This is a genomic window from Streptomyces sp. NPDC001493, from assembly GCF_053597235.1.
This window is the reverse complement of record NZ_JBSFHV010000038.1, coordinates 1-55,482: the sequence shown is the minus strand read 5'-3', so window position 1 is coordinate 55,482 and position 55,482 is coordinate 1. Positions and strand designations below refer to the sequence as shown.

The window sequence follows — 55,482 nt, the reverse complement described above, 5'->3', positions numbered from 1 at the left end:
GGGAGGGCGGCCGGGACGGCCTCGGTCTCGACCAGGTCCAGGGTGTAGGAGGCGGCGGTGTCGCCGGCGTCCTTCTGGAACTTCAGCCCGACCGGTCAGGTCGGGGCCGCCCCTCTGATGTGAGGTGTGACGTCTGGGCGCGGACCGCGCGATGCGGTGTGCCGCGCCCGCGCGGCGAGAAAAGTGGAGCGGAGGGTCCTACGGGGTGGTGGCCCCACAGGCGGGGTCCCTACGTGATGGCCGCCTTGCGAGGTGCCGGTCAGCGCATCTTTCCGCCGCGCGGCATCCGCATCCCCTTGGGCATGGGGCCCTTTGGCAGCGGCATGTTGCTCATCAGGTCGCCCATGGCCCGCAGGCGGTCGTTGGCCGCCGTGACCTGCGGTCCGCTCAGGATGCGCGGGTACTTCAGCATCTTGGTGCGCACCTTCTTCAGCGGCACCTGGCCCTCGCCGTCGCCCACGATGATGTCGTGCACGGGGACGTCGACGACGATGCGCGCCATCCGCTTCTTCTCGGCGGCCAGCAGGCTCTTCACCCGGTTCGGGTTGCCCTCGGCCACCAGCACGATGCCGGCCTTGCCGACCGCGCGGTGGACGACGTCCTGGCTGCGGTTCATCGCGACCGCCGGAGTGGTGGTCCAGCCGCGCCCGATCCGGTCCAGCACCGCTGCCGCGGCACCGGGCTGGCCCTCCATCTGGCCGAAGGCCGCAGCCTCCGCGCGCCGTCCGAAGACGATCATCATCGCGAGGACGGCCAGGACGAAGCCCAGGATGCCCAGGTAGAGCGGGTGACCGATCGCGAAGCCGATCGCGAGGATCACGCCGAAGACGACGATTCCCAGCCCCGCGAGCACGAGGCCGATCTTCGGGTCCGACCGCCGGGTCATCTTGTAGGTCAGGGCGATCTGCTTGAGCCGCCCCGCGTTCTCGGCGCTGTCCGCGCCTTCGGTGTTTGCCTTCCTCGCCATGTACAGAAGTTTACGTGGCCGAGGAACGGTGCTCCGCAACGGCCTCCAGTACGTGCTGGGCCTCGACCCGGTCCTTGGCCCGGCGGCGGTCCTCCAGGACCGCCGTCCAGGCGTTGCGGCGGGCGGTGCGCTGGCCGCTGCTCAGCAGCAGCGACTCCACGGCGCGGAGAGCGTGGGTGACGGTCGGAAGGGTGTGGGCACGTACCGGCGCGGCCTGCATCGTGTGTTCCCTCTCGGGGCGGTCCGCGCGAGGCGCGGAACGGGGTGCGGGAAACGGGCGCGACAGCGGGTTCGGCCACTGGGGCCCGCGGAACCCGGGGTCGCTGATCTGGAACTGCTCCGGGGCCGGGATCACTGGCTCCGGAACCCGGGGTCACTGCTCTGGGACCAGGGTCACATCCCGGTGTTACCAGGGCATGACCGGTCGGTCAAACACCAATGAAACCTTGACGCGGGCCGTGCGCACGCCGAGGCGGCCCATACGCGTCCCCCACCTGCGGAGGGCGTACGGGCCGCCTCGTGCGGGCGATTACCGCCCGGTAATGCCTTGTGCTCGGATTCACACGGACGCGGTGTGCGCGACCGTTCCGGCGGCGGCCGCGTCGCGGGCCGCCATCGCCTGCTGGAAGAGGCGCCCGGCGCGGTACGAGGAGCGGACCAGCGGACCCGACATCACACCGGAGTACCCGATGGCGTCGGCCTCGTCCTTCAGCTCCACGAACTCCTGCGGCTTCACCCAGCGCTCCACGGGGTGGTGCCGGACCGACGGGCGCAGGTACTGCGTGATCGTGATCAGCTCGCACCCGGCGTCGTGCAGGTCCTGGAGCGCCTCGCTGACCTCTTCGCGGGTCTCGCCCATGCCGAGGATCAGGTTCGACTTGGTCACCAGGCCGGCCTCGCGGGCCCGCGTGATGACTTCGAGCGAACGCTCGTACCGGAAGCCCGGGCGGATGCGCTTGAAGATCCGGGGGACCGTCTCGACGTTGTGCGCCAGCACCTCGGGGCGCGAGGAGAAGACCTCGGCCAGCTGGGCGGGCTCGGCGTTGAAATCGGGGATCAGCAGCTCGACCTTGGTGCGGCCGGCCTCGCGGCCGTCCGTCAGCGCGTGGATCTGGCGGACGGTCTCCGCGTACAGCCACGCACCGCCGTCCTCCAGGTCGTCGCGGGCGACGCCGGTGATCGTGGCGTAGTTCAGGTCCATCGTGACGACGGACTCGCCGACCCTGCGGGGCTCGTCGCGGTCCAGCGCCTGCGGCTTGCCCGTGTCGATCTGGCAGAAGTCGCAGCGCCGGGTGCACTGGTCACCGCCGATGAGGAAGGTCGCCTCGCGGTCCTCCCAGCATTCGAAGATGTTGGGACAGCCCGCCTCCTGGCAGACCGTGTGCAGCCCCTCGCTCTTCACGAGCTTCTGCAGCTGGTTGTACTCGGGGCCCATCTTCGCCCGGGTTTTGATCCACTCGGGCTTGCGCTCGATGGGGGTCTGGCTGTTCCGGACCTCCAGGCGCAGCATCTTGCGCCCGTCGGGTGCGACAGCGGACACTCCGGCACTCCCCTTTGCTTTCACTGCATTGGATTCTTCGGCGAACACCAGGGTACGCCCGTCATTCGCACGGCCTTACGTCCGGCCAACCTGTGGCCGACGGGGGCTATTCCCCGTACGGCCGAACCGCGCGGGCCGCGTACGCCCGCAGGGGCGCCCGGGGGCCCGTACGACAGCCCCCGGAGCGCCGCAGGTCAGGCGGTCGCGGGAGCGGACGCCACCTCGCGAGGCGCGAGCTCGGCGTTCTCCAGGACGTCGCGCAGGTGCTTCTCGACGACCGGGAGGACCTCCGCGATCGTGAGGTCGCGCCCCAGCTCGTACGCGAGCGAGGTCACACCCGCGTCGCGGATGCCGCACGGCACGATCCGGTCGAAGGACGTGTTGTCGGGGTTCACGTTCAGCGCGAAGCCGTGCATCGTGACGCCCTTGGCGACCCGGATGCCGATGGCGGCCAGCTTGCGGTCCTCGCGGCGCTGCCCGGCGTTGGAGGGGGCGTACTCCGGGCCGTTGAGCCGCGGGTCGAACTCCTCGTCGGTCAGCCGGGGGTCGAAGTCCAGCGACAGGCCGCCCAGCGACGGCCGCTGCTCGACCGGGTCGCCCAGCACCCAGACCCCGCTGCGCCCCTCGACCCGGCTGGTCTCCACGCCGAACTCGGCGGCGGCGCGGATCAGCGCCTCCTCCAGCCGGCGCACGTGCGCCACGACGTCGACCGGGCGCGGCAGCTTCTGGATCGGGTAGCCGACGAGCTGGCCCGGACCGTGCCAGGTGATCTTGCCGCCGCGGTCCACGTCGATGACCGGGGTGCCGTCCAGCGGTCGCTCGCTGTCGGTGGTGCGCCGCCCCGCCGTGTAGACGGACTGGTGCTCCAGCAGCAGGCAGGTGTCGGGGACGGTGTCCTCGAACCGCGCGGCGTGCAGCTCGCGCTGCTTCTGCCAGGCCTCCGTGTACTCGACGGCCTCCGGGCCGAACCCCAGCCGGACAAATCGCAGCTCGCTCACGGCGATGCCTCCCTACTCGTGGTGACGGGGAGCCCGGAGGGGTGCCTCCCGCCCGTCGTCACCGTGCACGGAACGCGGTCACCGTGCACACTGATCGCGCCCGAATCACTGTACGACCGTCCGGGACCGCACCGTCCGGCAGGTCATTTCGTCAGCGTGATCGGTACTCCTCACACGATCGGATGAACGTGGAGCGAACGCCGCCGGGGCCGCTCCCGGGGCCGCTAAATTCGCGCCGTTCCCCAAGGGCTGCCACGCCCGGCCCAGGCAAGGCAGGAGACCGCACCGCAGATGTCGGAACGACCCCCGCAGCGCACCCCGCACCCCCCGAACCGCAGACTCGCCGCCCTCATCGCCGAGGCCGGCTTCTCCCACGCGGGCCTGGCCCGACGGGTGGACCAGCTGGGGCTGGAGCACGGCCTCGACCTGCGGTACGACAAGACCTCGGTGACCCGCTGGCTGCGCGGCCAGCAGCCGCGCGGAACCACCCCCGCCCTGATCGCCGAGGTCTTCACCCGGCGCCTCGGCCGCCGGCTCACCGCCCAGGACCTCGGCCTGGACGCCTGCGCGCCCGTCTACGCCGGCCTGGAGTTCGCCTCCACCCCGGCCGAGGCCGTCGACATCGTCAGCGGACTCTGGCGCAAGGACTCGGGCAACCAGGCGGACCTCCGCAAGATCGCCTTCACCCCGGCCGGACTGGTGGTGCCGAGCCGGGACTGGCTGATCGGCCAGGCCGACGAGTCCGTCGCCCGGGGCGACCTCCCGGCCCCGGCCACCGGTGCCTCCGGAGCTCCGGGACCCCACGGCGAGAGCGCCCGGCCGGGACGGCCCGGCGCCGCCCCCGCCACGGGCCCGCTCCGGGACGCGAGGGCGGGTACCCGGACGGGCACCCTGCCCGGACCGGGCGGCGCCGGAAGCCCCGGGCCGAGTGCGCCCGGAACCCCCGGAGCCCAGGGCCCGGGGACCCCCGCCGGGGGCCCCTGGATCGGCGTCCAGCGCCCCGCTCCGGGCCACGCGCCCGGTCACACCCACGCACCCGGCCCCGACGGGAGTGCGGGTACGGCCCCCGCCGGCGCCCCGCGCCCCGCGGTGCCCCGCCAGCGGCAGACCGAGCGGGCGTCCGGCCAGCGCGTCGGCAACGGCGACGTCGCGGCCCTGCGCTCGGTCGGCGAACTCTTCCGCTCGCTCGACCACGCCTACGGCGGCGGACACGCCCGCCAGGCCCTGATCCGGTACCTGGAGCACGAGACCGAGCCCATGCTCCGGGGCCATTACACCGAGACGACCGGCCGCCGGCTCTTCGCGGCGGCGGCCGACCTGACCCGGCTGGCCGGCTGGACCTCGTACGACATCGCCGCGCACGGACTGGCCCAGCGCTACTTCGTCCAGGCCCTGCGGCTCGCCCAGGCCGCCGGGGACCGGGCGTACGGCAGCTACGTGCTGATCACGATGAGCCGGCAGGCCGTCTACCTCGGGCACGGCCGCGAGGCCGTCCAGCTCGCCCGGGTGGCCCAGCAGGGGGTGGGCTCCGCCGCGCCCCCGGCCGTCCAGGCGCTGCTGCACGCGGTGGAGGCGCGCGGGCACGGCGTGCTCGGGGACGCGCGGGCGTGCGCCGTATCGCTGGCGCGCGCGGAACGCGCCCTGGAGGCCGCCCGCCACGGCGACGAGGCGCCGCACTGGGCCCGGAACTTCGACGAGGCCCAGCTCGCCGACGAGCTCGCGCACTGCCACCGGGACCTCCAGCAGTACCGGGCCGCCGCCCTGCACGCGGAGCGCTCGCTCCAGCTGCGCGCGCCCGCGTACGCCCGGAGCAGGCTCTTCTGCCGGGTCGTCCTCGCCTCGGCCCGCCTCGGGCTCGGCGAGCTCGACCAGGCGTGCCTGCTGGGCGCCGAGGCGGCCCAGCAGGCACGCGAGATGCGGTCGGTCCGGGCGACGGAGTACGTACGCGAGTTCGAGCGCAAGCTGGAGCCCTACCGCGACGCGGCGGCCGTGCGCGGGTACCGCGAGCAGATCGCGGCCCTCGGCTGACGGACGCGGCCCCGGCTGACGGACGCGGCCCGCCACCGCCGGGACCGGGACCCGCCGGGACCGTCCAGGACCTCCCGGAAGGGAGGCGCGCTCAGGCGGCCCCCGACAGCGTGGCCCCCGGCTCCGGCAGGAACCCGGAACCCGCCCGGAGGTCGGCCAGGATCGCCTCCGCCGCGCGGCGGCCCGAGTGCAGGGCGCCCCGCAGGGTGCTGGTGTCCCGGTGGTCGCCGCACACGTACAGCCCGGCGAGCACCCGCACCGGGCGGCTCGGATCGTGCGGCGGGGTCATCACCGGGACCGCCTCGGCGGTGTGATGGGTGGCCAGCAGCTCCCAGTCGTCCGTGGGCGTCCCGTACAGCGCCGCCAGATGACCGCGCACCGCGCGGTCCAGACCGGGCGGCGGGGTGCCGAGCACCGCGGAGGTGATCAGCGCGCGGCCCCGCGGCGCCCGGGTGGGATCGATCTCGCTCATCACCGCCGAGTACGCGACCGGACCCGCCGCGCCCGCCTCCAGCACCAGCGAGGCGCCCGTCCGGGGAGCCTCCGGGGCCGTGTGGTGAACCACCGTCACCGGGTTGAAGCCGGGCACCCGCAGACCGGGCAGCAGCTCGGCGGCGGCCCCCGCGCCGGTGGCCACCAGCAGAGCGCGGCAGCTCAGCTCGCCGTGCTCCTTGGTGCGCACGGAGGTGGTGTCGGCCGCCGTCACCTGGACGTTCGTACGCACGGTGTCCGGCGGCAGCGTGGACGCCAGCAGCTCCGGCAGCGCCGCCGAACCGCCCTCCGGCACGCGGAGCCGGCCGCGCGCCCAGTCGCGCAGGACCAGTTCCGCGATCCGGCTCGACGCCCGCAGTTCCGGATCGCTCAGCAGGGCGGCGAGCAGCGGCCGGAGGAAACCGTCGACGGAACGGGCCGGCAGCCCGCGCGCCGCGAGGGCCGCCTCCGCCGCCCGGTCGGGCTTGGCCATGATGCGGGCCGTGGACGTGTTGGCCAGCCGCGCCAGCGACGCCCCGAGCCGGGCGCGGTCGAGGGCTTCGCCGACCGCCCCGCCCAGGCCGGCCGGGGCGGCACGGTCGCCGCCCACGGGGGCGCTCGAACGGGCGCGCGTGGGTTTGAACGCGCCCCTGGTGCTTCGTATGCCACCGGCGCGATAGCGGCGCCCGGCGTTGTGGACCACGACCGCCGGATCGAACTCGCGGAGCACCAGGGGCGCCAGCCCCGGTATGTCCCCGAACTCCTCCGGCACGCTGCCGAGCAGCGGACCGAGACGGTCGAGCCGGAACCCGTCCACCTCGTCCGTGGCCAGCCTGCCGCCGACGCGCGATGTCGCCTCCAGGACGCTGACGCTCACCCCCGCCCGTACGAGAAGGTGGGCGGCTGACAGGCCGGCTGTACCGGCTCCGATGATGACCACGTCCGCGTGGTGCGCAGGCTTGAGCACATGCCCTCCCCGAGTCGTGCGAGCGGTGGGAGGCTCATGCCCCCGACTGACTCCCGGAATGCCCGAGTTCGCCAAAGAGGCTAGGAGGATGGCCGATACCTGGACAGTCGCCCGCGCGAAGACACCGGTGCACGGGGTCGCACGGGCCCGCACGCGGAATCCGCGTCCGTGCCCCGCGCACGTGCCCCGGGCACGGCCCTGCGCACCGGCCCCCGCGGGCAGGCGCTCCGGGAGCCGGGTACCTCAGCCCAGGGCCGCGCGGATCGCGCTGTCGACGCCGGGGAAGGCGAAGGCGAAACCCGAGTCCAGCAGCTTGCGCGGGACCACCCGCTGACTGCCCAGCACGTCCTCGGCGAAGTCGCCCAGCGCGAGGCGGAGCGCCGGGGCGGGGGCGGTGAAGAGGGTGGGCCGGTGCAGCACCCGCCCCATCGCCGCCGTCACCTCCGCGTTGGTGACCGGATCGGGCGCGGTGAGGTTCACCGGCCCGGACAGGGCTTCCGTGTCGAGCAGATGGCGCAGGGCGGCGATGTGGTCGTGCAGCGCGATGAAGCTCCAGTACTGGCGGCCGTTGCCGAGCCGCCCGCCCAGCCCGGCCTTGAACAGCGGGAAGAGCCTGCCCCAGGCGCCGCCGCCCGAGGCGACGACCAGCCCGGTGCGCGCGTGCACGGTCCGGACGCCGGCCTCCTCGGCGGGCGCCGTGGCGGCCTCCCACTCCTCGCACACCGAGGGCAGGAACCCCTCGCCGGGCGGGGCGCCCTCGTCGACCGCGCGGTCACCGGTGTCGCCGTAGTAGCCGATGGCGGAACCCGAGACCAGGACCTTCGGCGGGGTGTCCAGGGAGGCGAGGGCCTCCGCGACCGCAGCCGTGCCCAGCACCCGGCTGTCGCGGATCTCCTTCTTGTACGCCTCGGTCCACCGGTGGTCCCCGACCCCGGCACCCGCCAGGTGGACCACCGCGTCGCAGCCGACCAGTCCGGCCACGTCGACGTACCCCCGGTGCGGGTCCCACTGGACCTCGTCACCCGCCTTCGCGGGCCGGCGCACCAGGCGGGCGACCTCGTGCCCGTCGGCCCGCAGCGAGCGCACGAGCGCCGCTCCGATGAGTCCGGTCGATCCGGTGACGGCGATACGGGAGTGCTCCATGGGCTCATCCTGCCCCATGGATCCCGACCGTGGATCGCCCGGACACGGCATGGCACAGTGACGCCCATGCCCCAGCTCCGCCTTCACGCCATACGCCCCGCGCTGCCCTCCGACGAGACCGCCCTCGCCGCGCTCGACCGGGAGACCTGGTCCACCCTGCACGCCGTGCAGCCCCGCCCGCAGCCGCCGTACCCGCCGTTCTTCGACGAGCGCCACTCACCCCGCGACTTCCTCGTGGCCGAGACGGTGGCAGAGAGTGTGCCGGAGGGCGAGCGCGTCGCCCAGGGAGCCCCGCGCATCGCCGGATACCTCCGCCTGGTCGCGCCCACCCCGCTCGCCTGCAACCAGCACGTCCGGCAGATTCAGGGCCTCGCCGTCGACGCCGGGGCGCGCGGGCTGGGCATCGGGCGGGCGCTGCTGCGCGCCGCGTTCACCGAGGCGCGCCGCCAGGGCGCCAACCGGATCACCCTGCGCGTCCTCGGCCACAACACCCCGGCCCGCGCGCTCTACGCCTCCGAGGGGTTCGCCGTGGAGGGCGTGCTGCCGGGCGAGTTCTTCCTGAACGGCGGGTACGTCGACGACGTGCTGATGGGGCGCGCGCTCTGAGGACGCGTGGCGACGCGTGCGTGGCGTGTGAAGCCGCTCAGCCCTCGCCGAACCGCTCCCACAGCGCCGGCAGCCGTGCCGCCAGCACCTCGTCGTTCTCGAAGGAGAACGGCACCCCGGCCGGTTCGCGGGCCTGCGGAGGCAGCCCCAGGTCCGGCGAGACGACGCCGGTGAGCTGCTCGTACGCCTCGTCGGCCGCGTAGCCCAGCTCCTCGCCGTCCCCGTCGACCTCCTCGTCGAAGTCGTCCAGGAGCTCGGCGAGATCGTCCGGGTCCTGCAGCGCCCCCTCGAACACCTCCCGGCCCTGGCCGATCAGCCAGCACCGGAAGAAGTCGAAGGCGTCGTCGCCCGCGCCGCCGAGCAGCAGGGCGGCGGCGCCCCACAGGTCCCAGCGGTACGCGCGGTGGTAGCGGGCCTCGAAGTGCCGGGCGAAGTCGAGCACGGTCTCGGGATCCAGCCGCACCAGCCGTTCCACGAGCAGATCGGCGTGCTCCTCGGGGTCGCCCTCGGCGGCCTCGCGGGTGGTGTCGATGAGCTCCCAGAACTCCGTCTCGTCCATCACGGGTCCAGCATCGGCCGAGGCGGCGGCCCCCGCCACGCGGAGCCTCCTACCGGTAGAGGCCGTGCATCCGGGCCGCCGCCCCGCGGAAGCGCTCGCGCAGCGCGGCCGGTGCCAGCACCTCCACCTCGGCGCCCAGCGCCAGCAGCTGCTCGTACGCCACCTCCGGCGACTCCACCGGCAGGGTGACCGTCCACCGCCCCTCGCCGTCCGGCGGCCCGGCGGCGGCCAGCGCCTCCTCTGCGGCGGCCCGGTCCACCAGGTGCGGGAGCCGCCGCGCGCCCGCACCGGAGATCCGTACGGTCACCTCGGTACGGAGCAGGGAGCGGGCGAACCGCGCGGAGCGGGCGGCCCAGAACCCGGCCAGGTCGAAACCGGCGTCCCGCTCGAACCGGCCGCCGTCCGGCTCGACCGAGACGAACCGGTCGACCCGGTACACCCGGAAGCCGACCTGGGCGGAAGGAGCGTCGGCGGAGTCCGCGACCCGGGCGCAGAGGTACCAGACGCCCGCCTTCAGCACGAGTCCGTACGGCAGGAGGGCCCGGTCCACCTCGGCGCCGTCCCGGAGGTAGCGCGCCCGGACCGTGAGGTCGTCGCGGACGGCCTCCGCCACGACGGGCAGCAGCGCCGGGGCGACCGGTTCCTGGAACCAGCCCGGGGCGTCCAGATGGAAGCGCCGGGCCACCGTGTCCGGGGTGTCCCGCAGCGAGGGTGTCAGGGCGGCGGCCACCTTGAGGCGGGCGGCGGACGCGGCGTCCTGGAGGCCCAGGTCGCGCAGGGCGGTGGGCAGCCCCGAGAGGAAGAGCGCCTCGGCCTCGCCCCGGGCGAGACCGGTGAGGCGGGTGCGGTAGCCGTCGACCAGGTGGTACCCACCGGTCCGGCCGCGCTCCGCGTACACCGGGACGCCCGCCTCGGAGAGGGCGGCCGCGTCCCGTGCGACGGTCCGCTCCGACACCTCCAGCTCCGCCGCCAGCTCGGCTGCGGTCATCCCGGGACGGGACTGGAGGAGCAGCACCATGGTGATCAGTCGGGCCGCGCGCATACCCCCATTCTCGTCGATGCGCGAGGGCGGCCGGGGCGCCGCGGAGCACACGGAGAACGCCGTGGCCCCTCCGGTGTTCCGGAGGGGCCACGGCGTTCACGGCAAAGACGTCAGGGCCTGCGGATCAGAGTCCGTAGCGCTCCCGGGCCTCCTTGATCGTGGCGGCCGGGACCTCGCCGCGCTTGGCGAGCTGGGCCAGGGCCGCGACGACGACCGACTGCGCGTCGACACCGAAGTGGCGGCGGGCGGCGTCACGGGTGTCGGAGAGGCCGAAGCCGTCCGTACCGAGCGAGGACCAGTCCTGCTCCACCCACTGGCTGATCTGGTCCGGAACCTGGCGCATCCAGTCGCTGACCGCGAGCACCGGGCCGGGGGCACCGGCGAGCGCCTGCGTGACGTACGGCACCCGCTCCTCGCCCCGGAGCAGCGCGGCGTCGGCCTCCAGCGCGTCGCGGCGCAGCTCGCCCCACGAGGTGGCGGACCAGACGTCGGCGGTGACGCCCCAGTCGGCGGCCAGCAGCTCCTGGGCCTCCAGGGCCCAGTGGATGGCGGTACCGGAGGCCAGCAGCTGCAGGCGCGGCGCGTCGGCCTTGGCCGGCGTGCCCTCCTTGAAGCGGTACAGGCCCTTGACGATGCCCTCCTCGATGCCTTCCGGCATCGCGGGCTGCGGCTTCGGCTCGTTGTAGACCGTCAGGTAGTAGAAGACGTTGGAGTCCTCGCCCTCGACGGGCTCGCCGTACATCCGGCGCAGACCCTCCTTGACGATCACCGCGATCTCGTACGCGAAGGCCGGGTCGTAGTTGAGCGACGCCGGGTTCGTGGCCGCGATCAGGTGCGAGTGGCCGTCCGCGTGCTGGAGGCCCTCACCCGTCAGGGTCGTACGGCCGGCCGTGGCGCCGACGATGAAGCCCTTGCCGAGCTGGTCGGCGAGCTGCCACATCTGGTCGCCGGTCCGCTGCCAGCCGAACATCGAGTAGAAGATGTAGAACGGGATCATCGTCTCGCCGTGCGTCGCGTACGACGTGGACGCGGCGATGAAGTCCGCCATGGAACCGGCCTCGGTGATCCCCTCGTTGAGGATCTGGCCGTCCTTGGCTTCCTTGTAGTACATCAGCTGGTCGCGGTCGACCGGCTCGTACGTCTGGCCCAGCGGCGAGTAGATGCCGGCCGAGGGGAAGAGCGACTCCATACCGAAGGTACGGGCCTCGTCCGGGACGATCGGAACCCAGCGCTTGCCGGTCTCCTTGTCCCGCATCAGGTCCTTGGCGAGGCGGACGAAGGCCATGGTGGTGGCCATCTCCTGCTTGCCGGAACCCTTCTTCAGCGCGGCGAACGCGCGCTCCTCGGGCTGCGGCAGGGCCGCGGCGTGCACCCGGCGGGCGGGGGCGGGGCCACCGAGGGCCGCGCGGCGCTCCTGGAGGTAGCGGACCTCGGGGGAGTCGGCGCCGGGGTGACCGTAGGGCACCACACCGCTCTCGAAGGCGCTGTCCGGGATCGGCAGGCCGAGCAGCTCGCGCATGTCCTTGAACTCGTCCAGGGACAGCTTCTTCATCTGGTGGTTGGCGTTCTTGGACTCGAAGCCCTTGCCGAGCGTGAAGCCCTTCACCGTCTGGGCGAGGATCACGGTCGGGCCGCCCTTGTGCTCCAGGGCCGCCTTGTACGCCGCGTAGACCTTGCGGGCCTCGTGGCCGCCGCGCGAGGTGTAGAAACACTCGGCGATCTTCGCGTCGGTGAGCAGCTTCGCCAGCTCGACGAGCGCGGGCTCGGCGCCGAAGAAGTGCTCACGGATGTACGCGACGTCACGGGTGGCGTACGTCTGGAACTGCGCGTCCGGGACCTCGCGGAGACGGCGGACCAGCGCACCGGTGGTGTCGAGCTGGAACAGCTCGTCCCACGCGTTGCCCCAGAGCGTCTTGACGACGTTCCAGCCGGCCCCGCGGAAGGCGCCTTCCAGCTCCTGGACCACGCGGAAGTTGGCGCGGACCGGGCCGTCGAGACGCTGCAGGTTGCAGTTGATGACGAAGGTCAGGTTGTCGAGACCCTCACGGGCGGCGAGCGCCAGGGCGGCCGTCGACTCGGGCTCGTCCATCTCGCCGTCGCCCAGGAAGGCCCAGACGTGCGAGTTCGACGTGTCCTTGATGTTGCGGTTGGCCAGGTAGCGGTTGAAGCGCGCCTGGTAGATCGCCGACAGCGGGCCGAGGCCCATCGACACGGTGGGGAACTCCCACAGCCAGGGCAGACGCCGCGGGTGCGGGTAGGACGGCAGGCCGTCGCCGCCCGACTCCTGACGGAAGTTGTCGAGCTGCTGCTCGCTCAGCCGGCCGTCGAGGAACGCGCGGGCGTAGATGCCGGGGGAGGCGTGCCCCTGGATGTAGAGCTGGTCACCGGAGCCGTCCCCCTCCTTGCCGCGGAAGAAGTGGTTGAAGCCCGTCTCGTACAGCCAGGCCGCGGAGGCGAAGGTGGCGATGTGGCCACCGACGCCGTACTTCGCCCCGCGGGTCACCATGGCCGCCGCGTTCCAGCGGTTCCACGCGGTGATGCGGGATTCCATCTCCAGGTCGCCGTCGAACTCGGGCTCGGCGGCGGTCGGGATGGAGTTGACGTAGTCGGTCTCCAGCAGCTTGGGCAGCGCGAGACCGGCGCCTTCGGCGTGTTCGAGCGAACGCCTCATCAGGTACGCGGCGCGATGCGGCCCCGCGGCCTTGGTCACGGCGTCCAGAGAGGCCGCCCATTCGGCGGTCTCTTCGGGGTCGCGGTCCGGGAACTGGTCGAGTTCGCTCGGACGCTTTCCTACGGGGTCGGTCATGATCGCCGCCTTCCGGAGTGGGAGGGGGTGGAGAAGTCCCTGGCTGGCAGGACAGGGCGACGGGCCGGTGGGCCCGCGGAGAACTGTAAATCCCTGATCGATGATCGATCAAAGGGTTGAAAGGGAAAACTTCTCGATATGAAGAAAATGGCATGGGGTGCCGCCAAATGGGGCACGGAGTGACGGGATGAAATGGGGTAAAACGGTCACCATTCGCTCGGAAGAGCGGCAGCAGTGACAGATGGGAAACCTGACGGCAACGCGGGCGTGAGAAATAACAAGTACGGCTCCGGCCGCCGAGCACCCGTCGAGCGGTACGGACGGCCCGCGCGACGGGGCCTCACGCACCCGGGCCTAGCGGTTGCGGACGGCCCGCGCGACCGGTCCTCATCCGCCGGGGCGAGCGGTCACGGACGGCCCGCGCGACCGGTCCTCACGCGCGAGGCGCGCAGCCCAGCACGTGTGCCTTGACCAGCGTGCCGATCTGCGGGTCCTGCCGCGTGAACGCGTCGATGAGCGCCTCGTGCTCCTCCGCGTACGACTTCTGCACCGTGCCCAGCCACCGGATCGACAGAGCCGTGAACACCTCGATGCCAAGACCCTCCCAGGTGTGCAGCAGCACCGCGTTGCCGGCCGCCCGCACCAGCTCCCGGTGGAAGCCCACCGTGTGGCGCACCTGCGCCTCCCCGTCGGCCGTCCGGTCGGCCTCGTAGAGGGCCGTCACGTGCGGCTGGAGGGCCGAGCAGTCGCTCCCGAGGGCGGGGGCCGCCAGCTCCGCCGCGATCTGCTCCAGACCCGCCCGTACGGGATAGCTCTCCTCCAGGTCCGCGGCCGTGAGGTTGCGGACCCGGACGCCCTTGTTGGGCGCCGACTCGATCAGCCGCAGCGTCTCCAGCTCCCGCAGCGCCTCGCGCACCGGCGTCTGGCTGACCTCCAGCTCGGTGGCGATCCGGCGCTCCACGATCCGCTCGCCCGGCTTCCAGCGCCCGCTGACTATCCCGTCCACGATGTGCTCGCGGATCTGCTCGCGCAGCGAGTGGACGACGGGCGGGGTCATGAGGTGCTCCTTCGGGCGAACCGGCGCCGACTGCGACCGGCCCCGGCCACCGGGGTGGCCGCGGTGTCTAGACAATACGGCGGCGCCCCCGCCCGGGAGGTGGTCCGGACGGGGGCGCTGCTGGTGAGGCTCGTTACAGCCGGGTCGTTCAGAGGCCGAGCTCGACCTCGAACTCACCGGCCTCCAGGATCGCCTTGACCGAGGTCAGGTAACGGGCGGCGTCCGCGCCGTCCACCAGACGGTGGTCGTAGGAGAGCGACAGGTACGTCATGTCACGGATGCCGATGACGGTGCCCTCGGCGGTCTCGATGACGGCCGGGCGCTTCACCGTGGCACCGATGCCCAGGATGGCCGCCTGGTTCGGGGGCACGATGACGGTGTCGAACAGCGCACCGCGCGAACCGGTGTTGCTGATGGTGAAGGTGGCACCCGACATGTCGTCCGGGGTGAGGCCGCCACCGCGGGCCTTGCCGGCCAGCTCGGCGGTCTTCTTCGAGATACCGGCGATGTTCAGGTCGCCCGCACCCTTGATGACCGGGGTCATCAGACCCTTCTCGGCGTCCACGGCGATGCCGATGTTCTCCGAGTCGAAGTACGTGATGGTGCCCTCGTCCTCGTTGATCCGGGCGTTGATGACCGGGTGGGCCTTCAGCGCCTGGGCCGCCGCCTTCACGAAGAACGGCATCGGGGACAGCTTGACGCCCTCGCGGGCGGCGAACGCGGCCTTCGCCTGGTTGCGCAGCTTCATCAGCTTGGTGATGTCGACCTCGACGACCGAGGTCAGCTGGGCCTGTGAGTGCAGCGCCTTCATCATGTTCTCGCCGATGACCTTGCGCATGCGGGTCATCTTGACGGTCTGACCGCGCAGCGGCGACGCCTCCAGCTTCGGCGCCTTGGAGGCGGCCGGAGCGGCGGCAGCGGCGGGGGCCGGAGCCGGAGCGGCTGCGGCGGCCTTGGCGGCCTCCGCGGCGGCGACGACGTCCTGCTTGCGGATGCGGCCACCGACGCCGGTGCCCTTCACCGCGCCCAGGTCGACGCCGTTCTCCGAAGCGAGCTTGCGGACCAGCGGCGTGACGTACGCGCCGTCGTCACCGGAGGTCGCGACCGGGGTGACCGGAGCCGGAGCGGCGACCGGAGCCGGGGCGGCAGCCGGAGCCGGGGCGGCGGCCACGGGCGCCGGAGCGGCGGGCGCCACCGGGGCCGGGGCGGCCGGAGCCGGGGCCGGAGCGGCCGGGGCAGCCGGAGCGGCCGGGGCCGGAGCAGCGGCGGCCGGGGCCGGGGCGGCGGCGGCCGGGGCCGGGGCGGCGGCCGGCGCAGCGCCCTTGGCACCGATGACGGCGAGCTTGGCGCCGACCTCGGCGGTCTCGTCCTCACCGACGACGATCTCCAGCAGCACGCCGGAAACAGGGGCCGGGATCTCGGTGTCGACCTTGTCCGTGGAGACCTCGAGCAGGGGCTCGTCCTCCGTGACCTCCTCGCCGACCTCCTTCAGCCAGCGGGTGACGGTGCCCTCGGTGACGCTCTCGCCGAGCGCCGGAAGGGTGACGTCGGTGCCCTCGGCGGAGGGCGCGGCGGCGGGGGCCTCGGCGGCCGGGGCCGGGGCCTCGGCGACGGGGGCGGCGGGGGCCTCGGCGACGGGCGCGGCGGCCGGAGCGGCAGCCTCGGCCGGAGCCGCGGCGGGGGCGCCGGAGCCGTCGTCGATGACGGCCAGCTCGGCGCCGACCTCGACGGTCTCGTCCTCGGCGACCTTGATGGAGGCCAGGATGCCGGAGACGGGGGAGGGGATCTCGGTGTCGACCTTGTCGGTCGAGACCTCGAGCAACGGCTCGTCAGCCTCGACGCGCTCGCCCTCGGCCTTCAGCCAACGGGTGACAGTGCCCTCGGTGACGCTCTCGCCGAGCGCCGGAAGGGTTACGGAAACCGACATGGTTTCGGTTGCTCCTTACGAATTGCGGAAGTGGTCGGTCGTCGCCCGGGACTGGATCAGTCGTGGGAGTGGAGCGGCTTGCCGGCCAGCGCGAGGTGGGCCTCGCCCATGGCCTCGTTCTGGGTCGGGTGGGCGTGGATGAGCTGCGCGACCTCGGCCGGCAGCGCCTCCCAGTTGTAGATCAGCTGTGCTTCGCCGACCTGCTCGCCCATGCGGTCGCCGACCATGTGGACGCCGACCACGGCACCGTCCTTGACCTGGACGAGCTTGATCTCGCCCGCGGTCTTCAGGATCTTGCTCTTGCCGTTGCCCGCCAGGTTGTACTTGAGGGCGACGACCTTGTCCGCGCCGTAGATCTCCTTGGCCTTGGCCTCGGAGATGCCGACGGAGGCGACCTCGGGGTGGCAGTACGTCACCTTCGGCACACCGTCGTAGTCGATCGGGACGACCTTCAGGCCGGCCAGCCGCTCCGCGACGAGGATGCCCTCGGCGAAGCCGACGTGCGCGAGCTGGAGGGTCGGGGCGAGGTCGCCCACGGCCGAGATGGTCGGCACGTTGGTCTGCATGTACTCGTCGACGAGGACGTAGCCGCGGTCCATCGCGACGCCGGCCTCCTCGTAACCGAGGCCCTGCGACACCGGGCCGCGGCCGATCGCGACCAGCAGCACCTCGGCCTCGAAGGTCTTGCCGTCGGCGAGGGTCACGCGGACGCCGTCCTGCGTGTACTCGGCCTTGTCGAAGAAGGTGCCGAGGTTGAACTTGATGCCGCGCTTGCGGAACGCGCGCTCCAGAAGCTTCGAGCTGTTCTCGTCCTCGACCGGGACCAGGTGCTTCAGGCCCTCGACGATGGTCACGTCGGTGCCGAAGGACTTCCACGCCGAGGCGAACTCGACGCCGATGACGCCGCCGCCGAGCACGATGGCCGACTTCGGGACACGGTCCAGCTTCAGCGCGTGGTCCGAGGAGATGATCCGGTTGCCGTCGATCTCCAGGCCCGGCAGCGAGCGCGGCACGGAGCCGGTCGCCAGCACGATGTGGCGGCCCTGGATGCGCTCGCCGTTCACGTCCACCGAGGTCGGGGACGACAGGCGGCCCTCACCCTCGACGTAGTGCACCTTGCGCGAGGCGATGAGACCCTGCAGGCCCTTGTACAGGCCGGAGATCACTTCGTCCTTGTACTTGTGGACGGCCTCGATGTCGATGCCCTCGAAGGTGGCCTTGACACCGAACTGCTCGGCCTCGCGCGCCTGGTCGGCGATCTCGCCGGCGTGCAGCAGCGCCTTGGTCGGGATGCAGCCGTTGTGCAGGCAGGTACCGCCGACCTTGCCCTTCTCGATCAGGGCGACGTCCAGGCCCAGCTGCGCTCCGCGAAGGGCCGCGGCGTAACCGCCACTGCCACCGCCGAGGATCACTAGGTCGAAAACGGTGCTGGCGTCGTTCGCCACGTCACGTCCTCCATGCATGTGCGCCGTACGCCGGGCCCCGTGGGGTGTGACCGGCCGGTCGGCTGGTGTTCGGCCGCTTGAGTCGTTCGGCCCTGTGGTGGGGGCCCTGTCCTGCCGAGAACCCATCTTCGCACTTGTTGACCGTCGGCGGGACGCGGGGCCCGGTCCGGACAGGGCGCCACAGGTCCCGGGACGGGTCGCTTCCGCGTAGAAACGTATGGATTCAGCCGAGTTCGTCCAGAGCGAAACCCCGCAGGGCGGCGCCCGTCCCGGTTCGTACGGCGCACGCAATGCGTACAGCCCCGGACATCCGCCCGGGGCTGTACGACTTTGGTCACAGAGGACCGGCGGGTGGTCAGCCCAGGTCGCCGTCGGCGGTGCGCTCCGCGAGACGGATCAGGGTGCGGACCGAGGAGCCGGTGCCGCCCTTGGGGGTGTAGCCGTACGGGGCGCCCTCGTGGAAGGCCGGGCCCGCGATGTCCAGGTGCGCCCAGGCGATGCCCTCGCCGACGAACTCCTTGAGGAACAGACCGGCCACCAGGCCGCCGCCCATCCGCTCGCCCATGTTGGCGATGTCGGCGGTCGGGGAGTCCATGCCCTTGCGCAGGTCGGCGGGGAGCGGCATCGGCCAGGACGCCTCGCCGACCTCCTCGGCGATCTCGTGGATCGTCGTACGGAAGGCGTCGTCGTTGGCCATGATGCCGAAGGTGCGGTTGCCCAGCGCCAGCACCATCGCGCCGGTCAGGGTCGCCACGTCGACGATCGCGTCGGGGGCCTCCTCGGAGGCGCGGGTCAGCGCGTCGGCGAGGACGAGCCGGCCCTCGGCGTCCGTGTTGAGGACCTCGACGGTCTTGCCGCTGTACATGCGCAGCACGTCACCCGGGCGGGTGGCGTTGCCGCCGGGCATGTTCTCCGCGAGCGCCAGCCAGCCGGTGACGTTGACGCGCAGGCCGAGACGGGACGCGGCGACGACGGTGGCGAACACGGCGGCGGCGCCGCTCATGTCGCACTTCATCGTCTCGTTGTGGCCGGCCGGCTTGAGCGAGATGCCGCCCGAGTCGTAGGTGATGCCCTTGCCCACCAGGGCCAGGGTCTTCTCCGCCTTCGGGTGCGTGTAGGCGAGCTTCACCAGGCGGGGGCCGTGGACCGCACCCTGGCCGACGCCGACCAGGCCGCCGTAGCCGCCCTTGACCAGGGCCTTCTCGTCGAGCACCTGGACCTTGATGCCGTGCTCCTTGCCCGCGGCGGTGGCCACGGCGGCGAAGGACTCGGGGAAGAGGTCGTTCGGCGGGGTGTTGATCAGGTCGCGGGCGCGGTTGATCTCCTCCGCCACGGCGACGGCGCGCTCGGCAGCGGCCTTGAACGCCTTGTCGCGCGGCTTGGCGCCGAGCACGGTGACCTCGGCGAGCGGCAGCTTGGGGCCGTTGGCCTTGGCCGACTTGGGAGCGAGCTTGTTCTCGCCGCCCTGGTAGGCGGTGAAGGCGTAGGCGCCGAGCAGGGCGCCCTCGGCGACGGCGCCGGCGTCCTCCACGGTCGAGGCCGGCAGGGCGAAGCCGGCCTTCTTCGCGCCACCCAGGGCGCGGGCGGCGGCACCGGCGGCGCGGCGCAGGATCTCGGAGTCGTAGGCGTCGTCCGAGTCCGGGACGGCGCCCAGGCCGACGGCGATGACGACGGGCGCCTTGAGGCCGCCGGCGGCGGGGACCTTGACGAGTTCGCCCTCGGCACCGGTGGCACCCAGGGTCTCCAGGACAGCGGCGAGCTTTCCGCCGAAGGCCTTGTCCACGGCCTCGGCGCCCGGTGCGAGCACCGGGCCCTTGGAGCCCTTGGCGAGACCGACGACGAGTGCGTCGGCGCGCAGCGTCGCCGCGCCTGCGGTGCTGAGAGTGAGAGCAGTCACGGTGGTGAATTCTCGCTTCCGTTGAGTAACTGGATCGGTCGAGGGGGTGGGGCCGACCGTGCCCGGCGCATCGTAGATGTGCCCGTTGTGCGCAGGGAACGAGCCTACGCGCGCCGTTTTCGCCGTTTCACGCCGGTGTTCACCGTTCGGGAGGAGTCCGGCGGACGTCCGGGCCGGTCCACGCGGTGCGCGGGACGAACCGGCCGGGCGCATAAGGTCGTTGGCGACAGGCGGGTCCCGGGGCGGACCGGGACGCGCACGGCATGTGCGGCATGTACGGATACGGGAACGGGGTCGGGGAACGGTGTACGGGACCGGGTGGTGTTCGGGCCGGCCGGTGGCGGTCGCCCTCCTGATGGTGTCTCCGCTGCTCTCCGCCTGCACCTCGGGAGAGCCCCCACAGCCCCCGGCGGGCCGCTCCGCCGCCGCCTCCGCGGACGCGGCGGACCCGGCGGCCGGGCGCTGGCGCCCCCGGCCCGGCCTGGACTGGCAGTGGCAGCTCTCCGGGCGGCTCGACCCCACCGTGGACGTCCCGGTGTACGACATCGACGGCTTCGACCACGACGCCGCCGCGGTCGCCGGCCTGCATGACCGGGGCAGCAAGGTCATCTGTTACCTCTCCACCGGCGCCCACGAGGACTTCCGCCCGGACGCCGACGCGTTCCCGGCGGCCCTGCTGGGCAAGGGCAACGGCTGGGACGGCGAGCGCTGGCTCGACGTCAGGCGCACCGACCTCCTGGAGCCCCTGATGGAGACCCGGATCGCGATGTGCGCCGAGAAGGGCTTCGACGCCGTCGAACCGGACAATATGGACGGCTACCGCAACGACACCGGCTTCCCGCTCACGGCCGCCGACCAGTTGGCGTACAACCGGCTGATCGCCCGTATCGCCCACCGCCACGGCCTGGCGGTCGGCCTCAAGAACGACCTGGACCAGATCCCCGCACTCGAACCGGACTTCGACTTCGCGGTGAACGAGCAGTGCGCCCAGTACGAGGAGTGCGAGGAGCTGGTCCCGTTCGTCGCGGCGGACAAGGCCGTCTTCCACGTCGAGTACGAGCTGCCGGCCGCCGCGTTCTGCGCCCGCTCGCGCGAACTCGGGCTCAGCTCGCTGGAGAAGAAGTACGAGCTCGGCGCCTGGCGCAGGAGCTGCGCGACGGACGCGGGGGAGTCCGCGGCGCCCTGACCGGCGCGTTCCGTCCGTACGACCCCCGTACGGCCCCTCGGGCATCCTGCCCGTACGACCCCGTACGGCGCCCTCGGGCCTCGGGCGGCCGCACTGCCCTCGGCCCGCGCACGGCCGCACGGGCCTCCCGTCAGCCGAGCACCAGCACCACCAGGGCCGCCGTGGCCGCCGTCTCCTCCACGGCGCCGAACACGTCGCCCGTCACCCCGCCGAACCGCCGCACGCAGTGCCGCAGCAGCACGTCGGACGCCCCGAGGGCCAGCAGCGCGGCGAGCGCGTGGTGCACGGCCCCGTCCGCCCCGGACACCGCTCCGGCCGCGCCGCAGACCGCGACGGCGACCACTGAGACCAGGGCCGCCCCCGCCCGCGGGACCGTCCCGGCCACCGCCGCGCCCAGCCCCTCCGGGCGGGCCGCCGGGACGCCGCGGCGCGAGGCCAGGGTCAGCGCCAGACGGGCCGCGACGCCGGCCACCACCGTGCCCGCCGCGCCCTGCTCCCAGCCCCGCCCGTACAGCTCGTAACCGGCGGCGACCTGGGCCAGCAGCACGAAGAGCAGGGTGATCACACCGAACGGCCCGATGTCCGACTGCTTCATGATCCGCAGCGCGTCCTCGGCCGGTTTGCCGCTGCCGAGCCCGTCCGCCGTGTCCGCGAGCCCGTCCAGATGGAGACCCCGGGTGAGTACGGCCGGTACGGCGGCGGAGGCGACGGCGGCGAGCAGCGGACCCGAGCCGGCCAGCAGCGCCAGCGAACCGGGCACCGCCGCCAGCAGCCCCACCACGAGCCCGGCGAGCGGCGCGCGGAGCATGCCCGCACGGGCGGTGTCACGGTCCCAGCGGGTGACGCGGACGGGGAGCACGGTGAGGGTGCCGAAGGCGAAGCGGAGGCCGTGGCTGTTCAGGGAGGTCACCGCGAGCACGGTAGTGCGTGCGCAAGGCCCCCCGATCGGACAATATGTGACGAATATGCACAAGGATGGCTGATCGGGAGAGGGTGGCATGGGTCACTGGTGGCACACCAACATCACCGAACCGGGAAAGCTGCCGCTGCTCCTCGCGCTGGCCGCGTTCGTGCTGACCTTCGCCATCACCCGCACCATCACCCGCATGATCCGGGCCGGGAAGGGGCCGTTCCGCAACATCACCCCGGGCGGGGTCCACGTCCACCACGTCGTCCCCGGCGTCGTGCTCTCCGTCCTCGGCGGCTTCGGTGCGGTTGCCAGCGGCCAGCACGGCGTCACCGCGGGGGTCTTCGCGGTGATCTTCGGGGTCGGGGCGGGCCTGGTGCTGGACGAGTTCGCGCTGATCCTGCACCTGGACGACGTCTACTGGACGGAGCAGGGCCGCCAGAGCGTCGAGATGGTCGTGCTGACGACCTCGCTCGTGCTGCTGGCCCTCGCGGGCTTCTCGCCCCTCGGGGTGGACGAGCTGACGGACGAACAGGAGAACGGCCGGCTCGGCCTCGTCCTGACGATGATCGTCAACTTCCTCTTCGTGCTCGTCGCGCTCTTCAAGGGCAAGGCGCGGATGGCGGTCGTCGGCGCCCTCGTCCCCTTCGTCGCGGTGATCGGCGCCCTCCGCCTGGCCCGCCCCGCCTCGCCCTGGGCCAAGCGGTTCTACGGCCGACGCCACAAGGCCCGCGCCCGCGCGGTGCTGCGCGCCTACCACCACGACGTGCGGTGGGCCGGGCCCCGCCGCAGGTTCCAGGACCTGATCGGCGGGGCCCCGGACCGGGTACCGCTGCCCGGCCCGAAGCCCTGACCCGTACTCAGACGGCCGGGTCCGCCACCGCGGCGCCCCGCTCGTCGACCTGCTTCTCGTCCGGCTCGGCGTCCGGCTCGGTGTCCGGCTCCTCGGCGGGCTTCTCCGGCTCGCGCTCCGGTAGTTCGGCGGCGAACGCGGCGGCGGCCCGCACCAGCGGGAGGGCGAGCAGTGCGCCCGCACCTCCGCCGACCGTCACCCCGTGGTCGAGCAGCGGCGTCAGCGCCATCCGGTCCAGCGCCTTCGCCTGCGCCGGCTCCCCGCTCGCGTGGCCGGCCAGCCACCAGTCCGGAGCCCGGAACGCGGCCCGCTGAGCCACCAGCGCGCAGGCGGCCGAGACCACGCCGTCCAGGATCACCGGGAGCCGGCGCACCGCGCACTGGAGCAGGAACCCGGTCATCGCCGCGAGGTCCGCGCCGCCCACCGTCGCCAGCAGCTCCAGCTGGTCCCCGAGGACCGGACGGGCCCGGCGCAGCGAGTCACGGATCGCGGCGCACTTGCGCATCCACGCCAGGTCGTCGATCCCCGCGCCGCCGCGCCCGGTCACCACCGAGGCGTCGGTGCCGCACAGTGCGGCGATCAGAGTGGAGGCCGCCGTCGTGCCGCCCACGCTGAGGTCGCCCAGCACCACCAGATCCGTACCGGAGTCCGCCTCCTCGTCCGCGATCCGGATGCCCAGCGCCACGGCCTCGGCGGCCTCCTCGGCGGTCAGCGCGTTCTCGACGTCGATCCGCCCGGCGCCCCGCCGTACCCGGCTGCGCACCACGGACTCCGGCAGCAGCTCCGGGTCGCAGTCCAGGCCGGCGTCGACGATCCGTACCGGCACCGAGAAGCGCCGGGCCAGCACCGCCAGCGGGCTCGCCCCGTCCAGGGTGGCGCGGACCAGCTCGTACGCGCTCCCCGCGGCGCGGCCGGAGACGCCGAGCTCCGCGATCTTGTGGTCACCGGCGAAGAGCACCACGCGCGGCTGGTCCACCGGCCGGACCGGCACGGTCTGCTGTGCGGCGGACAGCCATTCGCCCAGTTCGTCGAGCCGGCCGAGCGCGCCGGGCGGGACGATCAGCCGCCCCCGGCGGTCCTCGGCGTCGCGCCGCACACCGCCGTCGGGGCGCTCGATCAGATCGGAGAAGTCGTCCAGGTTCACGGAGGTCTGCCTCGCGGGTCGTTGCGTCGGGGGCCGGAGCCCGCGGGCGGGCTCCCTGCGGAACAGTATCCGGACAGTATCCGCCTCGCCGTTCCCCGACCGGCCCCGAGGCCACCGGGCCGACGGCTCCGCCCGCGCCTCGGCCGCCGTGGGTGTTCCGGGCGGGCGGGGGAGCCCGGGGAGAGCCGGTGGAGGAGATTGCCGCCGCCTGCCTCTGGCCGCGTGGAGCTACCCGGCGGTATACAAGCTCCGTCGTGTCGTCGGCGTCCGGGTCTTACGGGGAGGAACACACATGGCGGACAAGGGACTTGTGGGTACGGGTACGGGTACGGCGGCACGGCGGCGGGCACGGGCGGTGGCGGTGGGGGCCGTACTCGGAAGCTGCGTGCTGCTCATGGCCTCGGTGGTTCCGGCCGCCGCGCACGGCAGGGAATCCGGGCACGACGGAGGCGCCGGCCACAGCGGTTCCGGGCACGGCGGAGGCGCCGGGCACGGTCGCGGCAGCGGGCACGGAGGGAGCCCGGCGCACGGTCCGCGCTACGTAGCGCTCGGGGACTCGTACACGTCGGGCCCGGGCATCCTCCCGCAGGCCGACCTCGCCTGCGCCCGCTCCACCCGCAACTACCCCTCCCTGGTCGCCGAGCGGAAGAAGGCGTCCGCGTTCGAGGACGTGAGCTGCGGCGGCGCGACGACCGAGCAGATGTGGACCGCGCAGGGCACCAACCCCCCGCAGCTGCAGGCACTGGGCCGCGACACCGGTCTCGTCACCCTCCAGATAGGCGGCAACGACGTCGGGTTCGGGTCCATCATCGCCACCTGCGCCGGTCTGGGCGTCCAGGATCCGGCGGGCGACCCGTGCCGGAGCCACTACACCTCCTCCGGTACGGACCGGCTGACCGAGGCCGTCGCGGAGACGGCCCCGAAGATCGAGCGCATCCTGCGGGCCGTGCACGCGCGGTCGCCGCACGCGCGGGTGCTGGTCGTCGGTTACCCCGATCTGCTGCCCGACGACGGCAGCGGCTGCTTTCCCGCGGTGCCCTTCGCGGCCGGGGACTTCCCCTATCTGCGGGACACCGAGAAGCGGCTCAACGCGATGCTCCGCACGGTGGCGGTCCGCAACCGTGCGGAGTACGTCGACACCTACGGGCCCACCGTCGGGCGCGACATGTGCAAGGCTCCCGAGGACCGCTGGATCGAGCCGCTCGTACCGGCCTCGCCCGCGGCTCCCGCCCACCCGAACGCCAAGGGCGAGCAGGCCATGGCGACCGCCGTACTCAACCGCCTGAGGTAGGCCGGAGCGGTTCGGGCCCGAACCGGGCCGGTTCCGACGCGGGCCCGGTTCCGACGCGGGGCCGGGGCACCCTCCGGCCGCCCCGGCGGTCACCCCCGCAGCACCACTGACAGCCCCGCCACGACCAGCAGCACCGTCTCGCACTCCGCCGCGAAGGCCGCGTTCAGCCGCCCCAGCTCGTCCCGGAACCGCCGCCCCGCGGCCGTCGCCGGGACCACGCCGGAACCGACCTCGTTGGTCACCGCCACCACGGTCCGCGAGGTCTGCCGCACGGCCGCGACCAGCTCCTCGACCCGCGCCCGCAGCGCCTTCTCGCCGCCGTCCGCCCACCGGCCGTCGTCCCAGGCGTCCACCCGGTCCATCGCGTCGGTCAGCCACAGCGACAGGCAGTCGATCAGCAGCGGCGGCCCGTCCGCCCGCAGCAGCTCCGCCACCTCGCAGGTCTCCTCGGTGCGCCAGGCGGACGGCCGGCGCTCCCGGTGCAGCCCGATGCGGGCGGCCCACTCGGTGTCCCCGTCCCGCCGGCCGCCCGTCGCCACGTACACCACGTCGGGGAAGGTCTCCAGCCGCAGCTCCGCCTCCACCGACTTCCCCGACCGGGCGCCCCCGGTCACCAGGGTGCGCCGGGGCACCTCGGGGAGCGGGCGGAACTCCCCTGCCACCAGCGTCGTCCCGTCGGGCACCGCCCGGGCCCCCGCCGCCGCGAGCCGGCGGTCCAGCTCGGCCCCGGGCGGGGCGTCGTGGTCCAGGTGGACGGCGACGATCTCGGTGAGCGGCCCGACCGCGTCCACCGCGCGCAGCCGCGCCAGCGCGTCGGGCCGCCCCACCACGTCGCCGGCCACCAGGTCGTACGGCTCCGGGAACGGCTCGGCGAGCCCGGCCGGTGCGGCGCCCTGCGGCAGGTAGAGCAGCCGCTCGCCGGTGGGGGAGGTGATCTCGTACCCGGTGCCCGGCGCGTCCATCGGGACCGCCCGCACCCGGTGCCCGCTGATCAGCGTGAGCACCTGACCGTCCGGCACCCGCCCCGGCCGGGGGAGCCCGAGGGGCAGCTCGACGGCGGGGCCGTTCTGGGGGCGGGTCAGCAGCACCTGGCGCACCCCGGCCAGCGAGTGCCCCGCGCGGGCGGCGGCGAGCGCCGCGCCCGGGGTGAGGTCGAGCAGCACGGCGTCGTCGACGAGGAGGGCCGTCGTGGCCCGCGCGGATGTGCCGCGGGCGGTCGCGCACACGGCGCAGGGGCAGTCGGGCCGGGGCAGCCCGCCGGGGGCTCCGGTGCCGAGGAGAGTCAGTTCCACGTCTTGATCCTGCCGCGTGCGCGCCGGGGGTGCGCGCCCGGCCGCCCCCGCTCCCCGGACCACGGGCCCCGCCGGACCGTCCGCGGGCCCCTCGGGCGCCGCCCGAGGACGGGTTCCCGGCACCCGGGGCGGCAATCTTCCGGACGATCGCGGCAGGATCGCGGGTCGAGGCCCTAGGCTCGGGGCAGCAACAGGACCCAGGAGGCTGACATGGCGTGGACGTGGCGGTTCGAGAAGTCCGACGGTACGGAGACGGAGCCGGCGCTGCAGCCGGAGGAATTCACGACGCAGGGTGACGCGGAGTCCTGGATCGGTGAGTTCTGGAAGGAACTCCTGGACGGCGGGGCGGACCAGGTGACGCTCTTCGACGACTCCACGAAGATCTACGGCCCGATGAGCCTGCACGCGGAAGCGCCGGAGCCCGACCCGGAACCGGACCCGGAGCCCGGCGCGGAACCGGACCCGGAGCCCGGTACTGCTGACGGCGCCACCGGCGCTGCCTCCCCCGACGCGGCGGCCGCGTCCGGCCCGGAGGCGGAGACCGTCTGACCGGACGGGAGCGGGTGGGAGGGGGACTCCCGGACCGCCCGCCCCCGTACCCGCCCGACCGACGGGGTCAGATTTCCCCGAGCGTGACCTCGGCCGTCCGCGTGGTACCGCCGCGGGTGTACGTCACCTTGACCCGGTCCCCGGGCTGCTCGCCGGCGAGCGCCTCCGCGAGCGAGGTGATCGTGGTGACCTCCGTGTCCCCGATCCGGGTGATGATGTCGCCGACCCGCATCCCCGCGTCGTACGCGGCCCCGCCCCGGACCACGCTCACCAGCGCCACACCGGCGGGCTGGTAGTCGTCGTCGACGACCGTGCGGCCGGTGATGTCGAGCGCGGCCCGCCCCGAGTCGGTGACCTTGCCCTTGTCGATGATCTGGTCCGCGATGGTCTTCACCGTCGACACCGGGATCGCGAAGCCGATGCCGGGCGCCGCGCTGTTGCCGAGGGCGGGGTCGGTGGCCGCGAGCGTCGGGATGCCGATGACCTCGCTGTTCAGGTTGACCAGCGCGCCCCCGCTGTTGCCCGGGTTGATCGCCGCCGAGGTCTGCACCATGTTGGCGAGGGTCGCCCCCGTGCCGCCGCCGGACCGGGACTCGCTGACCGTCCGGCCGAGCGCCGAGACGATGCCCTGGGTGACGCTGCTGGACAGGCCGAGCGGCGAGCCCATCGCCAGCACGATCTGCCCCACCTCGACCTTCTCCGAGTCGCCGAACTTCGCCGCCCGCAGTCCGTCCGGCTTGTCGTCGAGGCGGATGACCGCGAGATCCTGGTCCGGGTAGGACGAGACCAGGGAGGCGTCGAGCACCTTCTCCCCGGTGGCGACGCTGACCTTGAAGGACTTCTCGTCGCCGACGACGTGCGCGTTGGTCACGATGTTGCCGTCGTCGTCGTAGACGATGCCGGAGCCCAGCCCGTCGGCGGTCTGGATCTGGACGACGGAGGGCAGCACGTCATTGATGACCCGCTGGTAGTCGGACTCCAGCTCCGCCACGGCACGGGACGCGGAACCCTGCCGGGCCGCCGACGCGGAGGGGGCGGGGGAGTCCGTGCCGGAGTCGGAGCAGCCGCTCACCAGGGCGAGAGCGCCGAGACCTGCGGCCAGGGACAGCGGCAGCCGGCGCGCGCGGCTGCGGGAGGGGGATGCGTCCATGTCCGGAGTATCCCGTTCGTCCCTGCCGGGCGGCGGGTGCTGCTGGGCCGAACGGACCGTACGGAGACCGGCGCGGGCGGACGCGTTCGACCCGCCCGGCGCACACGTCCCGCCGGGGGCGCCGGACCTGCCGGACGCGTCGGACCGCCCCGGTCGCCCGGAGGCCCGCCCCGCCGCGACGGGGGGGGAGGGCCGTCAGGCCCTCAGGTCCGTTCGCCGCGTACGCCGCAGAGGTGGAGCAGCGCGGCGACCCGCCGGTACGGGTCGGTCCGCCCGGCCCGTTCCTCGGCGGCGAAGATCTGCTCCAGCTCGGCGGGCCCGGGCAGCGGGGTGTCGCCCGGGGTGTTGTCCGTGAAGACGCGCACCCCGTACCAGGCATGCAGCGGCGCCGCGATCCCCGCCAGGGTGGCGGTCAGCGCGTCGATCCGGTCGGCCCGGACCCGGAGGCCGAGCCGGTTGGTGTAGCGGGCGCTGTCGAAGGCGGCGTGCGCCGAGCCGAAGTCGCCGGCCGCCGCGGGGCGCATCGCGAGCGCGTCGCCGTTCCGTACGACCAGCGAGAGGAGGCCGCCGGGCGCCAGCACCCGGGCCAGCCCCGCCAGGAGGGCGTCGGGCTCCTCGACGTACATCAGTACGCCGTGGCAGAGCACCATGTCGAAGGTGCCGGGCAGGAAGTGGACACCGGTCTCCGAGCCGTCGCCCTCGATCAGCCGGACGCGCTCGCGGATGCCCTCCGGCTCGTGCTCCAGCGCCTCACGGGCCGACGCCAGCATCTCGGGGTCGGAGTCCAGGCCGGTCACCGAGTGACCGGCCCGCGCCAGGCGCAGGGCCTGAGTGCCCTGGCCCAGCCCGACGTCGAGGACGCGCAGGCGCCGCCCCACCGGGAAGCGGGCGGCTATCTGCTCGTCCAGCTGCCGGGCCACGAGCTCCTGGCGGACGACGTTGCGCAGTCCGCCGAGGCCCGAGAGCCAGGTCGAGGAGCCTCCGGCGAATCCCGAGGCTCCCGCGGTCAGGGCCGCTCTCCTCGCTTGACCTGCGGCTTCGGCAGCCGCAGCCGGCGCATCTGGAGCGTACGCATCAGGCCGTAGGCGACGGCGCCGCGCTGCGGGGTGTCCGGGAAGCGGATGCGCAGCTGCTTGCGCAGCCGGAACGCCAGGCCGATCGAGTCCAGCACGATCAGCACGATCACGCCGAGCCAGAGCAGCAGCGAGATGTTCTGGATGTTCCGGATCTGGATCACGCTGAGGACCAGGATGATCACTGCCATGGGCAGGAACCACTCGGCGATGCTGAAGCGCGAGTCCACGAAGTCGCGGGTGAAGCGCCGCACCGGGCCCTTGTCGCGGGTCGGGAGGTAGCGCTCGTCGCCGGAGGCGAGGGCCTCGCGCTGCTTGGCCATGTCGACCCGGCGTGCTTCGCGCGAGCGCTTCACCGCCTCCTTGCGGTCGACCGGCGTGGTCGAGGCGCGACGCCGCTGCGTCTGTGCCTCGCTGCGCTTCGGCGTGGGGCGACCCTTGGGAGCCTGGGGGTCGCGGGACTGGGTGGAGAGGTCCGCCGTCACCTTGCCGGTGGGGGCCTTCTCTTCTTTGGAACGGCTACGGAACACAAAACCCAAGGGTACGGGGTCCGGTGGGCGGGCAGTCGGACCGGGCGGGAACGATCCGGCAACGGCCCGCGTCCTCAGCGCTGTACCCACCGGCGCGGCACCGGGGCGACAGGGGCATCCGCCCCGGTCGGCCCGCATCCGTCGCGTACTCCTCGGGCGGGAGCGGCCGCCCGCCGCAGTCGTCCTTGGGGAGGAGCACATCGGGCCCCGAACAGTGCGGTAATGGATGCGGGGCCCGTACTGTGGGTTCTGTCGGAGTGCTGGAGTTCAGTCGTCAAGAAGGGGGCGCGCGAAGCCCATGAGCGGTGTCATGAAGCGGATGGGAATGATCTTCCGCGCGAAGGCGAACAAGGCCCTTGACCGGGCCGAGGACCCGCGCGAGACCCTCGACTACTCGTACCAGAAGCAGCTGGAACTGCTGCAGAAGGTGCGCCGCGGAGTCGCCGACGTGGCGACCTCGCGCAAGCGGCTGGAGCTGCAGCTGAACCAGCTGCAGGGCCAGTCGTCCAAGCTGGAGGACCAGGGCCGCAAGGCGCTCGCGCTCGGCCGGGAGGACCTCGCCCGCGAGGCGCTCTCCCGCCGCGCCGCCCTCCAGCAGCAGGTCACCGACCTGGAGACGCAGCACCAGACGCTGCAGGGCGAGGAGGAGAAGCTCACTCTCGCGGCCCAGCGGCTCCAGGCCAAGGTCGACGCCTTCCGTACCAAGAAGGAGACGATCAAGGCCACCTACACCGCGGCCCAGGCGCAGACCCGCATCGGTGAGGCGTTCTCCGGCATCTCCGAGGAGATGGGCGACGTCGGCCTGGCCATCCAGCGGGCCGAGGACAAGACGCAGCAGCTGCAGGCCCGGGCCGGCGCGATCGACGAGCTGCTGGCCTCCGGCGCCCTGGACGACCCCACCGGCACGGCGAAGGACGACATCGCCGCCGAGCTGGACCGCATCTCCGGTGGTACGGATGTGGAGCTGGAGCTCCAGCGGATGAAGGCCGAACTGGCCGGCGGCACCTCGGCGGGCCAGCAGGCCATCGAGGGCGGCTCCCAGGACACCGCGCCCGGCTCCCAGCAGCAGTCACCGCACCGGTACGACAAGAGCTGAGGACGGTCATGATCGTACGGATCATGGGGGAGGGCCAGGTAGAACTGGCCGACGGCGCGATCGCCGAGCTGAACGCGCTCGACGACGAGTTGCTCGCGGAGATGGAGCGCGGCGACGGACCCGGTTTCCGCACCACGCTGCACGCCCTGCTCGGCCGGGTGCGCGAGCTGGGGTCGCCGCTGCCGGACGACTCCCTGGAGCCGTCCGAGCTGATCCTGCCGTCTCCCGACGCCACCCTCGAAGAGGTCCGCGCGATGCTCCACGACGACGGGCTCATCCCCGGCTGACCGGACCCGATCCGACGCACTCGCACACCGAGCACTCCACGCCACTCCGCTCTGCGCCACTCCACTCCACGCCGCCGCCCGCCCGGACCTCCGGGCGGGCGGCGGCGTATGCGTACGGGGTGCGCACGGGGCGTACGTACGTGCACGGGGGCGTACCGGAGCGCGATGCCCGCCGCTCCGGCCGCCCCGCTTCCCGCACGCCGTACCGTTGCCCGACGTGACCACCCTCGGAACCGGACTCGCGCGCGCCCGCCGCTGGCTGCGGGACCACCCGCTCGCCTTCGACGCGGCGCTCGCCCTCGCCGTCCTCGGGACCATGCTCGTGGCGTCCTTCGCCGACTCCGGCGGCCCCGGCCACCACGGGCCCTCCTTCGGCTCGCGGACCCCCGCCGTGTCCAGCGTCGTCCTGATGCTGCTCGGCGGCGCGGCGCTGGTGCTGCGCAGGAGGCGGGCCCTCCAGGTGCTCGGCTTCACCTGCTGCCTGTCGGTCGTCGAGTTCGTGGTGGTGGACCCGCCGGGACCGGTGGTGATGAGCGCGGTCGTGGCCCTCTACACCGTCGCCTCCCGCACCGACCGGCCCACCACCTGGCGGGTCGGGCTGGTCACCAGCGGTGCCCTCGCCGCCACCGCGATGATCTTCGGCGCCGCCCCCTGGTACAGCCAGATCAACCTGGGCGTCGTCGCCTGGACCGGCCTCGCCGGGGCGGCCGGGGACGCCGTACGCAGCCGCCGGGCCTTCATCGACGCGATCCAGGAACGCGCCGAACGCGCCGAGCGCACCCGGGACGAGGAGGCCCGCCGCCGGGTCGCCGAGGAGCGGCTGCGCATCGCCCGCGACCTGCACGACGTCGTCGCGCACCACATCGCGCTGGTCAACGTCCAGGCCGGGGTCGCCGCCCACGTCATGGACAAGCGCCCGGACCAGGCCAAGGAGGCGCTCGCGCACGTACGGGACGCCAGCCGCTCCGCGCTCAACGAACTCCGCGCCACCGTGGGGCTGCTGCGCCAGTCCGGCGACCCCACCGCCCCCACCGAACCGGCGCCCGGTCTCGCCGTCCTCGGCGATCTGGTCGAAACCTTCCGCAACGCCGGACTCCCGGTCGAGGTCGCCTGCCCCGAGCAGGCCGCCCCGCTGCCCGCCGCCGTCGACCTGGCCGCCTACCGGGTCGTCCAGGAGGCCCTGACCAATGTGCGCAAGCACGCCGGAGCCGGTACGAAGGCCGAGGTCAGCGTCGTACGGGTCGGGGCCGTGGCCGAGGTGACGGTGCTCGACAACGGGCGCGGCACCCCCGCGGTCCCCGCCCAGGGCGGACTCGGCGGCGGCCACGGCCTCCTCGGCATGCGCGAACGCGTCACCGCGCTCGGCGGCACCCTCACGGCGGGCCCCCGCTACGGCGGCGGGTTCCGGGTGCATGCGATCCTCCCCCTGGACGCCCGCCCGGGCGCTCCGGACCGTACGGGGGGACTCGCGTGAGCGTGATCAGGGTGCTGCTCGCCGACGACCAGGCGCTGCTGCGCAGCGCGTTCCGGGTGCTGGTCGACTCCGAACCCGACATGCGGGTCGTCGGCGAGGCGGCCGACGGCGCCCAGGCGGTGGAGCTCGCCCGCGCCACCGCCCCCGACGTGGTCCTGATGGACATCCGGATGCCCGGCACCGACGGCCTCGCCGCGACCCGCCTGATCGGCGCGGACCCGGCGCTGTCCGGCGTACGGGTCGTCATGCTGACCACCTTCGAGGTGGACGAGTACGTCGTGCAGTCGCTGCGGGCCGGGGCCTCCGGGTTCCTCGGCAAGGGCGCCGAACCCGAGGAACTCCTCCAGGCGATACGCGTCGCCGCCGCGGGCGAGGCGCTGCTCTCCCCGGTCGCGACCAAGGGACTCATCGCCACCTTCCTCGCGCAGGCGGCCTCCACGGACGAACTGCCCGACGCCGCCGCCCATGCCGCGCGGCTGGACGCGCTCACCGTCCGCGAACGCGAGGTGCTGGTCCAGGTCGCAGGCGGGCACTCCAACGACGAGATCGCCGAACGCCTCGCGGTCAGCCCGCTCACCGTCAAGACCCATGTGAACCGGGCCATGGCGAAGCTCGGCGCCCGCGACCGCGCCCAACTCGTCGTCATCGCCTACGAGTCGGGACTGGTACGCCCCCGGGGCGCGTGACCCAGGCAGCGGGCGGCGCGGACACGGGTACCGCCGGGGGTGCGGACCGGGTGGAGACGGCGTACTCCAGCTGCGGTACACGGAGGCCGTAAAAGGCACCCGGGGGGCCGACGTTCGGCCGCGGCCCATCAGGGATCGTAGGAGTGGGCCGGGTGTGTCCCCTTCGACTCACGCATCCGCCCGTCACCGCGTACGCCACAGAAGAGAGACGTAACCCATGTCCTGGCTGTCAAGGTTCAGCCTCGCGCAACGGGCCCTGATCGGGCTGATCTCCATCGTCGCGCTCGTCTTCGGGGCGATAGCGATCCCCCAGCTCAAGCAGCAGCTGCTGCCGACCATCGAGCTGCCGATGGTGTCGGTCCTGGCGCCCTATCAGGGGGCGTCCCCCGATGTGGTCGAGAAGCAGGTCGTCGAACCGCTCGAGAACGCCATCAAGGCCGTCGACGGCATCGAGGGCGTCACCTCGACCGCCAGCGAGGGCAACGCCGTCGTCATGGCCAGCTTCGACTTCGGGGACGAGGGCACCAAGCAGCTCGTCGCCGACATCCAGCAGGCCGTGAACCGGGCGCGCAACCAGCTCCCCGAGGGCGTCGACCCGCAGGTCATCGCCGGTTCCACCGACGACATCCCGACCGTGGTCCTCGCCGTCACCTCGGACAAGGACCAGCAGGCGCTCGCCGACCAGCTGGACCACACCGTGGTGCCCGCGCTGGAGGACATCGAGGGCGTAGGCCAGGTCGCCGTCAACGGCGTCCAGGACGTGCAGGTCACCGTCGTCCCCGACGACAAGAAGCTCGCGGCGGCCGGTCTCTCGGCGTCCTCCGTCTCCCAGGCGCTCCAGGCGGCCGGCGGCACCATGGCGGCCGGCTCCTTCGCCGAGTCCGGCAAGAGCCGCACCATCCAGGTCGGCAGCGGGTTCACCTCGCTCCAGCAGATCGAGGACGTCCGGATCGTCCCCGGTGCCACCACCGGCAAGCCCGGGGCCGCCGCCAAGCCCGGCAAGCCGGTCCGCCTCGGTGACGTCGCCACCGTGAAGCAGGAGGAGGCCACCCCGGTCTCCATCACCCGCACCAACGGCAAGCCCAGCCTCGCCGTGATGGCGACGATGGACAAGGACGGCAGCGCCGTCGCCATCTCCGACGCGGTCGAGAAGATCCTTCCCGACCTGCGCAAGGACCTGGGTGCCGGCGCGGAGCTGACGGTCGTCACCGACCAGGGCCCGGCCGTCTCCGAGGCGATCTCCGGTCTGACCATCGAGGGCGCGCTCGGCCTGCTCTTCGCCGTCGTGGTGATCCTGATCTTCCTGGCGTCGATCCGCTCGACGCTCGTCACCGCGGTCTCCATCCCGCTCTCCGTGGTCCTCGCGCTGATCGTGCTGTGGACCCGGGACCTCTCGCTCAACATGCTCACCCTCGGGGCGCTGACCATCGCGATCGGCCGGGTCGTCGACGACTCGATCGTCGTCCTGGAGAACATCAAGCGGCACCTCGGCTACGGCGAGGAGCGCCAGCCCGCCATCATCGCCGCGGTGAAGGAGGTGGCCGGAGCGGTCACCGCCTCCACGCTCACCACCGTCGCCGTCTTCCTGCCGATCGGCCTCGTCGGCGGCATGGTCGGCCAGCTCTTCGGCTCGTTCTCGCTCACCGTCACGGCGGCCCTGCTGGCCTCGCTGCTGGTCTCGCTGACCGTCGTTCCGGTCCTCTCCTTCTGGTTCCTGCGCGCCCCCAAGGGCACCGACGAGAACCCGGACGAGGCCCGCCGCAAGGCCGAGGAGAAGGAGGCGGCGAGCCGGCTCCAGCGGATCTACGTCCCGGTCCTGGGCTTCGCGACCCGCCGCCGCGTCACCAGCGTGGTGATCGCGCTGGTGATCCTGCTCGGCACGTTCGGCATGGCCCCGCTCCTGAAGACCACCCTCTTCGACCAGGGCGAGCAGGAAGTCCTCTCCCTCACCCAGGAACTGGCTCCGGGCACCAGCCTGGACGCGGCCGACGAGGCCGCCCGCAAGGTCGAGAAGGTCATCACGGCCGACAAGGGGGTGAAGGACTACCAGGTCACCGTCGGTTCCTCCGGTTTCCTGGCGGCCTTCGGCGGCAGCACGGGTGCCAACCAGGCTTCGTACCAGATCACGCTGAAGGACGCGGGCGACTACGAGGCGGCCCAGAAGCGGATCGAGGACGGCCTCGCGAAGCTGGACGGCATCGGCCAGACCAGCATCGCGGCGGGCGGCGGCTTCGGCAGCCAGGACCTGAGCGTCGTGGTCAAGGCCGCCGACCGGGACGTGCTGGAGAAGGCGTCCGAGAAGGTACGCACCGCGGTGGAGAAGCTGGACGGCGTCACCGACGTCCAGAGCGACCTCGCGCAGAGCGTCCAGCGCATCTCGGTCCGCGCCAACGACAAGGCGGCCGCGGCGGGCTTCGACCAGACCACGCTCGGCGCGCTCGTGTCCGGCGCGGTCGGCGGCACGAAGTCCGGCAAGGCCCTGCTCGACGACACCGAGCGCGACGTCGTCGTGAAGTCCGCGACTCCGGCCACCACCATCGCCCAGCTCAAGGACCTGAAGGTCGGCGCCGTCCGGCTCGGTCAGATCGCGGACGTCGACCTGGTCCCCGGCCCGGTCTCCATGACCCGGATCGACGGCCAGCGCTCCGCCACCATCACGGCGCGGCCCACCGACGAGGACACCGGCGGGGTGACCCGGGAACTGACGAAGAAGCTCGACGCGCTGGACCTCCCCGAGGGCGCCACCGCCACCATCGGCGGCGTCAGCGCGGACCAGAGCGACGCGTACACGAAGCTCTTCCTCGCCATGCTGGCGGCCGTCGCGATCGTCTTCATGCTGCTGGTGGCGACCTTCCGTTCGCTGATCCAGCCGCTGATCCTGCTGGTCTCCATCCCGTTCGCGGCCACCGGCGCGATCGGTCTGCTGCTCGCCACCGGCACCCCCATGGGCGTCCCGGCGATGATCGGCATGCTGATGCTCATCGGCATCGTGGTCACCAACGCGATCGTGCTGATCGACCTGATCAACCAGTACCGGACCCAGGGCATGGGCGTCGTCGAGGCGGTCGTCGAGGGCGGCCGCCACCGGCTCCGCCCGATCCTGATGACCGCGCTGGCGACGATCTTCGCGCTGCTGCCGATGGCGCTCGGCATCACCGGCCAGGGCGGGCTCATCTCCCAGCCGCTGGCCGTCGTCGTGATCGGCGGTCTCATCACCTCCACCCTGCTGACGCTCCTGCTGGTGCCGACGCTGTACGCCATGGTGGAGCTGGGCAAGGAGCGCCGGGCCAAGAAGAGGGCGGCCAAGCGCGCGGCGAAGAGCGGGGTCCCCGCACAGCGCGACTCCGACTCCGGTACGGACGGCTCCCGCGAGGCGGCCCACTCCGGCGTCTGACCCCGCACGGCACCCGCGAAAAGGGCCCGGCCCCCGCACTCCCCTCACGGGAGTGCGGGGGCCGGGCCCTTCGCCGTACACGGCGCGCGTGCGCTACGGCAGCGCGAGCATCCGCTCCAGCGCCAGCTTGGCGTACTTCTCGGTCTCCGGGTCGACCTCGATCCGGTTGACCAGCTTGCCCTCGGCCAGCGACTCCAGCGTCCAGACCAGGTGCGGCAGGTCGATCCGGTTCATCGTGGAGCAGAAGCAGACCGTCTTGTCGAGGAAGACGATCTCCTTGTCCTCGGCAGCGAAACGGTTCGCCAGACGGCGCACCAGGTTCAGCTCCGTACCGATGGCCCACTTGGAGCCGGCCGGGGCCGCCTCCAGCGCCTTGATGATGTACTCGGTCGAACCGACCTGGTCGGCCGCCGCGACGACCTCGTGCTTGCACTCCGGGTGCACCAGGACGTTGACGCCCGGTATGCGCGCGCGGACGTCCTCCACGGACTCCACCGAGAAGCGACCGTGCACCGAGCAGTGCCCGCGCCACAGGATCATCTTCGCGTCGCGCAGCTGCTGCGCCGTCAGGCCGCCGTTCGGCTTGTGCGGGTTGTAGAGGACGCAGTCCTCCAGCGACATCCCCATGTCCCGGACCGCGGTGTTGCGGCCCAGGTGCTGGTCGGGGAGGAAGAGGACCTTGTCGCCCTGCTCGAAGGCCCACTCCAGCGCCCGCTCGGCGTTGGAGGAGGTGCAGATGGTGCCGCCGTGGCGGCCGGTGAACGCCTTGATGTCGGCGGAGGAGTTCATGTACGAGACGGGGACGACCCGGTCGGCGACGCCCGCCTCGGTCAGTACGTCCCAGCACTCGGCGACCTGCTCGGCGGTGGCCATGTCGGCCATCGAGCAGCCCGCCGCGAGGTCGGGCAGCACGACCTTCTGGTCGTCGCCGGTCAGGATGTCCGCGGACTCGGCCATGAAGTGCACACCGCAGAAGACGATGTACTCGGCCTCCGGGCGGGCGGCGGCGTCACGGGCCAGCTTGAAGGAGTCGCCGGTGACGTCCGCGAACTGGATGACCTCGTCGCGCTGGTAGTGGTGGCCGAGGACGAACACCTTGTCCCCGAGCTTCTCCTTGGCGGCGCGGGCGCGCTCCACCAGGTCCGGGTCGGACGGGGAGGGCAGGTCGCCGGGGCACTCCACGCCGCGCTCGCTCCTCGGGTCGGCCTCACGGCCGAGCAGGAGCAGGGCCAGGGGCGACGGCTGAACATCGAGTTCCACAGGGGGGTGGGCCGTGGTCACGTCACGCACCCTTTCTTGTCATTGATGAGCGCGGCGGAGCCGGTCGGTGAGGCCGAGGGCCGACGCCGGGAGTCTTTTCGTCTATTTGACGTTATCTATGATAGCCGGGTCGCGTCAGTTTGACGACGTCGTTACCGTCGATGTGACGCATACCCTCGCGCGCGCCGTGTGCGAGCATGAAAAAGAACAGACGGACGCGGGCGCGGAATGAATCCGCGCGCGCGACGGTTGCACCGTCGGCAAGCAGTCCGTACAACCCGGGAGAGAAGCAGATGTCCGTATCGGACGAGACCACCACCGTGAGCGACGGCATCCTCCTGTCCGACGCCGCCGCAGCCAAGGTCAAGGGCCTGCTGGACCAGGAGGGCCGCGACGACCTCGCCCTGCGCGTCGCCGTACAGCCCGGCGGCTGCTCCGGCCTGCGTTACCAGCTCTTCTTCGACGAGCGCTCGCTCGACGGCGACGTCGTGAAGGACTTCGACGGAGTCAAGGTCGTCACCGACCGCATGAGCGCCCCGTACCTCGGCGGTGCCTCGATCGACTTCGTCGACACCATCGAGAAGCAGGGCTTCACGATCGACAACCCCAACGCCACCGGCTCCTGCGCCTGCGGCGACTCCTTCAGCTAACCCTCACCGGTTCCCTGAAGGCGCCCGGTTCACGGACCGGCTGCGGAACGAGAACGTACGAAGGCGGCCCCGGAAGCACTTCCGGGGCCGCCTTCGTACGTTCCGGTGCCTTCACCCGCGGGGAACCGGCTTGCCCGACGCCGTCTCCAGGACCGACCGCCCGCCGAGCGGCGCGTCCAGGGCCACCTGGACGGTCACCCGCTCGGCGACCGCCACGCAGGCCGTCCCCGGCTTCGGCCGGGGCTCGGTGATCGTGACCCTGACCTCCGTACGGTCCTCCTCGGCACTCGCCGTGTAGGTGCCGCACACGCCGCCCCAGAACGTCACCTCCAGCGTCCGCCCGTGCTCGGTGTACGAGACCGGCGTCACGCCGCGGGCCGGCCGCGAAGCCGACGGCGCCTCCAGGTAGGCCGGGGCGACGGCGACCCGGGCGACCACGGAGACCGGGCCGCCCGCCTCCGGCCGTACGGTGAAGAGCCAGGACGGCACGAGGGCCGGGCGCTCGTCCACCAGCTGCGCCGAGAGCCCGAACACCGCCTTCTCCACCGTCATCGCCGTCGGCGGCGCGATGCGCCCGGAGGACGGTACGCACTCCGGGCCCGCCGTCTTCGGGCCGTCCTCCCCGCTCTCCAGGGGGGCGGCCGTCGCGCAGGCCGGAGCGGCCGTGGACCCCTGCGCGGCGTTCAGCGACGCCAGCGCCGCGGCCGCGCCCACCACCGGGTAGGCGGCATCGCCGTCCCGGGCCGTCGGCAGCAGCAGCCGGCCCGAAGCACCGGTCACCGCACCGTCCGGCCCCACCTGGACGTCGGTGGACCAGCCGTGGGTGGGCAGCCCGTCCACCACCGGATCGGCGCGGACCACCCGCTGCGAGCCCAGCAGCCCGCCGTCGCCGAGCGCTGCGTCGTCCAGGCCCAGGGCGGCGAGCACCGGCCGGGCCGCCTCCTTCGCCGCCTCCGGGCTCACGGGGTTCCTACCCGTCGGACGCGGTGTGCCGTCCTCGCACACCGCGTCCGAGGGGCAGGGGGAGAGGCCGCCGGTGCCGCGCAGGTACTTCCAGGTCCCCGGTGCCTCCTGGGAGACCTCCAGATACGGCTTCGAGCCGCCCGCGCCCAGGCGCCAGTAGCCGTCCTGCGCCGTCGGGGTGCCCTGCATGCCGAACGCCCTGGCCGGCCGGGCCGCCTCGGCGAGGGACATGGTGGCGGTGATCCGGCGCACCGGCGCCGCCGCCGGGCCCTGCGGCAGATCGCCGGCGGCGCGGTAGACCACACCCGTGGGGGCCGGTTCGCCGGGGGCGAAGCCCGGTACCGACGGATCGGCCGGTCCGGAGATGCCCAGCGGGGCCGGGGACGCGGACGCGGGTCCCGAGGCGGCGGTCTTCTCCGCCCCGCCCTTGCCGTCGTCCGCCGTGGCCGCCCACCAGGCTCCGCCACCCCCGGCCAGCACCACCGCGGCCACCACCGCGCCGATCAGGGCCGAGGGCCGTCGGCGGGCGGGCGCTTCGTCGTCGGATCGCTCGATGCTCACCGGAGAGCTCCTTCGCCTCGCTTCCGAGGGCGGATGCTCCCGCCCCGTCCCCCGGGCGGGGGACGGAGCTGTGACGGGCCGGAGCCGCGATCGGTTCCCTCCCGGGGGTCAAACCCCTCCCTGGGAAGGGGAGTTCGGCTCCGGTCCCCTCGTCCGGGCCGGGCGGGTTCGCGGGGGCTCCGGGGCGGGGCCGTCAGCCCCCGTACTCCTCCGTCGCCTCGATCAGCCGCGCGGAGGCGGGCGGCACCGTGACTCCGTGAATCAGGGACGGAGCGACGGGTGGCGTGGCAGTCTTCGGCGGAACGACCCAGTGCGGAGCCATCCGCACGCAGTCGCCCCGCAGATCGGCCAGGCTCGTCTCGGTCTCGGACACAACGCTGTGTGTGGGCATATCCGCACCGTACGCACCTCTGCCCCCGGGTAGAAAGACCTACTATCGGGTAGTTTCAACCCATCGGTGCTTGGAGCGGAAACGGGTAGCGTGAGGTGTCACGCCGTCCCGGAACGCCCACGCGTCCCCCCGCCCCCGCAGGAGCAGCCTCCCGTGCGTATCGCAGTCACCGGCTCCATCGCCACCGACCATCTGATGACCTTCCCCGGCCGGTTCGCCGACCAGCTCGTCGCGGACCAGCTGCACACGGTCTCGCTCTCCTTCCTGGTCGACGCCCTGGACGTGCGCAGGGGCGGGGTCGCGGCCAACATCTGCTTCGGCATGGGGCAGCTCGGCACCTCCCCGGTCCTGGTGGGCGCCGCCGGATCCGACTTCGACGAGTACCGCGCCTGGCTCGACCGGCACGGCGTGGACACCGGATCGGTCCGCATCTCCGAGGTCCTGCACACCGCGCGCTTCGTCTGCACCACCGACGCCGACCACAACCAGATCGGCTCCTTCTACACGGGCGCCATGAGCGAGGCCCGGCTGATCGAGCTGCAGAGCGTCGCCGAGCGCCTCGGCGGCCTCGACCTCGTCTCCATCGGCGCCGACGACCCGGAGGCGATGCTCCGCCACACCGAGGAGTGCCGCAGCCGGGGCATCCCCTTCGCCGCGGACTTCTCCCAGCAGATCGCCCGGATGAACGGCGAAGAGATCCGGATACTGCTGGAGGGCGCCACCTACCTCTTCTCCAACGAGTACGAGAAGGGGCTCATCGAGTCCAAGACCGGCTGGACCGACGAGGAGATCCTGGCCAAGGTCGGCCACCGGGTCACCACCCTCGGCGCCCGCGGGGTGCGCATCGAGCGCGTGGGCGAGCCGGTCATCGAGGTCGGCTGCCCCGACGAGGAGACGAAGGCGGACCCGACCGGCGTCGGCGACGCCTTCCGCGCCGGCTTCCTCTCCGGCCTCGCCTGGGGCGTCGGCCTGGAGCGCGCCGCCCAGGTCGGCTGCATGCTCGCCACCCTGGTCATCGAGACGGTCGGCACCCAGGAGTACACCCTGCGCCGCTCCCGCTTCATGGACCGCTTCGCCAAGGCGTACGGCCACGAGGCCGCCGACGAGGTCCGCGCGCACCTCGCCTGATCCGCCGCGGGGCCCGTGTCCGGTCCGGCCGGACCGGACACGGGCCCCGGCCGCTCAGCTCAGCCGGCGGACCACGTACGCCGCGCCGCGCTCCGCGGGCCGCTCGCCCACGTACTCCTGCTCCCGCATCTCGCACCAGGCCGGAATGTCCAGCCGGGCCGCCTCGTCGTCGGCGAGCACGGTCACCGTGCCGCCCACCGGAACGTCCCCGATCACCTTGGCGAGCTCGATCACCGGGATCGGGCAGCGCCGGCCCAGCGCGTCCACCACCAGCGACGCGGCCGTCGCCGCCGCACCCCCGCCGTCCCCGGCGGCCCGGTCCGCCACGGGAACCCCGAGGCGCTCCCGCACCCCGGCGACCAGCCCGGGCAGCACGTCGAGGAACCGCTCCACGTCCGGGGCGGCGGTGCCCGCCGGCAGCGACACCCGGACGTTCCCCTCCGAGAGCACCCCCATCGCCTTCAGCACATGGCTGGGCGTCAGCGTGCTGCTAGTGCAGGACGAACCGGACGATACGGAGAAACCGGCCCGGTCCAGCTCGTGCAGCAGGGTCTCCCCGTCGACGTAGAGGCAGGAGAAGGTGACGACGTGCGGCAGGCGCCGCTCCGGGTCGCCCACCACCTCGACGTCCGGCACCCCGGCCGCCACCCGCGCGCGGACCACGTCCACCAGCGCCCGCAGCCGGGCCGCCTCCGCGTCCGCCCCGGCGCGCACCGCGCGCAGCGAGGCGGCGGCGGCCACGATCGCCGGCAGGTTCTCGAAGCCGGCCGACCGACCCGACTCCCGCTCGTCGGCAGGCCCCTGGGGCGCGAACCTGACCCCCTTGCGCACCGCCAGCAGCCCGACGCCCGCCGGGCCGCCCCATTTGTGGGCGCTCGCCGTCAGCAGTGACCAGCCGTCCGCGACCGGCCCCCATCCCAGCGACTGCGCCGCGTCCACGAGCAGCGGGACCCCCGCCTCCCGGCAGTGCGCGGCGACGGCCGCCACCGGCTGCTCGGTGCCCACCTCGTGGTTGGCGGACTGGAGGCAGGCGAGCGCGGTGTCCGCGCGCAGGGAGGCGCCGAACACCGCGGAATCCACCGCTCCGGTCCGTTCCACCGGCACCTCGGTGAAGGACCCCCCGGCGGCCTCGTGCGTGGCCGCGGCATGGAAAACCGACGAGTGTTCGACGGCAGAAGCGACCAGGTGCCGGCCGACACGCCGACGGCCCGAAAGAGCTCCGGCAATTCCCGCGTGCACCGCGGCCGTCCCCGAAGGGGTGAAAACGAGCTCGTCCGGACGGCAGCCGACCGCTTCCGCCGCCGCCTCGCGTGCGGCGTCCAGCAGCATCCGGGCCCGCCGTCCCTCCCGGTAGAGCCGGGCGGGATCGGCCCAGCCCTCGTCCAGGGAGGCCAGCAGGGCTTGGCGGGCCACGGGATGCAGGGGGGCGGAGGAGGCGGCGTCGAAGTAGGGCACCCGGCCACGCTAGCCCGCGGGCCCGGCCCCACCGGTCGCGGGCGCCCGCGAACCAGGAGAAGGAACGTCAGATGACGCCCGGAAGCCGGGATTCCACCCCTTCGGGGTGTCGGACGGCGCGTTGGGCACCCTCCCCGCGCGACCCCAAATAGCGTCCAGTAGGGTTTGGTCCGCATAAACATCCAAACCCCTGCCCGCGACAGGGCGGCGACCGACCAGAGACATACGGGCGCGCCGACCGTAGCGGGCGAGACTCTCGGGAAGGCGCTACGTGAGTCCCAACGGCTCCGACCGCTCGTCGCGGCGCCCGATGCGGCGGAAGCTGCCGCAGGTGCTGACTGCGGGCCTGGTCCTGGCGACGGCCTCCGGTTGTTCGTACAACTGGCAGGATTTCCCTCGCCTTGGTATGCCTACCCCGGTAACGGAAGAGGCCCCTCGGATCCTCTCCCTCTGGCAGGGCTCGTGGGCGGCAGCGCTCGCCACGGGTGTCCTTGTCTGGGGGCTGATCCTCTGGAGTGCCTTCTTCCACCGGCGTAGCCGGACCAAGGTAGAGGTACCTCCGCAGACCAGGTACAACATGCCCATCGAGGCGCTGTACACAGTGGTCCCCCTGATCATCGTCTCGGTGCTCTTCTACTTCACCGCGCGCGATGAATCGAAGCTCCTCACCCTCTCCACCAAGCCCGTCCACAACATCAACGTGGTCGGCTACCAGTGGAGCTGGGCGTTCAACTACGTCGAGGACGTGGACGGCTCGCCGGCCACCACCAAGACGCCCGAGGAGCTCTCCTCGATCCCCGACCGCTACATCGCGGACTTCCCGAAGGGCGCCGGCGGCGTCTACGACGCGGGAATCCCGGGCACGCGCAACCCCCAGACCGGCAACCCGGGTCCGACCCTGTGGCTGCCGAAGGGCGAGAAGGTCCGCTTCATCCTCACTTCACGTGACGTCATCCACTCCTTCTGGGTGGTGCCGTTCCTCATGAAGCAGGACGTCATCCCGGGCCACACCAACGCGTTCGAGGTCACTCCGAACAAGGAGGGCACCTTCGTGGGCAAGTGCGCCGAACTCTGCGGCGTCGACCACTCCCGGATGCTCTTCAACGTCAAGGTTGTCTCTCCCGAGCGTTACCAGCAGCACCTCAAGGAGCTGGCGGAGAAGGGGCAGACCGGCTACGTGCCGTCAGGCATCGAGCAGACTGACCCCGCCAGGAATGCGGAGACCAACAAACTGTGAGCATCCTCAACGAACCCCAGGGTGCCGCGGCAGCAGACGACTCGTACGAGGACGAACTGCCGGTACGGCGCAAGCAGCCGGGAAACGTCGTCGTCAAGTGGCTGACCACCACTGACCACAAGACGATCGGCACGATGTACCTGGTCACTTCGTTCGCGTTCTTCTGCATCGGTGGCCTGATGGCGCTCTTCATGCGCGCCGAGCTGGCCCGTCCGGGTACGCAGATCATGTCGAACGAGCAGTTCAACCAGGCGTTCACGATGCACGGCACGATCATGCTGCTGATGTTCGCGACGCCGCTGTTCGCCGGTTTCACCAACTGGATCATGCCGCTGCAGATCGGCGCGCCCGACGTGGCGTTCCCGCGGCTGAACATGTTCGCGTACTGGCTGTACCTCTTCGGTTCGCTCATCGCGGTGGGAGGCTTCCTCACCCCGCAGGGCGCCGCCGACTTCGGCTGGTTCGCCTACTCCCCGCTGTCGGACGCCGTCCGCTCGCCGGGTGTCGGCGCCGACATGTGGATCATGGGTCTGGCCTTCTCCGGCTTCGGCACGATCCTCGGCGCGGTCAACTTCATCACCACGATCATCTGCATGCGCGCGCCCGGCATGACGATGTTCCGGATGCCGATCTTCGTGTGGAACGTCCTGCTGACGGCCGTCCTGGTCCTGCTGGCCTTCCCGGTCCTCGCCGCCGCGCTCTTCGCGTTGGAAGCGGACAGAAAATTCGGGGCCCACGTATTCGACGCGGCCAATGGCGGCGCATTGCTCTGGCAACACCTCTTCTGGTTCTTCGGACACCCAGAGGTGTACATCATCGCGCTACCATTCTTCGGAATCATTTCCGAAGTGATCCCGGTATTCAGCCGCAAGCCGCTGTTCGGCTACATCGGTCTGATCGCGGCCACCATCGCCATCGCGGGTCTCTCCGTGACGGTGTGGGCGCACCACATGTACGTGACGGGCGGCGTGCTCCTGCCGTTCTTCTCCTTCATGACGTTCCTCATCGCGGTACCGACCGGTGTGAAGTTCTTCAACTGGGTCGGCACGATGTGGAAGGGCTCGTTGTCCTTCGAGACGCCGATGCTCTGGTCGATCGGCTTCCTGATCACCTTCCTCTTCGGTGGTCTGACCGGTGTCCTGCTGGCCTCGCCGCCGCTGGACTTCCACGTCTCGGACTCGTACTTCGTCGTCGCGCACTTCCACTACGTCGTCTTCGGCACCGTGGTGTTCGCGATGTTCGCCGGATTCCACTTCTGGTGGCCGAAGTTCACCGGCAAGATGCTGGACGAGCGGCTCGGCAAGATCACGTTCTGGACGCTGTTCGTGGGCTTCCACGGCACGTTCCTGGTGCAGCACTGGCTCGGTGCCGAGGGCATGCCGCGTCGCTACGCGGACTACCTCGCGGCCGACGGCTTCACCGCGCTGAACACGATCTCGACGATCTCCTCGTTCCTGCTCGGCCTGTCGATCCTGCCGTTCTTCTACAACGTGTGGAAGACCGCCAAGTACGGCAAGAAGGTCGAGGTCGACGACCCGTGGGGCTACGGCCGTTCGCTGGAGTGGGCCACCTCGTGCCCGCCCCCGCGCCACAACTTCATCACCCTGCCGCGGATCCGTTCCGAATCCCCGGCGTTCGACCTGCACCACCCGGAGATCGCCGCGCTGGAGCAGCTCGGCCACCACTCCGAGGACAAGGTTCTCGCCGGTGGTAAGGAGGCAGGCAAGTGAAGATCCAGGGCAAGCTGTTCATCTGGCTGAGCGTCTTCATCCTGATCATGGCCATCACGTACGGCGTGTGGTCGAAGGAGCCGGTCGGCACCACCGCCCTCGTCCTGGCCTTCGGGCTGTCCATCATGATCGGCTTCTACCTGGCCTTCACGGCCAACAGGGTCGACCAGATGGCCCAGGACAACAAGGAAGCCGACGTGGCCGACGAGGCCGGCGACGTGGGGTTCTTCTCCCCGCACAGCTGGCAGCCGCTCTCCCTGGCGATCGGCGGCGCGCTGCTCTTCATGAGCATCGCGTTCGGCTGGTGGCTGGCGTACTTCTCGGCGCCGATGCTCGCCATCGGTCTCTTCGGCTGGGTGTTCGAGTACTACCGCGGTGAGAACCGCACCCAGTGACACCCGCCCAGTGACACCCGCCGGGTGACACCGCATTACCAGAAACACCTCGCGAGGGGCCCGAACTGCTCGGCAAGAGCGGTCCGGGCCCCTCGTTTGCAGTCATAGAACGCGCTGGATCGGATGAATCTTCTTAGCGTGGGTTCATGAACGACACGCCGCGCACCCGCTCCGTAGTGAGTTGCTCCCTGCTGGTCGTGACCATGGTCGCCGGTGCGACCGCCTGTGGGGAGCCCGATGGTCACCCGCTCTCGGCCAAGCCGTTCGACGCGGCCGACCAGGTCTCCTTCAACGGCCACGCCCCGAACGGGAAGGCCGATCCCGACAAGCCCCTGGAAGTCACCGTCAAGGGTGACGAGGGACGCATCACCGATGTGACGGCCGCGGACAGCACCGGCCGCCGGCTGGCCGGCGAACTCGCCGCCGACGGGAAACGCTGGCACTCCACCGCTCCGCTCGCCGCCGGCGCGCGGTACGAAGTGAAGGTCACCACCGAGGACGAGGACGGCGCCCCAGGCCGCCGTACCCTCACCTTCGAGACCACCTCCCCGAAGAAGCTCCTGAGCGTCTCCTTCGGCCCGCAGGCGGGCACGTACGGGGTCGGACAGCCCATCACGGCGGAACTCAGCGTTCCGGTCACCGACAAGGCCGCCAGGGCCACCGTCGAACGCGCCCTCAAGGTCCGCTCCATCCCCGCCGTCACCGGCTCCTGGTACTGGGTGGACGACAAGATCCTGCACTACCGGCCCCAGGACTACTGGCCCGCCGGCGCGGCCGTCGAAGTGACCAGCAACTTCAAGGGCATCAAGGTGACCAACGCCCTCTACGGAGCCGAGGTCAAGCCGCTGCGCCTCAGCATCGGTGACCGGATCGAGGCCATCACCGACGCCTCCGAGCACGAGATGACCGTGCTCCGCAACGGAGAAGTGATCAACACCATTCCGGTCACCACCGGAAAGCCCGGCTTCTCCACCCGCAACGGCGTCAAGGTCGTGCTCGGGAAGGAGGCGTTCGTCCGGATGCGCGGCGAGACCGTCGGCATCGCGGAGGGCTCCTCGGAGTCGTACGACCTGCCGGTCTACTGGGCCACCCGGGTGACATGGAGCGGCGAGTACGTGCACGCCGCGCCGTGGTCCGTCGGGTCCCAGGGCAGCGCCAACGTCAGCCACGGCTGCACCGGGATGAGCACGGAGAACGCCGAATGGTTCTTCGACACCGTGCGCGAGGGCGACGTCGTCAAGGTCGTCGGCAGCGAGGGGGAGACCATGACCCCCTTCGACAACGGGTTCGGGGACTGGAACGTCTCCTGGGACGCCTGGCAGAAGGGCAGTGCCCTGCGGAGCGCCACGCCCGGAGCCGGTACGAACACGGTCGAGGCGGCGCGACTGCGCCCCCAGGTCTGACGCCGGGGGTGCGCCGCCTCTCGGGACGACCGTGCGGCCCTGGTGTGCGGGCGGCCTCAGGAGGCCTTGGCCGCCACCTGGAGCCGCTCGCGCACCAGGGCCGCCAGGGCGTCCGCGAACTCGACCGGGTCCACCGGGAGGGTCACCGCGGCGTCCGCGCGGCTCCAGGTGGCCAGCCAGGCGTCCTGCGGGCGCCCGATCAGCAGCAGCACCGGCGGGCAGTGGAACACCTCGTCCTTGATCTGCCGGCACACGCCCATACCGCCCACGGGCGCCGTCTCGCCGTCCAGCACGCAGACGTCGACGCCGCCGGCGTCCAGCGCGGAGAGCACGGCGGGCAGCGTCGCGCACTCCAGGAACCGCACCTCGGGGACGTCGGCCGCGGGCCGTCGCCCGGTGGCGAGCTTCACCTGCTCGCGGACGTTGGCGTCGTCGCTGTAGACCAGGACCGTGGCGGTCGCCTGCATTGTTCCTCCGTGACAGCTGTGTCGTCGGGGCTCTCGGGGCATGAACCGATGCGCGGATCGTACTCCCGCCGACAGCCCGTCAGCACCGCTAATGACGTCGATTCGCTGGGCCGTTCGGGGAGGACACACCCCTCTGACACACCGAACGGCACCCCCGGGAGTGAGGGCGGGATAAGCGACCGACATAATGTCGGTCGTGGCGACAGCAACGACAGTAGAAACCGGGCACGCGCACCCGTCGGTCAATCGGCCGAACCTCACCAGCGTCGGAACCATCATCTGGCTGAGTTCCGAGCTGATGTTCTTCGCGGCCCTCTTCGCGATGTACTTCACCCTGCGATCGGTGATGGGACCGGATCACTGGAAGGAGATGGCCGACCATCTGAACTTCCCGTTCTCCGCGACGAACACCACGATCCTGGTGCTTTCCTCTCTCACCTGCCAGCTCGGCGTCTTCGCCGCGGAGCGGGGCGACGTGAAGAAGCTCCGGACGTGGTTCATCATCACGTTCGTCATGGGTGCGATCTTCATCGGCGGCCAGGTCGTGGAGTACACCGAGCTGGTCAAGACGGACGGGCTCTCCCTGTCCTCGGACCCGTACGGCTCGGTGTTCTACCTGACCACCGGCTTCCACGGCATGCACGTGACAGGCGGTCTCATCGCCTTCCTGCTGGTTCTCGGCAGAACATACGCAGCCAAGAGGTTCACCCACGAACAGGCGACCGCAGCCATCGTCGTGTCCTACTACTGGCACTTCGTCGATGTCGTGTGGATCGGCCTCTTCGCGACGATCTACATGATCAAGTAACCGGGCGCTCGCACCCACCCATCATCGACGCAGAAGATCCTGACACCGGGGTAATCCGTGAAAAAGCTCTCCGCACGACGACGCCATCCACTGGCGGCCGTCGTCGTACTACTCCTCGCGCTGGCGGCTACCGGGGGGCTGTACGCCGCGTTTGCGCCTGCGGGCAAGGCGCAGGCAGACGAATCCGTCCAGTCCCTCCCCATTGAGGAGGGCAAGAAGATCTACACCGTCGGCTGCGCCAGCTGCCACGGAACCAGTGGTCAGGGCACCTCCGACGGGCCCTCGCTGGTCGGCGTCGGCTCCGCCGCGGTCGACTTCCAGGTCGGCACCGGCCGGATGCCCGCGCAGCAGCCGGGTGCCCAGATCCCGGCGAAGAAGGTCATCTACTCGCAGGGCGAGATCGACCAGCTCGCGGCGTACATCTCGTCGCTCGGCGCCGGTCCGATCACGCCGACCGAGAAGCAGGTCAGCCCCGACGGCGCGGACATCGCCAAGGGTGGTGACCTGTTCCGCACCAACTGCGCCCAGTGTCACAACTTCACGGGTGAGGGCGGCGCGCTGACGAACGGCAAGTACGCCCCGAGCCTGGAAGGCGCGAGCCCCAAGCACATCTACGAGGCCATGCAGACCGGCCCGCAGAACATGCCCTCCTTCCCCGACACGACGATGCCCGAGCAGCAGAAGCAGGACATCATCGCGTACATCAAGACCGTGAACGGTGACAACAGCGAGAGCCCGGGCGGCCTGTCGCTCGGTGGCCTCGGTCCGGTCAGCGAAGGCCTGTTCGCATGGATCTTCGGTCTGGGCCTCCTGATCGCCGTCGCCGTATGGGTCGCGGCCCACACCGCTAAGGCCAAGAAGTCATGAGTAGCCAAGAAGAGAATCCAGAGAAGAGCCTGCTCACCGAGCAGGACGCCGCGCACGGCGCGGTAGTGGGTACGGGCGACCCGTTCGCCGACCCGGGGCTGCCGGCCCACAAGCCGCGCATCCAGGACATCGACGAACGTGCCGCGAACCGCTCCGAGCGAGTGGTCGCGTACCTGTTCATCCTGTCCATGCTGGCGACGGTGGCGTTCATCGCCTCGTACGTCATCTTCCCGGTCGACAAGATCGTCTACATCTGGCCGTTCGGTCACGTGAGCGCGCTGAACTTCTCCCTGGGTCTCACCCTGGGCGTGGCGCTCTTCGCCATCGGTGCGGGCGCCGTCCACTGGGCGCGCACCCTGATGTCGGACGTCGAGACCCCGGCCGACCGTCACCCGATCGAGGCGACGCCCGAGGTCAAGGCGCAGGTCCTCGCGGACTTCAAGGCCGGTGCCGAGGAGTCCGTGATCGGACGGCGCAAGCTGATCCGCACCACGATGTTCGGCGCGCTGGCCCTGGTGCCGCTCTCCGGCGTGATGCTGCTCCGTGACCTGGGTCCGCTGCCGGAGAAGAAGCTCCGCTCGACCCTGTGGGCCAACGGCAAGAAGCTCATCAACATGAACACGATGGAGCCGCTGCGTCCCGAGGACATCGCGGTCGGTTCGCTGACCTTCGCCATGCCCGAGGGCCTGGAGGAGGACGCGGAGGACTTCCAGTCGCAGATCGCCAAGGCCGCCCTGATGATCATTCGCATCGAGCCGAACGACATCAAGGACAAGCGCGAGCGCGAGTGGGCGCACGAGGGCATCGTCGCCTTCTCCAAGATCTGCACCCACGTCGGCTGCCCGATCAGCCTGTACGAGCAGCAGACGCACCACGTGCTCTGCCCGTGCCACCAGTCCACCTTCGACCTCTCCGACGGCGCCCGCGTCATCTTCGGTCCGGCCGGGCACGCGCTTCCGCAGCTGCGGATCGGCGTGAGCAGCGAGGGCGACCTCCAAGCTCTCGGTGACTTCGAAGAGCCCGTCGGTCCTGCCTTCTGGGAGCGCGGATGAGTACTACGACGGAAACCACGCGCAAGGCACCCGCAGGTGAGCGGGTCGCCGACTGGGCGGACGGCCGGCTGGGCATCTACGGCCTGGCCAAGGCCAACATGCGCAAGATCTTCCCGGACCACTGGTCCTTCATGCTGGGCGAGGTCTGCCTCTACAGCTTCATCATCATCATCCTCACGGGTGTGTATCTGACGCTGTTCTTCCACCCGAGCATGAACGAGGTCGTGTACAACGGCCCGTACGAGCCCATGCAGGGCATCCGGATGTCCGAGGCCTACTCGTCGACGCTGAACATCAGCTTCGACGTCCGCGGTGGTCTGCTCGTTCGGCAGATCCACCACTGGGCCGCGCTGATCTTCCTGGCCGGCATGTTCGTGCACATGATGCGCGTGTTCTTCACGGGCGCGTTCCGCAAGCCGCGTGAGATCAACTGGCTCTTCGGGTTCCTGCTGTTCGTCCTGGGCATGTTCACCGGCTTCACCGGTTACTCGCTCCCGGACGACCTGCTCTCGGGTACGGGTGTCCGCTTCATGCAGGGCGCGATCCTGTCCGTGCCGATCGTCGGCACGTACCTCGCGTACTTCCTGTTCGGCGGGAACTTCCCCGGCGGCGACTTCGTGGCCCGGTTCTACTCGATCCACATCCTGCTGCTCCCGGGCATCATGATGGGTCTGCTGGTCGGCCACCTGATCCTGGTCTTCTACCACAAGCACACGCAGTTCGCGGGCCCCGGCCGTACGAACAAGAACGTCGTGGGCATGCCGCTGCTGCCGGTCTACATGGCCAAGGCCGGAGGGTTCTTCTTCCTGGTCTTCGGTGTCATCTCGGTCGTCGCCGCGGTCGCCTCGATCAACCCGATCTGGGCCATCGGCCCGTACCGGCCGGACCAGGTGTCCACCGGTGCGCAGCCGGACTGGTACATGGGCTTCTCCGAAGGCCTGATCCGTGTCATGCCGGGCTGGGAGATCAACCTCTGGGGTCACACGCTCGTCCTGGGCGTCTTCATCCCGCTGGTCATCTTCCCGCTGGTGCTGGCCGCGATCGCGGTGTACCCGTTCATCGAGTCCTGGGTCACCGGCGACAAGCGCGAGCACCACATCCTGGACCGGCCGCGCAACGCGCCGACGCGCACCGCGTTCGGTGTCGCCTGGATCAGCTGGTACTTCGTCCTGCTCGTCGGCGGCGGCAACGACCTGTGGGCCACGCACTTCCACCTGTCGATCAACGCCATCACCTGGTTCGTGCGGGTCGGATTCTTCGTGGTCCCGGTGCTCGTGTTCATCGCGACGAAGCGGATCTGCCTCGGCCTCCAGCGCCGCGACAAGGAGAAGGTGCTGCACGGACGCGAGTCCGGGCTCATCAAGCGGCTGCCGCACGGTGAGTTCGTGGAGGTCCACGAGCCGCTCAGCCCGGGTCAGCTGCACACCCTCACCGCGCACGAGCAGTACACCCCGCTCGAAATCGGCCCCACGGTCGACGAGAACGGTGTCGAGCGCAAGGTCTCGGCCCTCACGAAGCTGCGCGCCAAGCTCAGCAAGGGCTACTACGGCGAGCACAACCAGATCGCCAAGCCCACCGTCGAGGAGTACAAGGAGATCACCAGCGGCCACGGTCACCACTGATCGCCTGAACTGATCGCCACAGCGAAGAGCCCCGTCCATTCGCCGGACGGGGCTCTTCGTCGTTCCCGGGCCCCGATAGGGTGGACGGACACCCCCCTTTCCGGCTGTGGAAAATCTTGGAGCGGACCATGAACGTTGTGACCCCGAACGGCGGCGACAGCGCGGCGGACCGTTCCTGGTCCGGCGTACTGACGCCCCTGCTGCGCGGCCAGGACCTCGGCGCGGACGACACCGCCTGGGCCATGGACCGGATCATGAGCGGGGACGCCACCGACGCGCAGATCGCGGGCTTCGCCATCGCGCTGCGGGCCAAGGGCGAGACGGTCGCCGAGGTGAGCGGCCTGGTCCGCGCGATGTACGCGCACGCCCGCACCATCGAGGTGCCCGGGCCCTCGGTCGACATCGTCGGCACCGGCGGCGACCTCGCGAAGACGGTCAACATCTCCACGATGTCCGCGATCGTGATCGCCGGAACGGGGGCCAAGGTCGTCAAGCACGGCAACCGGTCCGCCTCCTCGGCCAGCGGCGCCTCCGACGTCCTGGAGAAGCTGGGCGTCAACCTGGAGCTGACCCCGCAGCGGGTCGCCGAGGTGGCCGCCGAGGCGGGCATCACCTTCTGCTTCGCGGTGAAGTTCCACCCGGCCCTCCGGTACGCGGCCAAGGCCCGCAAGGAGCTGGGTACCCAGACCACCTTCAACATCCTCGGCCCGCTCACCAACCCGGCCCACGTCCGCGCCCAGGCCGTCGGGGTCGCCGACCTCAGGATGGCGCCCATCGTGGCCGGCGTCCTGGCCGAGCGCGGCAACTCCGCGCTCGTCTTCCGCGGCGACGACGGACTCGACGAGCTGACCACCACCGCGACCTCCCGGGTCTGGGTGGTCCGGGACTGCGAGGTGCGCGAGGAGGCCTTCGACCCGCGCCACGTGGGGCTGGAGCTGGTGCCGGTCGAGGCGCTGCGCGGCGCCGACCCCTCGTACAACGCGGACGTCGCCCGCCGGGTGCTGGACGGCGAGAAGGGGGCCGTGCGCGAGGCGGTGCTGCTGAACTCGGCGGCGGCGCTGGTGGCGCTGGACCCGGGCACGGGCACGCTCACCGAGCAGATCGGCGCCAAGATCGCCGCCGCCGCCGAATCCATCGACTCCGGGGCCGCGCACCGCGCGCTGGAACGCTGGGTGGCGGCCAGCAACGCCTGAGCACCGCTGCCCGTACGTGCACGAAGGGGCGCAGTCCGTATCGCGGACTGCGCCCTTGCGTTCGTGGGCACGTGTGGCAAGATGCTGGCAGGTCATGAGTGACAGCGACTACGGCCCCGGCCCGCTGTCCGGCAACCCTCCGTCCGTGGCGGGGTGCCCCGGGTGAAGACCAGGCCGTAGGCAGCGAGGTCTGCGGCAAGCGCGGGCCCCTCGGCATCCTCGAATGCCAGCCCCCGGGGTCCTGGTCCCTAGGGAGCCTCTTGTGAGCACGCGAATGCGATAGGGCGCAACGCCCTTCTCCGCACCTCCTTCACCTTTGCACCGTGCTGCCGCGTACCCGCCGGCTCGGTGAATTCGCCTGCGTATTACGGGAGTTCGTCATGTCCGTGTCTTCTGCTGCCCTCAACACCTCCGAGTCCGCCGCCGCTGCCTCCGCCGACGCGGACTGTGCCCCGCTGCCGGTGCTCGGCAAGGACGTCACCGTCCCCCTCGTCACCGGGGGCGAAGTCACCTACGCGGCCCTCGACTACGCGGCCAGCGCCCCGGCGCTCCAGCGGGTCTGGGACGACGTCGCCGCCTACGCGCCGTACTACGGCAGCGTGCACCGCGGCGCCGGCTACCTCTCGCAGCTCTCCACCGACCTCTTCGAGAACAGCCGCGTCACCGTCGCCGAGTTCCTCGGCTGCCGCCCCGGCGACCAGGTGATCTTCACCCGCTCGACCACCGACTCCCTCAACCTGCTGGCGGCCGTGATCCCGGCCGACTGCGAGGTGTTCGTGTACGAGACCGAGCACCACGCCTCGCTGCTGCCCTGGCGCGACGCCAAGGTCACCTACCTCAACGCGCCGCGCACCCCGCAGCAGGCCGTCGAGACCCTGGAGCGCGCCCTCGCCGACCGCGACCCGTACGGCCCGGCCCTCGTCTGCGTCACCGGCGCCTCCAACGTCACCGGCGAGCTGTGGCCGGTCAAGGAACTGGCCGCCGCCGCCCACGCGCACGGCGCCCGCATCGTGCTGGACGCCGCCCAGCTCGCCCCGCACCACCCGGTGGACATCGCCGAACTCGACGTCGACTGGGTCGCGTTCTCCGGCCACAAGCTCTACGCCCCCTTCGGCTCCGGCGTCCTCGCCGGCCGCGCCGACTGGCTCCAGGACTCCGAGCCCTACCTGGCCGGCGGCGGCGCCTCGAAGAAGGTCGCCCGGCGCACCGACGGCGGCGTGGACGTGGAGTGGCACACCACCGCCGCCCGCCACGAGGCCGGTTCGCCCAACGTCATCGGCGTCTACTCCATCGCCTCCGCCTGCAAGGCCCTCACCGAGGCCGGCTTCGACAAGCTCGTCGCCCGCGAGCAGCGGCTGGTCGCCCGGGTCCGCGCGGGTCTCGCCGAGGTGCCGCAGGTCAAGGTGCTCTCGCTCTTCGGCGACGACGCCCCGCGCGTCGGCGTCATCTCCTTCGTGGTGGAGGGCTGGAACAGCTCCCACTTCGCCGCCGCGCTCTCCGCCGAGTACGGCATCGGCGTCCGCGACGGCCTGTTCTGCGCCCACCCGCTGGTCCGCACCCTGCTCGGCAGCGACCCGCAGGACCCGGGCGAGTGCGGCGCGCCGGAGGCCGAGCCGGGCGAGCGCTCCCTGAACGCCATCCGCGTCAGCTTCGGCGCCGGTACGCCGGACGAGCACGTGGACCGCTTCGTCCGCGCCGTCACCGAGCTGGTGAGCGAGGGCGCCCAGTGGAAGTACCGCACCGAGGGCGGCCGTTGCGTCCCGGACCGGGGCGCCGCGCAGCTCTGACGGCGACGGCCCGGCAGCACTTCGGCCGGGGACGGGCTGTTGCCCCGGCCTCCGCCCACGGGGGCCGGGGGGCGCGCGCCGCGGGGGGGGTTGTAGGGGTACTGGGGGGGGGAGGGGGAGAAGGGGTGTGGGGTGGGGTTGGTTTGGG

General features: G+C 71.9%; 46 protein-coding genes, 1 pseudogene and 1 riboswitch. Of the genes and pseudogenes, 23 read left to right on the top strand and 24 right to left on the bottom strand.

Features of this window, described 5'->3' with window-relative positions; translation table 11 throughout:
- Window positions 1-259: 259 nt before the first annotated feature.
- The 4 genes from ACWCWD_RS34410 to lipB all read right to left on the bottom strand — a co-directional run bounded on the left by ACWCWD_RS34410 (window position 260) and on the right by lipB (window position 3,505).
- Entirely contained in the window at window positions 260-967 is a 708-nt protein-coding gene (locus tag ACWCWD_RS34410; RefSeq protein ID WP_327175343.1) for a DUF4191 domain-containing protein, read from the bottom strand.
- Between the two features lie 10 nt (window positions 968-977).
- A complete protein-coding gene (locus ACWCWD_RS34405) occupies window positions 978-1,187 on the bottom strand; it encodes an SCO2195 family GlnR-regulated protein (protein WP_327175342.1) in 210 nt (69 codons plus the stop codon).
- Window positions 1,188-1,526: 339 nt separating this feature from the next.
- The gene (gene lipA, locus ACWCWD_RS34400; protein ID WP_450779136.1) at window positions 1,527-2,507 is read right to left on the bottom strand and encodes a lipoyl synthase; all 981 of its coding nucleotides are present in this window, start codon (window positions 2,505-2,507) and stop codon (window positions 1,527-1,529) included.
- A 194-nt stretch (window positions 2,508-2,701) separates the two neighbouring features.
- A complete protein-coding gene (lipB, locus tag ACWCWD_RS34395) occupies window positions 2,702-3,505 on the bottom strand; it encodes a lipoyl(octanoyl) transferase LipB (RefSeq protein WP_450779134.1) in 804 nt (267 codons plus the stop codon).
- Between the two features lie 291 nt (window positions 3,506-3,796).
- Between lipB and ACWCWD_RS34390 the strand changes: the two genes are divergently transcribed.
- A complete protein-coding gene (locus ACWCWD_RS34390) occupies window positions 3,797-5,533 on the top strand; it encodes a regulator (protein ID WP_450779132.1) in 1,737 nt (578 codons plus the stop codon).
- Window positions 5,534-5,624: 91 nt separating this feature from the next.
- Here the strand turns inward: ACWCWD_RS34390 and ACWCWD_RS34385 are convergent, their stop codons facing one another.
- Window positions 5,625-6,971, bottom strand: a complete 1,347-nt coding sequence (locus ACWCWD_RS34385; RefSeq protein WP_450779130.1) for an NAD(P)/FAD-dependent oxidoreductase — start codon at window positions 6,969-6,971, stop codon at window positions 5,625-5,627.
- Between the two features lie 243 nt (window positions 6,972-7,214).
- Entirely contained in the window at window positions 7,215-8,114 is a 900-nt protein-coding gene (locus ACWCWD_RS34380; RefSeq protein WP_450779128.1) for a TIGR01777 family oxidoreductase, read from the bottom strand.
- A 66-nt stretch (window positions 8,115-8,180) separates the two neighbouring features.
- On the opposite strand from ACWCWD_RS34380, the gene ACWCWD_RS34375 reads away from it, so the two are divergent.
- Window positions 8,181-8,720 carry an N-acetyltransferase family protein gene (locus ACWCWD_RS34375; RefSeq protein ID WP_450779126.1) on the top strand — a complete coding sequence of 180 codons (540 nt, stop codon included), beginning with the start codon at window positions 8,181-8,183 and terminating at the stop codon, window positions 8,718-8,720.
- A 37-nt stretch (window positions 8,721-8,757) separates the two neighbouring features.
- Here ACWCWD_RS34375 and ACWCWD_RS34370 read toward each other — a convergent pair whose 3' ends face one another.
- The 7 genes from ACWCWD_RS34370 to ACWCWD_RS34340 form a co-directional block, all read right to left on the bottom strand.
- Window positions 8,758-9,279 (bottom strand): DUF4240 domain-containing protein, encoded by a 522-nt coding sequence (locus ACWCWD_RS34370; RefSeq protein ID WP_450779141.1) that lies wholly within the window; start codon window positions 9,277-9,279, stop codon window positions 8,758-8,760.
- Between the two features lie 49 nt (window positions 9,280-9,328).
- Complete coding sequence (locus ACWCWD_RS34365) at window positions 9,329-10,321, bottom strand: helix-turn-helix transcriptional regulator (RefSeq protein WP_450779125.1); 993 nt, start codon at window positions 10,319-10,321, stop codon at window positions 9,329-9,331.
- 124 nt (window positions 10,322-10,445) lie between these two features.
- Window positions 10,446-13,127, bottom strand: a complete 2,682-nt coding sequence (gene aceE / locus ACWCWD_RS34360) for a pyruvate dehydrogenase (acetyl-transferring), homodimeric type (protein ID WP_450779123.1) — start codon at window positions 13,125-13,127, stop codon at window positions 10,446-10,448.
- A gap of 433 nt (window positions 13,128-13,560) precedes the next feature.
- On the bottom strand, window positions 13,561-14,184 hold the full coding sequence (locus ACWCWD_RS34355) for a GntR family transcriptional regulator (RefSeq protein ID WP_450779121.1): 624 nt from the start codon (window positions 14,182-14,184) through the stop codon (window positions 13,561-13,563).
- A gap of 148 nt (window positions 14,185-14,332) precedes the next feature.
- Complete coding sequence (sucB, locus tag ACWCWD_RS34350) at window positions 14,333-16,111, bottom strand: 2-oxoglutarate dehydrogenase, E2 component, dihydrolipoamide succinyltransferase (protein ID WP_450779119.1); 1,779 nt, start codon at window positions 16,109-16,111, stop codon at window positions 14,333-14,335.
- A gap of 56 nt (window positions 16,112-16,167) precedes the next feature.
- A complete protein-coding gene (gene lpdA, locus ACWCWD_RS34345; protein ID WP_450779117.1) occupies window positions 16,168-17,556 on the bottom strand; it encodes a dihydrolipoyl dehydrogenase in 1,389 nt (462 codons plus the stop codon).
- Window positions 17,557-17,911: 355 nt separating this feature from the next.
- Window positions 17,912-19,453: a leucyl aminopeptidase gene (locus ACWCWD_RS34340; RefSeq protein WP_450779115.1), complete on the bottom strand. Its 1,542-nt coding sequence runs from the start codon at window positions 19,451-19,453 to the stop codon at window positions 17,912-17,914.
- 355 nt (window positions 19,454-19,808) lie between these two features.
- Here ACWCWD_RS34340 and ACWCWD_RS34335 point away from each other — a divergent pair, with 355 nt between their 5' ends.
- Complete coding sequence (locus ACWCWD_RS34335; protein WP_450779139.1) at window positions 19,809-20,639, top strand: endo alpha-1,4 polygalactosaminidase; 831 nt, start codon at window positions 19,809-19,811, stop codon at window positions 20,637-20,639.
- 130 nt (window positions 20,640-20,769) lie between these two features.
- On the opposite strand, the gene ACWCWD_RS34330 is transcribed toward ACWCWD_RS34335, so the two are convergent.
- The gene (locus ACWCWD_RS34330; protein ID WP_450779113.1) at window positions 20,770-21,549 is read right to left on the bottom strand and encodes an adenosylcobinamide-GDP ribazoletransferase; all 780 of its coding nucleotides are present in this window, start codon (window positions 21,547-21,549) and stop codon (window positions 20,770-20,772) included.
- Between the two features lie 88 nt (window positions 21,550-21,637).
- Between ACWCWD_RS34330 and ACWCWD_RS34325 the strand changes: the two genes are divergently transcribed.
- Window positions 21,638-22,399, top strand: a complete 762-nt coding sequence (locus ACWCWD_RS34325) for a hypothetical protein (protein WP_450779111.1) — start codon at window positions 21,638-21,640, stop codon at window positions 22,397-22,399.
- Between the two features lie 7 nt (window positions 22,400-22,406).
- Here ACWCWD_RS34325 and cobT read toward each other — a convergent pair whose 3' ends face one another.
- Entirely contained in the window at window positions 22,407-23,543 is a 1,137-nt protein-coding gene (cobT, locus tag ACWCWD_RS34320; RefSeq protein ID WP_450779109.1) for a nicotinate-nucleotide--dimethylbenzimidazole phosphoribosyltransferase, read from the bottom strand.
- Window positions 23,544-23,835: 292 nt separating this feature from the next.
- Here cobT and ACWCWD_RS34315 point away from each other — a divergent pair, with 292 nt between their 5' ends.
- Window positions 23,836-24,834 carry an SGNH/GDSL hydrolase family protein gene (locus ACWCWD_RS34315; protein WP_450779107.1) on the top strand — a complete coding sequence of 333 codons (999 nt, stop codon included), beginning with the start codon at window positions 23,836-23,838 and terminating at the stop codon, window positions 24,832-24,834.
- 89 nt (window positions 24,835-24,923) lie between these two features.
- Here the strand turns inward: ACWCWD_RS34315 and ACWCWD_RS34310 are convergent, their stop codons facing one another.
- Complete coding sequence (locus ACWCWD_RS34310) at window positions 24,924-26,126, bottom strand: bifunctional adenosylcobinamide kinase/adenosylcobinamide-phosphate guanylyltransferase (RefSeq protein ID WP_450779105.1); 1,203 nt, start codon at window positions 26,124-26,126, stop codon at window positions 24,924-24,926.
- A gap of 210 nt (window positions 26,127-26,336) precedes the next feature.
- Here ACWCWD_RS34310 and ACWCWD_RS34305 point away from each other — a divergent pair.
- A pseudogene (locus tag ACWCWD_RS34305) lies at window positions 26,337-26,537 on the top strand (hypothetical protein); the annotation flags it as partial.
- A gap of 205 nt (window positions 26,538-26,742) precedes the next feature.
- Here the strand turns inward: ACWCWD_RS34305 and ACWCWD_RS34300 are convergent.
- From ACWCWD_RS34300 to ACWCWD_RS34290, 3 genes are all read right to left on the bottom strand, one after another.
- Window positions 26,743-27,825: a S1C family serine protease gene (locus ACWCWD_RS34300; RefSeq protein WP_450779103.1), complete on the bottom strand. Its 1,083-nt coding sequence runs from the start codon at window positions 27,823-27,825 to the stop codon at window positions 26,743-26,745.
- 203 nt (window positions 27,826-28,028) lie between these two features.
- Complete coding sequence (locus ACWCWD_RS34295; RefSeq protein ID WP_450779138.1) at window positions 28,029-28,772, bottom strand: class I SAM-dependent methyltransferase; 744 nt, start codon at window positions 28,770-28,772, stop codon at window positions 28,029-28,031.
- A gap of 59 nt (window positions 28,773-28,831) precedes the next feature.
- Entirely contained in the window at window positions 28,832-29,428 is a 597-nt protein-coding gene (locus ACWCWD_RS34290; RefSeq protein ID WP_450779101.1) for a DUF3043 domain-containing protein, read from the bottom strand.
- Window positions 29,429-29,738: 310 nt separating this feature from the next.
- Between ACWCWD_RS34290 and ACWCWD_RS34285 the strand changes: the two genes are divergently transcribed.
- From ACWCWD_RS34285 to ACWCWD_RS34265, 5 genes are all read left to right on the top strand, one after another.
- Window positions 29,739-30,524: a PspA/IM30 family protein gene (locus ACWCWD_RS34285; RefSeq protein WP_266703513.1), complete on the top strand. Its 786-nt coding sequence runs from the start codon at window positions 29,739-29,741 to the stop codon at window positions 30,522-30,524.
- A gap of 8 nt (window positions 30,525-30,532) precedes the next feature.
- Entirely contained in the window at window positions 30,533-30,811 is a 279-nt protein-coding gene (gene pspAA, locus ACWCWD_RS34280; RefSeq protein WP_390962810.1) for a PspA-associated protein PspAA, read from the top strand.
- A gap of 217 nt (window positions 30,812-31,028) precedes the next feature.
- On the top strand, window positions 31,029-32,285 hold the full coding sequence (locus ACWCWD_RS34275; protein ID WP_450779098.1) for a sensor histidine kinase: 1,257 nt from the start codon (window positions 31,029-31,031) through the stop codon (window positions 32,283-32,285).
- Window positions 32,282-32,971, top strand: coding sequence for a response regulator (locus ACWCWD_RS34270; RefSeq protein ID WP_450779096.1), 690 nt, complete (start codon window positions 32,282-32,284; stop codon window positions 32,969-32,971). The genes ACWCWD_RS34275 and ACWCWD_RS34270 overlap by 4 nt, the downstream gene beginning before the upstream one ends.
- A gap of 217 nt (window positions 32,972-33,188) precedes the next feature.
- Window positions 33,189-36,365 (top strand): efflux RND transporter permease subunit, encoded by a 3,177-nt coding sequence (locus tag ACWCWD_RS34265; RefSeq protein ID WP_450779094.1) that lies wholly within the window; start codon window positions 33,189-33,191, stop codon window positions 36,363-36,365.
- A 93-nt stretch (window positions 36,366-36,458) separates the two neighbouring features.
- Here ACWCWD_RS34265 and nadA read toward each other — a convergent pair whose 3' ends face one another.
- A complete protein-coding gene (gene nadA / locus ACWCWD_RS34260; RefSeq protein WP_327175317.1) occupies window positions 36,459-37,655 on the bottom strand; it encodes a quinolinate synthase NadA in 1,197 nt (398 codons plus the stop codon).
- 263 nt (window positions 37,656-37,918) lie between these two features.
- Here nadA and ACWCWD_RS34255 point away from each other — a divergent pair, with 263 nt between their 5' ends.
- On the top strand, window positions 37,919-38,275 hold the full coding sequence (locus ACWCWD_RS34255) for a HesB/IscA family protein (protein WP_266703501.1): 357 nt from the start codon (window positions 37,919-37,921) through the stop codon (window positions 38,273-38,275).
- A gap of 111 nt (window positions 38,276-38,386) precedes the next feature.
- Here the strand turns inward: ACWCWD_RS34255 and ACWCWD_RS34250 are convergent, their stop codons facing one another.
- Window positions 38,387-39,799: a hypothetical protein gene (locus tag ACWCWD_RS34250; RefSeq protein WP_450779092.1), complete on the bottom strand. Its 1,413-nt coding sequence runs from the start codon at window positions 39,797-39,799 to the stop codon at window positions 38,387-38,389.
- Window positions 39,800-39,992: 193 nt separating this feature from the next.
- A complete protein-coding gene (locus tag ACWCWD_RS34245; RefSeq protein ID WP_327175315.1) occupies window positions 39,993-40,190 on the bottom strand; it encodes a hypothetical protein in 198 nt (65 codons plus the stop codon).
- A gap of 153 nt (window positions 40,191-40,343) precedes the next feature.
- Here ACWCWD_RS34245 and ACWCWD_RS34240 point away from each other — a divergent pair, with 153 nt between their 5' ends.
- On the top strand, window positions 40,344-41,318 hold the full coding sequence (locus ACWCWD_RS34240; RefSeq protein WP_450779090.1) for a carbohydrate kinase family protein: 975 nt from the start codon (window positions 40,344-40,346) through the stop codon (window positions 41,316-41,318).
- 54 nt (window positions 41,319-41,372) lie between these two features.
- Here the strand turns inward: ACWCWD_RS34240 and ACWCWD_RS34235 are convergent, their stop codons facing one another.
- Window positions 41,373-42,773, bottom strand: a complete 1,401-nt coding sequence (locus ACWCWD_RS34235) for an aminotransferase class V-fold PLP-dependent enzyme (protein ID WP_450779088.1) — start codon at window positions 42,771-42,773, stop codon at window positions 41,373-41,375.
- 271 nt (window positions 42,774-43,044) lie between these two features.
- On the opposite strand from ACWCWD_RS34235, the gene ctaC reads away from it, so the two are divergent.
- From ctaC to ACWCWD_RS34215, 4 genes are all read left to right on the top strand, one after another.
- Entirely contained in the window at window positions 43,045-44,010 is a 966-nt protein-coding gene (gene ctaC, locus ACWCWD_RS34230) for an aa3-type cytochrome oxidase subunit II (protein WP_450779086.1), read from the top strand.
- Window positions 44,007-45,740, top strand: a complete 1,734-nt coding sequence (ctaD, locus tag ACWCWD_RS34225; RefSeq protein WP_450779084.1) for an aa3-type cytochrome oxidase subunit I — start codon at window positions 44,007-44,009, stop codon at window positions 45,738-45,740. The genes ctaC and ctaD overlap by 4 nt, the downstream gene beginning before the upstream one ends.
- Window positions 45,737-46,135, top strand: coding sequence for a cytochrome c oxidase subunit 4 (locus ACWCWD_RS34220; RefSeq protein ID WP_327175310.1), 399 nt, complete (start codon window positions 45,737-45,739; stop codon window positions 46,133-46,135). The genes ctaD and ACWCWD_RS34220 overlap by 4 nt, the downstream gene beginning before the upstream one ends.
- A gap of 146 nt (window positions 46,136-46,281) precedes the next feature.
- A complete protein-coding gene (locus ACWCWD_RS34215; protein WP_450779082.1) occupies window positions 46,282-47,538 on the top strand; it encodes an Ig-like domain-containing protein in 1,257 nt (418 codons plus the stop codon).
- 56 nt (window positions 47,539-47,594) lie between these two features.
- Here ACWCWD_RS34215 and ACWCWD_RS34210 read toward each other — a convergent pair whose 3' ends face one another.
- Window positions 47,595-48,005: a hypothetical protein gene (locus tag ACWCWD_RS34210; RefSeq protein ID WP_450779080.1), complete on the bottom strand. Its 411-nt coding sequence runs from the start codon at window positions 48,003-48,005 to the stop codon at window positions 47,595-47,597.
- A 187-nt stretch (window positions 48,006-48,192) separates the two neighbouring features.
- Here ACWCWD_RS34210 and ctaE point away from each other — a divergent pair, with 187 nt between their 5' ends.
- The 6 genes from ctaE to ACWCWD_RS34180 all read left to right on the top strand — a co-directional run bounded on the left by ctaE (window position 48,193) and on the right by ACWCWD_RS34180 (window position 55,334).
- Window positions 48,193-48,813 (top strand): aa3-type cytochrome oxidase subunit III, encoded by a 621-nt coding sequence (ctaE, locus tag ACWCWD_RS34205; protein WP_266703481.1) that lies wholly within the window; start codon window positions 48,193-48,195, stop codon window positions 48,811-48,813.
- Window positions 48,814-48,870: 57 nt separating this feature from the next.
- A complete protein-coding gene (gene qcrC, locus ACWCWD_RS34200; protein WP_450779078.1) occupies window positions 48,871-49,680 on the top strand; it encodes a cytochrome bc1 complex diheme cytochrome c subunit in 810 nt (269 codons plus the stop codon).
- On the top strand, window positions 49,677-50,732 hold the full coding sequence (gene qcrA / locus ACWCWD_RS34195) for a cytochrome bc1 complex Rieske iron-sulfur subunit (protein WP_450779076.1): 1,056 nt from the start codon (window positions 49,677-49,679) through the stop codon (window positions 50,730-50,732). The genes qcrC and qcrA overlap by 4 nt, the downstream gene beginning before the upstream one ends.
- Window positions 50,729-52,354 (top strand): cytochrome bc1 complex cytochrome b subunit, encoded by a 1,626-nt coding sequence (gene qcrB, locus ACWCWD_RS34190; RefSeq protein ID WP_450779074.1) that lies wholly within the window; start codon window positions 50,729-50,731, stop codon window positions 52,352-52,354. Before qcrA ends, qcrB begins: the two co-directional genes overlap by 4 nt.
- Window positions 52,355-52,482: 128 nt before the next feature.
- Window positions 52,483-53,547, top strand: coding sequence for an anthranilate phosphoribosyltransferase (gene trpD / locus ACWCWD_RS34185; protein ID WP_450779072.1), 1,065 nt, complete (start codon window positions 52,483-52,485; stop codon window positions 53,545-53,547).
- A gap of 90 nt (window positions 53,548-53,637) precedes the next feature.
- Window positions 53,638-53,755: riboswitch (SAM riboswitch) on the top strand.
- A 172-nt stretch (window positions 53,756-53,927) separates the two neighbouring features.
- Window positions 53,928-55,334, top strand: coding sequence for an aminotransferase class V-fold PLP-dependent enzyme (locus ACWCWD_RS34180; protein WP_450779070.1), 1,407 nt, complete (start codon window positions 53,928-53,930; stop codon window positions 55,332-55,334).
- Window positions 55,335-55,482: the final 148 nt, after the last annotated feature.

What these genes read in the sequence shown, in the direction of transcription:
- ACWCWD_RS34410 (WP_327175343.1), bottom strand. Translation starts at nt 967, where the DNA reads ATGGCGAGGAAGGCAAACACCGAAGGCGCGGACAGCGCCGAGAACGCG.
- ACWCWD_RS34405 (WP_327175342.1), bottom strand. Translation starts at nt 1,187, where the DNA reads ATGCAGGCCGCGCCGGTACGTGCCCACACCCTTCCGACCGTCACCCAC.
- ACWCWD_RS34390 (WP_450779132.1), top strand. Translation starts at nt 3,797, where the DNA reads ATGTCGGAACGACCCCCGCAGCGCACCCCGCACCCCCCGAACCGCAGA.
- ACWCWD_RS34380 (WP_450779128.1), bottom strand. Translation starts at nt 8,114, where the DNA reads ATGGAGCACTCCCGTATCGCCGTCACCGGATCGACCGGACTCATCGGA.
- ACWCWD_RS34375 (WP_450779126.1), top strand. Translation starts at nt 8,181, where the DNA reads ATGCCCCAGCTCCGCCTTCACGCCATACGCCCCGCGCTGCCCTCCGAC.
- ACWCWD_RS34370 (WP_450779141.1), bottom strand. Translation starts at nt 9,279, where the DNA reads ATGGACGAGACGGAGTTCTGGGAGCTCATCGACACCACCCGCGAGGCC.
- ACWCWD_RS34365 (WP_450779125.1), bottom strand. Translation starts at nt 10,321, where the DNA reads ATGCGCGCGGCCCGACTGATCACCATGGTGCTGCTCCTCCAGTCCCGT.
- aceE (WP_450779123.1), bottom strand. Translation starts at nt 13,127, where the DNA reads ATGACCGACCCCGTAGGAAAGCGTCCGAGCGAACTCGACCAGTTCCCG.
- ACWCWD_RS34355 (WP_450779121.1), bottom strand. Translation starts at nt 14,184, where the DNA reads ATGACCCCGCCCGTCGTCCACTCGCTGCGCGAGCAGATCCGCGAGCAC.
- sucB (WP_450779119.1), bottom strand. Translation starts at nt 16,111, where the DNA reads ATGTCGGTTTCCGTAACCCTTCCGGCGCTCGGCGAGAGCGTCACCGAG.
- ACWCWD_RS34335 (WP_450779139.1), top strand. Translation starts at nt 19,809, where the DNA reads ATGGTGTCTCCGCTGCTCTCCGCCTGCACCTCGGGAGAGCCCCCACAG.
- ACWCWD_RS34325 (WP_450779111.1), top strand. Translation starts at nt 21,638, where the DNA reads ATGGGTCACTGGTGGCACACCAACATCACCGAACCGGGAAAGCTGCCG.
- ACWCWD_RS34315 (WP_450779107.1), top strand. Translation starts at nt 23,836, where the DNA reads ATGGCGGACAAGGGACTTGTGGGTACGGGTACGGGTACGGCGGCACGG.
- ACWCWD_RS34300 (WP_450779103.1), bottom strand. Translation starts at nt 27,825, where the DNA reads ATGGACGCATCCCCCTCCCGCAGCCGCGCGCGCCGGCTGCCGCTGTCC.
- ACWCWD_RS34285 (WP_266703513.1), top strand. Translation starts at nt 29,739, where the DNA reads ATGAAGCGGATGGGAATGATCTTCCGCGCGAAGGCGAACAAGGCCCTT.
- pspAA (WP_390962810.1), top strand. Translation starts at nt 30,533, where the DNA reads ATGATCGTACGGATCATGGGGGAGGGCCAGGTAGAACTGGCCGACGGC.
- ACWCWD_RS34265 (WP_450779094.1), top strand. Translation starts at nt 33,189, where the DNA reads ATGTCCTGGCTGTCAAGGTTCAGCCTCGCGCAACGGGCCCTGATCGGG.
- ACWCWD_RS34255 (WP_266703501.1), top strand. Translation starts at nt 37,919, where the DNA reads ATGTCCGTATCGGACGAGACCACCACCGTGAGCGACGGCATCCTCCTG.
- ACWCWD_RS34245 (WP_327175315.1), bottom strand. Translation starts at nt 40,190, where the DNA reads ATGCCCACACACAGCGTTGTGTCCGAGACCGAGACGAGCCTGGCCGAT.
- ACWCWD_RS34215 (WP_450779082.1), top strand. Translation starts at nt 46,282, where the DNA reads ATGAACGACACGCCGCGCACCCGCTCCGTAGTGAGTTGCTCCCTGCTG.
- ACWCWD_RS34210 (WP_450779080.1), bottom strand. Translation starts at nt 48,005, where the DNA reads ATGCAGGCGACCGCCACGGTCCTGGTCTACAGCGACGACGCCAACGTC.
- ctaE (WP_266703481.1), top strand. Translation starts at nt 48,193, where the DNA reads ATGTCGGTCGTGGCGACAGCAACGACAGTAGAAACCGGGCACGCGCAC.
- qcrA (WP_450779076.1), top strand. Translation starts at nt 49,677, where the DNA reads ATGAGTAGCCAAGAAGAGAATCCAGAGAAGAGCCTGCTCACCGAGCAG.
- qcrB (WP_450779074.1), top strand. Translation starts at nt 50,729, where the DNA reads ATGAGTACTACGACGGAAACCACGCGCAAGGCACCCGCAGGTGAGCGG.
- trpD (WP_450779072.1), top strand. Translation starts at nt 52,483, where the DNA reads ATGAACGTTGTGACCCCGAACGGCGGCGACAGCGCGGCGGACCGTTCC.
- ACWCWD_RS34180 (WP_450779070.1), top strand. Translation starts at nt 53,928, where the DNA reads ATGTCCGTGTCTTCTGCTGCCCTCAACACCTCCGAGTCCGCCGCCGCT.